This is a genomic window from Carboxylicivirga caseinilyticus, assembly GCF_050589785.1.
Taxonomy (GTDB): Bacteria; Bacteroidota; Bacteroidia; order Bacteroidales; family Marinilabiliaceae; genus Carboxylicivirga; species Carboxylicivirga caseinilyticus.
Map to the genome: position 1 here is coordinate 1 of NZ_JBNGOX010000038.1, position 57,671 is coordinate 57,671.

The following is a 57,671-nucleotide window of genomic DNA, read 5'->3' on the forward strand; positions in this document are numbered from 1 at the left end:
ATGTAGAGAACCGCCGTATACGAGAACCGTACGTGCGGTGGTGTGAGAGCTTCTCCCTGCTAGCGTTTGCTAGTGGGGCTGGCTACTCGATTGTAGCCAGTAATTATTAAATTAATAGATTTTACAGATAATCATGAGGATAGTTTTTATCGATAATTTCATGCTCAATAAATAATCTCAAATATTCCTTTTTTCCATCGTAGCTAGATGAGAGTTGCTCTAAATCTTTTATTAAATCAGTTTTAAACATAGTTTTGTACTTGTCTAAAAATTGTAGTGCCATAACTTTATTAGAAATCACTTCATCCATTAAGTCTACTATATCTTGCTTTTTACTTTTTCCTAATATTCTTTTTTTCTCTTGAACAAGGAGATTGTTCAGAGTGGTCAATTTACTATCGCTAATATTTGTTCTACCCTCAACATTGTCAATAGGTTCAGTAGGTTTAATCGGTTCAATAGGTTCGTTTTCTTCGTTTGTTACTATTACAGGCTCTGGTTTTTTAGGCAAAACAGAGGGTTTGCCAAAATACTTAATTAGTCCAAAGAAAAATAAAAAGCAGGTCAGTACCATGCCACCAATAGAGAAAGTATTAATTAAGTTCAGTTTCTTTAATTCAGCTGGCATCTCAGAAACTCCCATCCATCCTGGCTGTTTTGCAAGCTCAGCAAAAGCAGCAACTTGCTCCTTATATTCACCTAAATTTTGTCCTCTTGTAATATAGGAGCCTCCAACAGTATTGGTAACTTGATTGAATACCTTAATATATTTGACATGATAACAATAGATAAATCCAATTGTAGAAAAAATAATAATTGCTAAAAAAACTTTTTTATTTTTCATTATATCTCAATTTTTATGGTTCTGTCATTATTGGCTACAACGGTAATAATATGAGCATTAGCGGACTTTAAAGCGGTTTCGTATCAAGCTACTAAGTAGCCAAAGCTGCACCTTAGTCAAATAGTCAAATCGGCCGATTTGGCGGGGCTGATTAGAACCACAACCGCCCGAATACCCTACAGAAACCGCTATTGCTTATATTTAGTGTTATGCATTTGTTGTTTATTCTTTTAATAATTTTCCTTTTTCTATTTTTCCATTCATGAATATTGTATAAATGTATAATCCTTTTCGTAAAGCACATAAATCAATAATGTCATTATCTTCTATTTTCTTGGAAATAATCTTACGTCCATGAATATCAAATAATTCAAATAAAACAAATTCATACTTATCAAGTAATACAAAATTAATATAGTCTACTACTGGATTAGGATATATCAATAATTTTTTGTCTGCCGTCATATTAATAGACAATTCTTCGTCTTTTGAATAATAATAAGATCCTTTTTTACTACTAACCCAATTTGCACTTGAAATATCCCACTTATGCATTATAAATTCCAAAGGTTTGTTTATTAGTTCATAATTAGAAGAAACTGGTGCAAACCAACCTAATGGTGGGCAGATAATAGAGGACTCATATATTGTTAAGTCATATGTATATTCATATTTTAAATTATTTACCCAATTGCTTGAGTCTTCATCCCAGATTTGATAAATAAATTGTTTAATATTATCATTTTCATCATAATTAAAACTAAAACAGTATGAAGTTGCCCACTGGCTTGTACTATTATCCCAATAATACCCATATTTGTTAACAAGTTTGCCATTGATATCATAGGTTAAATCCTCTTTGGCATAAACAACCCATTGATTTTCTTCCCAGTTGTAATCCAATTCAAGAATTCTTTGACCTTCATTATTATAACTATATTCAAATTTATATGACGTTATCCATTCTGAATAAAAATCAGAGAAAACTTCTGATATACAATTTCCTTCTTCACTGTAATTATATTCACCCTTGTATGAATTTTGCCATAGATTTGAACTAATATCCCAGTCTTGATAAAGTTCTTTAGCCATATTACCATTGTCATTATAAGTATATTCAGCTTTATTTGAAAAAATAAAATCATCTGAATTTTCTTCTTTTAGGGATGTAATTATTTGATAAATTAATTCGTCAGAGCTATATGAAAGTTCCTTTTTTGAATCAACAACCCATTGCTCTTCATTTGCTGACCAACTTTTAACAATTAAGGTGTCAAGTCTTTGTTTTGATTCAGAAGTTTGACAAAAAGCACTTAAAGAATAAAGAATAATGAATTGAAGTAGTAAAGTTAAAGTTTTCATTTTTTTATTTTTAGAGTTACAGTTTTTTAATCATGACTAACGATGAATTTATTAAACTTAATCAACTTTAAAAACTTCCCATTAGTTTGAGAACTTAATCATCTTCTATTTTGGGAAATGTAGATGTGTGCAATAATGCATAACGGTAAATTGTATCTACCGTAACTCTATTTTCAGATGTTTACTTTTTCTTTCATTTACTTACTTATCAACTATTTACGTAGGTTGAAGTTTTGATATACTTACTTGTTTTTCTACTTTTGAAGTACAAAAGTATGGCAAAATTTATGGTACATGTTTTGGCGAACCTATCCACAAATATCTGCCATACTGAATTGATTGTATAACCAAAAACAAGTTTCAGTTATGACAGGTAAAGTTAGTACAGCCATTGTGCTTTTCAAAAAAAGACAGAAGAAAAACGGTAAGTACCCGGCAAAACTCCGATTGACACACAACCGCAAACAGATGTATTATAACATCGACAACAAGAACCGGGTTTATGAGTTTACAGAAGATGAATTTTCTAAAATCACATCAGTAAAACCAAGGGGTATTCATAAGGATATTTCTATTGAGTTTTCATTAATAGAAGAAAAAGCCCAAAAGATTATTCGTTCATTTAGTGAGTTCTCATTTGATAAATTCAAAACACACTTCGGAATATCGGGAACTGACTTACGTAACATTTACTACTTTATGGATTTAGCTCACAAGAAGTATTCTGATACAGGTCTTGGTAATAAATCTGTAAAATCCACAAAGACCGCATTGGTTGAGTTTACTAAAAAAGATAAATTCCTTGATTTTAGAGAAATAACCCCTACAAAACTTCACGAATTTGAGAAGTTCTTACGAGAAGATAAAGGGCTTAAAACTGCTACTGTATATTGCTATACGAGTGCTATAAGAACAATGTTCTACCATGCAAAGCAGGAGAATGCCATTCCTGCTGACCTATTCCCTTTTGGAAGAGGAAAATACCAAGTGCCTAATTGTGCCAATATCAAACGAGCATTAAAATTGAGTGATATTGAAAAAATATATCATTACAATCCGGAACCATACACTCATGAAGAAGAAGCTTATTATCTGTGGATGTTTACATACTTATGCAACGGAATCAATATGAAAGACCTTTGCAACTTAAAGTTCAAAGACATTGGTACGGATTTTATTTACTTTATCCGTAAAAAAACAGAACATGCATCGGGAAAAACAAAACCTGTTACAGCTCCGATAACAAAAGATGTTAGGTTTATACTTGAAAAACTTGGTAATAGCGATAAGTCTCCAGATAACTACGTTTTTCCCTATCTCGATGACAACATGACCCGAAAGCAAAAAATGTATAAGATTGCTTGGAGAGTACGCAAGACCAATGTACACATGCAAAAGATAGCTGCAAAGTTGAGAATCAACGAGAACATTACAACTTACACGGCTCGCCATAGTTTTGCTACGGTTCTTAAACGTTCCGGAATATCAACCGAATTTATTAGTGAGAGTTTAGGACACAGAGACGTTAAGATAACCGAATCGTACCTTGATAGTTTTGAAAACGATCAGAAAAAAGAAATTGCAAAACACCTTACTGCTTTTTAAGATTAAGACAAACAGATATATTAATATTATTTTGACATACAAGCGCAAATGATACAGAGGAAAAAACTTGTTCTTGGTATAATGCTATTTCAATTAATTATAATTTAAAACAAAATTTAATGGCAGAACAAGGAAACGTAACATTTGAGAAGAATTGCCTTGCAGTATTTGAGAAATTACTGCAAGGCTACAAAAGAGCTAAAGAATCAAACGTATGGGAATCGAATATTGAAGAACTATTGGATAAGATGACACAGTTCCCGACAGACCCATTTTCATCAAAGCTGATGGATATGTTTGATTACGATTATCTGGTCAAAGCAGAAAGTATTGAAAATATAATTGAGAAGTCACTCACAATAAGAGAACAACTCAAGCACACAGAGAGATATGTTACCGTTAGTGAAAAGTATTTCACCCTTCCCTTTTTACCTCCAAACACACATCTTAAAAAGCTCGAAATATTCAATAGCAATGGAGAGCTATGCTATACGCAGAAAGGAAGAATGCGCATAAATATCATTCGATTATTCATTTGGATATTTCTCCGAGAGAAAAAGCAAAAACTACAAGATATTATCTCAGTTCAGCACGAATCTACGGAAATTAAGTTATTGGAAATTTACTACTACTCCGAATACATTAACTTATCTACCACCGACTATAAAGCCTATTACAACTTCTTTTGTGATTACTACGGAAAACTAAAGTTTCTCAACTATATCAGGGCAAACAACAATATAACGATTGAAACAATTGAACCAACAAGTGTTAAAACCATCAGTGAATTAACCAGCATTCGTCAGGTGATATGGGCAAAGTTCATTTTTAATCTCATAGGGTTAAGGCTGCGAGAAAACCTCGATACAAGCTCCCTGGCTAAGTTTCTACTTCTAATCAACAATATGAACCTTGAGGATTATAAAAACTCATACTTCTATAAGATTGCAGGTAAACTTCAGAATCTAAGCTCAAAAAAGTATTATCGGGAACTTGAGTATATGAGAACATATTTTCAAGAACGGAAAATTCCAACCAAGGATATAGACAATGAGTTAGAAAAATTGAAGCGGTAACCGAGTGAAAACTGACCGTTTTTTTATTTGTTGCCTTTTGCTTTGATAAAAAGTATCCGACAAAAATGGCAAAAAGTGTCCGACAAGGTTGTTTACCACACTTGTAAGGTGTTGAATATGTGAGTTGTGAAAATTATTTTAAAAATATCGGATAGTCCGACGTTGGAGAGTAGCATTGCCTCGCCTTAAACTTGCATCCATAAAATCGAAGTAAAAAAATGATTATGGATAAGCAAGAAAATTTCAATGCTGAGACATTAAAAAGTCTCGAAAAATTAAACAACCAGGTATCAGAATTGATACAGGTTCAAAGAAAAGCCATTACTGGGTACGACTATATTAATGTACACGAGCTTTCTCAATTGTTAGGCGAAAGTATCAGTACCATTTACAATAGAGTTCATCAAAAGCAAATCCCTTATTATAAGCCGGGTGGTAAAGTCCTATTGTTCAAAATAGGCGAAATCGAGGACTGGATAAAGTCAGGTCGTCACTCCCCCATAGATGAGATTAGGCAAAATATTTAATCGGTCAGCCTGTATAAATCTATGAATGTGAAGACTGAGAAGAATAGAAAGAAGAACAAAGGTCGGAAACAAGGTGTCAGGTTCTATTTATTCAAAAATCTACTGAGGAAAAAATCGAAAACATACACCATTCCGGAACACCTTATCTGTAAGCAAAAAAACATAAAAAAATAAGGCTGTTATGAGAAAAATATACATCTGCGGAAACGAAACGGAATCAGATGATGGAAGATATTATCTGGAAACAGACAAGATTACAAAAAAGCTGAAATCCATGAGGTGTTCCGTTGTCAATCCAACCGAAATCCCATACATACACATGGGTTGGACAGATGCAATGGAAAGCAGAATCAAGCAGTTGAAAAAGTGCCAGGCTATTTATGTTTTACCCAATTGGAAGGAGAATATCATGGCACGAATCGAGCTGACCGTTGCAATGGATTTGAAGCTTGAGACAATATTCCATCCTGTAAGTAACAAAGAGATACGAGAAATACTAACCTCCCTTAACAATTAGCAAGGTTCCGGCAGGGCTGGATAAGGGCAGCCCTGCCTATATATCGAGTAACATTTCAAACAAACGATTATGACAGAAAAAATTAAAACCATAGCAAAGATTAACAATGTCAGCATCATGCTAATAGACGATGCCGACAAGCTTGTTCCAATTAGACCTATTTGTGAAGCCCTGGGCATTGATGATAAAAACCAAAGGTCGAAAATTAAGAACGATGAAATTTTGGGTTCTGTTGGGGTGCTGAGCACCTCTACTGGCAAAGATGGAAAACAATACGAAATGTTTTGCTTGCCATACATGTATGCTTTAGGTTGGATTTTTACCATTAATCCAAAAAACGTGAAGGAAGAATCACAAGAGCCTATTATTAGGTACAAAATGGAGTGCTACACGGCTCTGTTCAACCACTTCGTTGGCCAGTCGGAATTTTTGGAGCATAAACAAAAAGCCATTGAAAAGCAGTTAGAGGATATTGAGAAAATCCGTTCCGATTATGGCAATCAGAAATTGCTGCTATCAGAGGCTAAAAAGGCACTCAACAAGGTTAAGGAAATGACTTTTGAGCAATGGCAGATAAACAAGCGACAACTTTCTATTGATTTTCCAAACTAAAACACATGACAGCATTAGCACCTAATACGGTATCGAAGTTATTTTACTTTGATAACCGTATAAAAAGCATCTTTGAGAAATACGGTCATACCGCAATCCCGTTTGATGGCACAAAAGTTCAAGCCATGATACACAAAGCGCAAAAGGAACTGGTTGCACTCTTTTACAAGATATGGGGTTCATCAATGGGGTATCACCTTTTAAACAAATTCTATGATTTCAGGGGAAACATTTACGAGTTCTTTATGAGCCTCGATAACAAGAACCGTGAATTATTGACAGGTAAAGATTGGTAGCCGATGGATGCTAAAAGGGTTATAGAGCAAATCAATGATGAAATTTACGAGGTAGTATCCGGTTTTATCACACTAAAGAAAGCAGGGAGCAATTACAAAGCGTGTTGTCCATTCCACAATGAAAAAACGGCTTCGTTTAGCGTAAACCCGGCAAAAGGTATTTTCAAATGCTTTGGTTGCGATAAAGGAGGTAATGCTATTGAGTTTATTAAGGAGCATGAAAATGTTGAATTTAAGGAAGCGGTTGAGATTGGCGCAAAACTTTTGAACCTCAATTTTGAATGGAAAAGAAGCACCAATTGGGATGAAGCCAAATTCAAACATGAAGAAAGCCTGAAAATAGCTTGTAATATCATTGAGAAATTCTTCCAGGAACAGGTCAACCATAAAAATGCACAGGATTACATTAAGGAGCGTAATCTTGTTATTCCTGAAAACAACAACTTTAATATTGGTTATGCTCCAAGCGGAAATGCTCTACTGTCCCATGCAAGGGAAAAGGGTGTAAAAATTGAAATATTGGAAGAAATTGGCGTACTGAAAAGCAACGACAAAGGCATTTATGACTTTTTCTACAACCGATTGATGTTCCCTGTATCCAACTCCAAAGGTCAAACCATTGCTTTCGCCGGGCGTGATTTGAACGAAAAACCAAAGATTAAGTACCTGAATACACATGAGAGCTGTATTTACACAAAAGGGAATGAATTGTATGCTTTGAATGTTGCAAGGTTCGCCATTAAAAACGAAGACCGGGCATATATAGTAGAAGGTTATACGGATGTACTTCGGATGCACTCTATTGAAGTAATCAATTCAGTTGCAACTGGTGGAACTGCACTAACAAACCCACAGGCAAAGCTCCTGAAAAAATATACCAATAAAGCTACGCTCATTTACGATGGCGATAGTGCCGGAAGAAATGCAATGTGCCGTAATGCTGAAATCCTGATTAAAAACCAATTTCATGTTTCGGTAGTTGTACTCCCCGAAAAACAAGACCCCGATTCACTTTTTACCGACAGCGATACGTTTCTTCAGTACGATGAAAAACAAGAAGATTACATCATCTATAAGACCGCTGAATATGCTGAACGCTTTGCAAACGACCCGGTAAAAAAATCAGAAGTAATAAAGCGGATGGCAGCCCTTATAAGCTGTTATGATAAAACGAACCAGGAGGTTTATCTCGACTTTGTTTCAGAGCAGATTAAACCAAAAAAAGCTTGGCAGGATGCTTTAAAGGAGAATAGCCAACCCGTTGAAAAGAAGGTCAGTAAAAAAGAGAATATCAACGACATTATAAAGCTGAAAAAAGAGCAACAGGAAAACTTCTTGGAGAATCAGTTTTATGAAGAAAAAGGGGCTTACTGGACTGTGGAGGGCAAGCATCCAAAGCAAATATCCAATTTCACATTTGAAGCTTTATTTTGTGTTTTCCATAATGATGGTCAAGGACGAATCGACTTGAAATACATTCTCAACCTAAAGAGCCAATACGGGCGAAAACGGCTTGCTACAATTTCATCCGATGACTTTTGTACCCCTGCATCATTTAAAAAGCAGGTTCACCGCAGACATGGTTTCTTTTGGTATGGGAACGACACCCAGCTCGACAGCATAAAGAACGTAAAGCTTTTGGGCATACCGGAAGCAAAGGAACTTGAAAGGGTTGGTTACAATGTAAAAAACCGCTTTTGGGTATTCGCCAATGGATTGTATTACGATAAAACATTCCATGAGATAGATGAGTACGGTGTTACCACACATGCAAAACGAATAAACAGTATGGATGAGTTTAAGGAGATACCGCCTGAAAGTCAGATTCGTATTGATGATACTTTTCATGTTTTAAATACCACCGCAGAATTTATCGGAAAATACGGAACGGATAATCTGAAAGATAAAATTAAACAGGGACAGGTACATCTTTTACATTTCTTCTTTTTGCCGTATGGGAAGCTGTTAAGAATAAGTACCAGCGATAGCGGAAACCCGTTCAAAGAAAACTCGAAGTACATAGCTCCCCCCAAAAACAGTGATTGGGATTTTGGCAAATGGGCAACATCAATGAACAAGGTTTATCCCGGCAATGCAGAGCTGCTTATAGCCTACTACATTGCAACCGTATTCAGCGATGTAATCTACAAAGCCAATTTCGGATACTTTCCTTTGTTGTTCCTGTTTGGTAAAAGGCAATCGGGTAAAAGTACGGCTGCTCGAAGTATCATGTATATGTTTGGTAAGCCTCCAATGGAAGACGGCATCAACCTTGCATCGGGCAGTACAAGTACAGGTATGCAGCGTAGTATGGATTCCACGACCAACCATCCGTTTTGGGGCAATGAGTACAAGAACAGCATCCATAAAAATACCATCGAGGCGTTAAAAGGTATAGCCGACCGAAATGGAAAGCTTACTGGTGTAAAATCGGGCGGTAATGAAACACGAATTGCAAAGCCCAGGGGTTCAGGCATTATTAGCGGTCAGGATTTACCCACACAAGACCCGGCTCTCTCAAGCCGAAGTTTGTTAGGTGAATTTGACGATACCAATCGGGGAAAGTATGAAGACCTGAAAGAATTTAAATCAGCCGAAGAAAGCTTGCAGTTTACCAACATTACATGTTCGGTTTTCGATAACCGACATTTAATAGAGGAATATTACTCCAAAGAAGAACCAGGTATTAGTTCAGAGGTCATGGATGAATTAATAAGTGAATTTGGTAACGTTGACCGCAGGACTGTGTTGAATATTTCATCGGTACTTACACCTATGAAAATTCTAATGGAACAATCCGATTTAAAGTTCCCTTTTGATTATCAAACGGCAAAGGCTGCCCTAATCCGTTCAGCAAAACTTACTATTTCGGTACAGAACCAGAGTGATGAAGTAGAACAATACTTTCATGTGCTGCAATCACTTATTAACCTATATAGGCTGACCGAAGATGTACATTATAAAATTGTTAATGCCGACCAAAATACAAAACACCTTTACCTGAGAGTTGGGGCTATTCATGGCTTGTATCGGGAACAGGCACGAAAAGAAGGATTAACCGTACTTGACCAGGCTGTTGTTGGTGAGTACCTGAAAAAGCACCGCTCCTTTGTGGATTACCGGAGAAAGAATGTGAAGTTCGGTGAGAACAGGACAAGTGCCTACATAATGGATTACGACATCCTGATAGAGCAAGGTATTGAAATGGAACGGTTCAGTTTGTAGGAATAAAGTAATGGAAATATATTTTTTACCCCGACTTATGGTACTAATGCAAAAACCGTCCTCATTTCCTCACTTACTAAGTATGGAGTATAATAATATACTGATATATAATACTATATACTTTAATGTTCTAAAAATAAGTGAGGACGGCTGAGGGAAAAAAGAGGAAATATGAGGGAAACGTGAGGAAAAATCTTCCTATTTCCTCACTCGTCCTCATTGTCCTCAAATTACTCGATTGATTATCATGCGATTAACTGCAAAATGAGGAATGAGGACACTTTTTGAAAAATACCATAGCCTCTGAAAAAAAAGAATTTTCAATAAAACAGGAACAAGATTAATATACAATTAAACACTTTTTATGCGATGAAAAAGAGCAGTAACGTACAGAAAAACAATAACATTCACGACAACTTCTTTAAAAGCCTTTTCTCTGTAAAAGAGAATCTTGAAGATTTACTATTAGGTACACTTCCGAAAGAAGTGCTACAATGTTTAAAACCTGAAACACTTGTTTATGACCCGACCGAATACGTTGACCAGGAACTTGCTCCATATTTTAAAGATGTTTCATGCAATATGTTCTATGGACACACCAATATCAAAGTTTCGCTACTGTATGAACACAAAAGCTATCCCGACAAAAATATACACTTGCAATTGCTTAGATATATCCTGAACGTATGGGAAAATCAGGCTGCCAACAAACAGCCACTTACTCCTGTTATTACGATGGTATTCTATCATGGAAAACCGAAATGGACGGATTCGGGTTTTGTTCAGGTTCCGGAGGAACTAAAACGCTTTGTTCCTTTATTTGATTATGCTTTGTTCGACACCAAGGATATTGAAGACCATGCCATTATCCGACACTTTAAACGACCAAGTGTAAAAGTAGCCGTATGGTTTATGAAGCGTAGCGACAATCTTATTGGCTTTATCAAGAATAATCCTGATTTGGCACGAGAAATGTTCAGTCAGCTAAAGGAGATTGACGAAACTATTTTCCAAAAAATAGCGTTATATTTGTATAAAGTTTCTGGTTTAGAAACTGATAAAATTGATGCGATTATGGAAACAATTTCACCACAAGTTAAAGATGCTTTTGCAGAGGCAGCCAACGAACTGAAATATATAGGTAAGAAAGAAGTTGTTGCTAAAATGGTTGCCAAAGATTATTCGGATAAAGAAATATCTGAAATAACAGATGTTGCCATTGAGGATATTCAAAAGATTCGGACAAATAACTCTCATTAAAGAGTAAATAATCTAAAATATAGCCCGGTATCAGTTTTTGTATCGGGTTTTTTATTGCCTTATTTTATCATTTATTGCCTTTTGAATATTACTTTTGTATAAATAATAACAGTAAAACTTATAATTTGAAATAAGAATAAAGGAAGCGAACATATAATCTTAAAATATTAAGACTTAATCTCTTAACAATCGAAAATCGCCAAATTTTAATTGCAGTAAAGAGAGTAGGTACGGGCGTGGTCTGTACTACTTTACTGCGTGGGTGTTTGGCGATACCTCGATTGTTGGTGGTTTCAGTGCCACGCTTCTTTTTTTATACCATAGAGAATGAAAGATTTATATGTTTGGTTGCAAAACGAGGTAAACGAATCGCTTGAGTTATTAGATAATGAAATAATAAAAGATGAAGCAGATAAAATAGTCTTCTCTTCCAGTAAAGAATTCCTGAATAACAGTAAAGATGTATTGAAAAAATTGGTTGACCTCCTATCTAAATATGATTTGGATATAATGAAACTGATTAATTTAATTGCCAAACTAAAAACCGAGGGTAATGATGCTGATGAAGATGCTATCATTCAATCTATGATTGTGAAAATGTTGGAAACAAGCTCCCTGGACCCAAAAACTCGATAATTATCTCTATCTTTATGTAGCTAATTGTTAAGGGTATAATACTTGAATTTATGCCCAATTATCATTTTACCACTTTAAAAATGAGCCTCTTATCGGGGCTTTTCGTGTTTATATACCTTTCGTGTTTTAACAGATGCTTTTATTTGCTTCATTTTATTGCCCGAATTTATTCGATAATATTTCAACATGGTCTAAAAAATCTCACTTGTATTATTAAACTAACATATCTTTTCCGCCATTTGGGAAAAGCAGTCTTAAAATTCCTCCCTATTCCCCATTATTGCTATTATTTTTTTCAATCTTCTCAAAAGACTTTAAAATATACCCTTCCAAAAAATCAATATTCAAAAAAGTCTTTAAAATATTGTCTTAAAGTACTCAAAAGCAGTCAGCATAAGCTAAAAAGTACTCAAAAACCTTCAAAAGCAGTTAAAATATACTCTACAAGGCTGCTCTTCTCAATATTACAGGAGCGTTATCGCTCATTTTTTAACCCAAATCCAACACTATGATTGTACGCAGAACCATATTAAAGCAGGATTTGGTGAAGAAACTTTACCCTGATAGCGTTTCAGTTGATGCAGCTATGCAACAACTACGAAGGGATATTGAATTGTGTCCCCAATTAAAAGAACAGATAGCCAATACAGGGCAAACCAAACGCCATTACTACAACAAACAACAGCTCCTCTTAATCCTGGAACATTTTTGTATAACACTTGAAGAATTTGAACAGCTATGAAGTATTTCTTAGGTATAACCGATATTGAACAAGCCAAACTACATTACCGAAAATTAGCAAAACAATTACACCCCGATAAAGGCGGAACTGACGTTGACTTTCAGGAGATGCAAACTGAATACAAGGAATTTCTATTAAGCTTGCAGCAAGAACAAGAAGTTGTTACTCCTACACGGAAAACAACATCTATCGAAAAGGAATTGATAAACGAGATGAGTAAGCTTGCCAAAGTCCTGATTAAAAAACAAGTACCTCAAAATTACCTACGACTGAAAATGCAAACCTCAGAATCAACCCTAAAGAAAACTTTATTAAGTCAAGTAATTGACATTTTGAATGAATTATAATTTGGTAGTAATAAATTATTCTTTTGTTTGGATAACCAAATTAGTCGGCACACTACCGACTTTTTTATGCTCAATTTTTGACAAATATCTTCAAACACTTACAAACTCCCTCAAGTTCCATTAAACCCCAACACCCCCACCATAAGCCTACTATATGTTTGTTTCCATTATGGAAGCAAGCACAAAGAAAATATTAGGCACATTAGCAGCAGTTGCAGCCGTTGGCGGTGGTTTCTACCTGATTAAAAAAGGCAAAAAGCTTCTTGCCGGGGCAAAAATGAACTTTGCTCTTTTAGGATTCCGCATCCACAAGATGAACTTACAAGAAGTTCAGTTTGCCGTAAAGCTTCGTTGCTACAATCCCACCAAAGCACCCATCACATTAGCCGTTAACCAGGTTGTTGCAAACTACAAAGGTTCGGCAGTTGCTTATTCTACCCCCGATATTAAAGGACTTACCATTGGTGCTGGCAAAACACAAGAGCCTGAAATCGTTTTTCAAGTGCCATACCTAAACCTCATGGGTAAAGGTCTTACTCTTTCCTTGCTTTCCAATACTCAGCAACTTAAAGCTGATATGACTTTCACCATGACCATCAGCGTTAATGGCGAAACTCTTACTACCACGCAATCATTATCAGAGGACGAAAATATGAACGGATTAGCATTGGGCGAATTGGGCATTGTATCCGGCCCACGAAACACCCAAAACGGTAAACGTTTCAACCACCTTATAAAAAAGGCAAACGGACAGGACACATTTATAAAAAACGGCAACGTAATTGAAACCGTTGAAAGTTGTATTGATATTATCGGTACACATTTTCGGGAAGTCGAAGAACTGGCAAGTAGCCTTCAAGGTGATTCGCTCAAAGAATCTTGCCGAAACATCTTCAACTTTTCATACAATTATTTGCAGTACCATAAAGACGATGACGGAACAGAACAGCTCCGTACTCCATCTCGCTCTTGGTTAGACGGACAAATCAAGTTCAAACAGAAAGGCAAATCAGATGCAGGAATTGACTGTGATGATTACAGCATTTTTGTGGGTTCGCTTTTAAAGTGTTTGGGCATTCCGTTCAAGCTACGCATTACCAAGTATGACGGTAAGAAGAACTTTCAACATATCTATGTGATTGTTCCTGCCGTTGGTGATTCCGAAGATGAAATTATAATCGACCCTGTTCTCTCAAAATTCGATTACCAAAAGCCATACAGTTTTGAACGTTCTGATTTTGATATGTCATCACTTCAATTGGCAGGGCTTCGAGGTATTGATGGTATCACAGGTACAAGTGCATTAGGTTTGCCCATATCGGTTTTATCAGGTATTGATTTAGCCGGAGGTGTTCAGGCACAAGCCAACCATGAAGACCTTATTGCTATTGTTTCAGGTGTTGACTTTGACGATGCCATAAACGGCTTGGGTGATGCCGAAGATGCCACCTACAACTATTTAGTCCGAACCCGGAATTATCTTTTAAAGAATCGAGACAATAAGGACAAAATGGCTCATATCCAAAACCCTGACCAATTTATATCCATGTTGGACCAAGCTATTAAGTTTTGGAATACTCCACAGCGTGATGCCGTATTGGATAAGCTATCGGATATTGAAGAAAAGCTTGCCGAAAAAGGTCTGATTAAATACGATTCAGAAGCCATCCAGGGATTGGCTGAATTGGATGAGTTGGACGATGAAATGGACGGCTTGGGAAGAAGAAAAAGACGTAGAGGTCGATTCTTCAAGGCAATAAAACGTGTCGGTAAAAAGATTGGTAAAGTAGCCAAGAAAGTAGTTAAAGCCATCGTAAGGTTTAATCCTTTATCCATTGCTATCAGAGGCGGATTATTGGCAGCCTTGCGTCTAAATATGTTTGGAATTGCTAAGAAACTACAATATGCCTATCTGCCTGATGACCTTGCAAGCAAATACAACATCGACCCTGCTAAACATGCCAAACTGAAAAAGACACATGGCAAGGTTCGTAAGCTATTTAAAGGCTTACAGGGCAAAGAATCCAACCTTAGAAAAGCAATCCTGAAAGGTGCAAAGCAAAAGAGTTCCGATTTCTCCCTAAAAGGCATTGATGGTTTACTTGCCGATTTAAAAGGCTTAGAAGCCATTGGCGAATTGGCAGAATTGGGCAATATGGGTGCAGTAGCCACAGCAGCCTCAGTAACCGCAGCTAGTGGTGTGTTGGCAAAAATCGGAAGCTGGTTAAAGCCTATCAAAAACATCTTTACCAAGGTTAAAGATAAATTCAAAAAAGCAGCTCCTGCAACAGAAGCGGTATCTCAATTTACCAATCAGGCAGCTCCAACAACCGAGGCTTATGCTCCACCAACAAACAGCGTGATGCCTCCATCCAACAGCATCATGCCACAGTCAGGCAGTTATACTCCCCAACCCATAATGAAATCCGGAAACTACACTCCACAATCGACTACAACGAATCCTACTGCAACAGGCAAAAAGAAACTGAGCAAGGGAGCAAAAGTTGGTATTGGTTTAGGTGTTGCAGCTCTCGTTGGTACAGGAGCTTATCTCATGTTCCGCAAAAAAGACAGCACTCCGGCAAAACGGAAATCATCCCCCAAGAAGACTTCCAATAAAGAAGATTTAGGAAGCATCAAGCTTCAATAAATAATTGTGAATCAATAATTAAAATTTAGAAAACATGGCAGTTAAAAAATCAACGTCAAGTACCCCAAGGAGAACTTCAAGAGGTACAAAGATTGACTTTATGAAAGCTACCAACAACATAGGCAAGCCCATTGCTGCCGTAGCAGGGTTTGCAGTTGGCAAGTACGCTTTAAAAAAGTTGGAAAAGAGCCAGACCGTTAGCGGTTTGTTGGGCAACGAAATGAAAACCTACATCGTTCCGGCAGCCGTTACTATGGGCGGTTTGGTGGGTACACAGTTTACCAAAAACGAGTATGTAAAGCTGGGCTTGGTAGGTGCAGCAGGTGCAGGTGTTGAATCCATCATCAAGAAAGCCACAGGTAAGACCATCCTTCAAGGATTAGAGGGCATTATCGGTGATGAAGATTACAGCGACATGGATGAAATGGACGGACTACGTGCCTTAAATCCAATCACACAAGCTCTCCCGGCAGCCGACATTGACATCGAGCGTGAAATTCAGGCTTCGGTATCAGGCGCAGCATCGGACTATTCAATGAGTGACGACCCGATAGGTAGTGCAGCCAATGATTACGCAATGAGCGATGAGCCGATTGGTAGTTCGGATGATGATGATGAGCCTGTTGGTAAAATCCAAAACCTCGACCCCGATAGCATGGACTATGACATCTTTTCGGGCGATATGATGGCATCCTGATTCTCACTAAATAACATTTAATCAATTTAATAACAAAGGCTAATAAGCCGCAAAACAAATTATCATGGCAGAAATTAATGAGCAAAATGATTTGTACCCTTCGATGGAAGAAATAGAGGGTTTAGAAGAAGCGATTCTTGAAAAAGAGGAAGATGCTTTAGAGAAAGAAGAAGACCAGGACGATGCAGTCGAAGGCATTGGCGATTTAGGTCGTTCACGCCGTAGAACAAGACGCAGAGGGCGAAGAAGTCGCAGAAAAACCAGCCGAAAACGTGCTGTGCGTAGGTCATACAATGCCGGAGCAAGAAGTACGGCTGTAAAAACAGGACTTACGAAAGACCTGACTTCAAAAGGTCAGTTTGAACTTCGCAGACAGCAGTTGCCACCAGAGGTGCAAAAAGCATTGAAAGATGCACGTATGCAAACCGTTGACACGGCAATCTACACTGTTAAGTCGATTAAGGATAAGTCTGACATTGATTTAATGGAAGCATCGGACGATAAAAAGGCTGGTCGTACCAACCTGAACCGTGCGCAGTTGGATTCAGGAAAGTATTTCCTGTTAACTGATATTGTTCTTGAGTACGCTCACGGAGCATCGGAAGAAGACAACGACCCGGCAGATTTTGCATTCGGTCAGTTTGCTTTACCTCCGGCAATCCTGAACGGTACTTTCGAGATGACATTAGGCACGAAGGTAATTGTACCTGAAATCTCATGTGCGGTATTCGATGATACCGATACCACTAAACGCAAATTCCAATACAAGCTTGCCAATCCAAAGTGGTTAAAGCCATCAATGGATATTACACCAAAGCTGAACATGCCGAAATCGGTATCGGGTGATAAGATTTACCACCCTGCCGTTAAGGTTACGCTATTGGGAACTATCACAGAGAAAGCATAAGAGCTTGATATGTCATAATCGTTCGGGGGCGGTCAGCGGTTGTTAACCGCCCCTTTTTTCTTCTTAATCATTTCAAAAATGGAAGTACAAGACAATAACATACGCAAATTACAGGTCGTGAAATTCGAGGTCAAAAAAGGTCAGACTTACGAATTTAACGGCAATACCAAAACGGAACACGACCGTATCAAAGGCATTTTCTTACGCTTATCCAACCAAAAGGCATTACCCGGTGCCACACTAAGGGTTTGGATTGATGATACCGAGATAATCCCCGATGATACCGAGGTGGCATTGCTTCACCACAACGATGACATGAGTATTAAGGACGTGGCTTTCCCTGTGGATGAAAAAGCCAAGAACAGCCCTGTGCGTGTCATTTACAAAGACGACAGCGAGAACCTGGCTGTTAATGAAAGCTACAATGTTCGTGTGTATCTGCTTGCCGAGGTAGAAAAAAAGAAATAACCCAGAAATCTCCCGACAATGAAACGATATTTTGTAATTACAAAAACCTCAGTTGGCAACAAACACATCAACGAACAGGACTTGCTCCCAGCTTCCTGTAAACTGATTACAGGCATTGCAATAAACGCCCTGGTTAAAAAGGAATCAGAATTGGAAGATGTAACTCAGGATTTAGCTTTCCCCCAAGCTTTAATATCCGATTTGTTACTGACCGATGGCATTACCAACCTGTTCTACTCATACCTACGCACAAGGGCAAGCGAAGCCGAAAGTAAAGACTTTTTTGAAAGTGATATTCTTCCGGCAATCGTTGATATTTTGAGCAATAACATCAAATTTACTTGCCTTGATGCCGACCAGCAAAACAACCTGAACAACAGCATTGCAGAGCTTTTCAATACACAGTTTGCCGATTATCTCTACAACGAAGTGGGTTTGTTTGAAAAAGGTCAAACCATAACAAGCCTTGAATTTGCCGACTTGATAGCACAGGAAACATTAACCTTTGCCTATCTGCATAAATCCGATGTTTTTCTTCGCCCTGTTCAGGCTTACAAACAGCCTGAACCTTATGAATGTGGCAACATCAGCCTATTGGTTAATGGCAACAGTTTTCTATTGCGTGACTACATGCTTACTGCAAACCGAAAGGTCAAGCATTTAAGCAAAGAGGTTATCCCTTTCCACGAGCCTTTTGAGGTAAACAGCAATATCCATACGGTTTTTAAGAGCAATAAAAACAGCGGAGACAATACGCTAACCATTAGAATCTACATTGAATATGAACACGAGTGAGTTATTACATACCATCGCAAAAGACCGTGTTTCAGGGATGCGAACCATTGACAGCTACCAATTAAAACCAACGGTGATAATGGTAACAGGTGCGGATATTTCGCTGGACCTGAAAAACGACATGTGGATTCTGAACACCAAAGGTCTGCCAAGCTCTATTGATGAAATGGAACTCATTAGCAGCGATAACGTGTTTACCGCTACACCCGAAGAATACGACTTTATGGATGAGTACCGCTACCAGGTATTCACCGATTACATAGACATCAAAACCCAAGCGGAAAGCTTTAAGCCTTACCGATTGGAGTTTGTAAAGATTATTCCCCACCGAAATTAATACGACTATGTTGGATTACAGAGAGCAAATACAAAGCATATACGAGTTTATAAAGCGTTCGGAGGACGAACAAAAGTACCCTTACGCTTACGAAATATACCTGGTTACCGCAGCACAGGAAACGGCACTCACATCAAGAACCTCCGGAACGGATAAGTTTAATCGAGACATTGAAAGTGCCATTGAAAAAGCAAAGCAGTCTCACGGTTCACTCAGGGTTGATGTGTTTGGAGGCAAAAGCCCAAATGCCAGAAGCCTGAACAGCTATACAGTGAATATCAGCAAGCTTTTGAACCCACCCAAAGAACCCATTGAGAGAGCGGAAATACAAACCATCATCCAGGAGGAAATGAAACAGAGCCAAATCCAAAACAACACCAATGGATTGGGTGAACTGGATTCCTTGTTAGGATTATTTTCAGGAGATAACCCTGCCGTAAAATCCAAGCTTGACGGTCTGTTCGGTGTGTTCAATGCCTTATCGGGCAACAACAAAGAGGTTGAGCGAATCAGCTACCAAAAGCAGTTGGATGATTTTAAGTTCGAGACACGCTACAATACTTTGGAAGAAAAGTATGAGCGTTTACGCAACGAAAATGCAGAGCTACGTGCCGAAAAAGACCGCTACCAAAGCGAAAACAGGGAACTAAAAACCGATAAGACAGACCTTGAAAGCCGTCTTGCCGGGTATGCTCCCAATGAAGTAATGAAACGAGTTGCCACAGGTGCATTGGTGGGTATCGGTTCACGCTTACTTACCAACAGCCCGAAAACAGCAGAGCTATTGGGATTATCAGCAGAAGAACTCAAAGGAGCTTTGGGGATGCTTGATGATACCGAAGAAGAATCGGCACAACTCCCTGAAACCAATGTTGAGATTACCGACATAGGTACAGCTAATACTCCCGAAGACCGCAAGAAAGCTGAAATTATTAAAAAGCTATCCGATGCCCTTATGACATGGGAACTACAAGACGTAGCCAAGATTGCAAACATCGTTGGCTTATGCCTTGACAAAGCGGAGCTGATTAATAAAACCCTCCTGTTCCTGAACCAAGCCGTGAATGGCATATCAGAGCCGGAACCAGGAAATGCAGAGTTTGAAAACGAAGATTTAGATAACGATTAATACATACGATTATGAGAAAGTTTAAAGTAGGAATCACCATTGAAGCTGACAGTACCGAAGTAGTTCAGCAAGTAGGAAACCTTTTGCAAAATGCAGTCAACAAGGTTGAGCAACAGGACATGATTAAGCTTCTGACCAAGGTTGCCAAGAACCCAAAGATTGTGAAGACCGCATTACGATACATCTAAAACAATTATACCGTGCAATTAGATAAAGCAAATAAAGCAGCATTAATTACAACAGGAATCAAATTTGGTGTCCCGGTTGTAGTAGCCGGAATTGGATTCTTCGCTATCCGAAAAATTATCAAAGGGAAAAAGAATACAGATGGAACATCATCCCGGATAGCTCCATCCATAAAAGATACAGTCATTGAAAAGGCTAATCTTACTATCTCCACTTCTGATGCAGCTTTGTTTGCAAATACCTTGTATGGTGCAATGTTAGACTTTGGAACGGACGAGAAAACCATCTTCAGTACTATGGATAAAATCAACAGTAAGGACGATATGCTACTTGTGATTAAAGCATTTGGAATGAAGCAATACTTATGGGGCGGTCGTGCAGCATTCCTTGGTCAGGACTATAACCTTATTGGATGGCTAAGAGCTGAACTAAGCGAAAGTGAAATTTCAAAAATCAAACCCAAGTTCGATAGTTGGGGAATCCCTCTCTAAACTCTAACAATAAAGCTATGGACAAGAAGAAAAAGATATTATTTATTTCGGGAGGGGTGTTAACCACAGGGGCAATAGTAACCACAATTGTAATGATTCGCAGACGAAACAAACGCAAGCGTGGGCTATTGCCTCCTCGTGGTTCAAACGTTTTGACAACCAACAATAACGAACTGCCCTCAAACTTTCAGAATTGGAACGGTGGTAATACCTACCTCTCAAATGCACCCAGGGGCATACGCAACAACAATCCGGGAAACCTGATTTTCACCAACATCAAATGGAATGGTAAACTGCCCAAAGAGCAAAATAAGGACAGACGTTTTGAAATGTTTATTGCTCCGGTTTATGGTGTTCGTGCCATGATAAAAGACCTCAAGCACGACATTGAAAAGGGCAAGAATACAGTGCCGTTATTGGTTGAAGAATATGCCCCCCGATTTGAAAACAATACAGACCATTACATCCAGACGGTTTGCAAGGATTTAAAGGTCAGCAAGAGCGCAAAGCTCCTGCCTACAAAAAATACACTCCGCTTATTGGTGCTTTCAATGACAACGGTTGAGACAGGTGGTAATTACGTCTCGAACCAATTGTTTGAGCAAGCCTACGCAATAATTTAGCAATTAAAAGACTTTAGATATGGGAACGATAAAGATGTTTAGGGGAACAACCCCACCGTTATTGAAAAAAGGCGAATGGGCTTCGGATGGCCAGTACGCTTATTTGGGTATGGAACATGAACAATACAAAGTGTTTCAGGGCGTGTTTGATATGAGTAAAGACCAGCAGATAACAGGTTTTGAATACGATGTTGAACGCAAAGCGATTATTATTCCTTCGGGAACTCCTTTTTCAAAGCTTCAAAGGCTGTTTGATTCCCTGCCTAAAGCATTGAAGTATCATACCAACAAAAGTGCAAGTATCAGCATCATGTTCGAGGATGGTACTTACATCAACGATTTGGGAACGTTCCTGGTCCTTCGTGATTTCTCCTACCAAATTAACATCTGCTCATTGAGCAATAAGGTGGATGGCGTAGTTGGAACATACGTGAAGCCTGTGATTTTCCAAAGTGATAAGGCTATTGAAATTTACAATAGTGCTATCAATTTTGCAGACATACGCTTTGAATATACTGATGCCGGAAGCGGTGCAATAGCTTTCCTGAACAGTACCACCAACATTGACGATTGTTGTTTCGAGGCAAAGGTCAATCAGTCCTGTGTATTCGATAGAGGCTACAACAAGATTGTATTTTCTGACACCTACTTCAAAATGAACAGGGATATTCAGGACACGATACTTGACAGGGCTTCGGTTGGTTCATTCATCAATATTGCACGTTCAAAATCCGCTCCGGAATACAGACCAAAAACCATTGTTCAGCAAATTAGTGGTGGTTTGATTATCGCCGGGAATGTTGAAGACTTGCTCATATCAGAGAAAAGCCCTGTGTATATGCCCAATGGTGGTATCGAGGTGCATGGCGGTTTTGTGACTGACCCTGACGGTAATATCAATATTGCCATTCCGACAAAGCTTTCGCAGTTGGAAAATGATATGAACCTGACTTCCAATTTTCAGGAACTGCAAAATAAACCTACGACCATTAGTGCAGAACAGGCAACGGCAATTGAGAACAACAACAAAAAGAGCAGCTACCCACAAGCAGATGCAGAAAAGCTTGCAGGGATTGAGGAAGGTGCTACTGCCGGAGCTGATTGGAATACCAATATTCAAAACAAGCCTACTACTATTTCGGTAGAACAATCGGCAGCAATCGAAGCGAATACACAAAAACGTTCTTATCCCGAAGCCGATGAAAACAAGTTGACAGGGATTGAAGAAAACGCTACTGTTGGAGCTGACTGGGACACGAATGTGCAAAACAAACCTGTTACCATCTCTCCACAACAAGCAGCCGATATTGAAGCCAATAACGCAAAGCGTAGTTATCCCCAAGCTGATGAAGACAAACTTTCAGGCATTGAGGAAAATGCAACTGTTGGAGCAGATTGGAATACAAATATCGCTAACAAACCTACTACAATTTCAGAGGAACAGGCGACCGCAATTGAAGCGAATACAGCTAAACGTTCTTACCCCGAAGCTGACGAAACCAAGCTTGGAGGAATTGAAGAAGGTGCGACTGTTGGAGCGGATTGGGAAAGCAATATCCAAAACAAACCTGTTACCATTTCGGCAGAACAGGCAGCAGCCATTGAAACCAATGCCCAAAAACGAAGCTATCCACAAGCTGACCAGGACAAACTTTCGGGAATTGAAGAAAACGCCACAGCCGGGGCTGATTGGAATACAAATATTGCCAATAAGCCTGCTACCATAACAGAAGAACAAGCTACCGCCATTGACGCGAACACAGCAAAACGTTCTTATCCCGAAGCAGATGAAACTAAACTTGGAGGAATTGAAGAAGGTGCGACTATTGGAGCTGATTGGGAAACCAATATTCAAAATAAACCTGTTACCATTTCGGCAGAACAGGCAGCAGCCATTGAAACCAATGCCCAAAAACGAAGCTACCCACAAGCTGACCAGGACAAACTTTCGGGTATTGAAGAAAATGCCACAGCCGGAGCGGATTGGGAAACGAATATCGCCAATAAACCTACTACAATAACAGAGGAACAAGCTACCGCAATAGAAGCAAATACAGCAAAACGAACTTATCCCGAAGCGGATGAAACAAAGCTTGGAGGAATAGAAGAAGGTGCTACTGTTGGAGCTGATTGGGAAACCAATATTCAGAATAAACCGACAACCATTTCGGCAGAACAGGCAGCAGCCATTGAAGCCAATAATGCTAAACGTTCATACCCCGAAGCGGATGAAACTAAACTTGGTGGTATTGAAGAAAATGCCACCGTTGGAGCTGATTGGGATGTCAATTTGCAGAACATTCCTGATTTCCTGAAAAAGTTCTTACAGGTGTATGCTGATTCCGGCATTTTCTCAGGTGAAGATTGGGAAGCAAAGCTGGCTGAGATACTGAACTTCCAAATCAACTTCATGAAAAACTTCGTGGATGCCGATGTGGATAGCCTATCGGTAGATGTTGCAGGAAACAATCTGAAGCTCACTTTCAAAGACGAAACCGACAAAACCATTACACTACAATAATTATGAAAGCATTAGTAATAGCAAGCCTTTTCACGGCATTTATAGCGTTGGTAGTTTATCTTACTTCCATCATAGCGGTTCATGGCATCCGCAAATCAATTTCCGATAGCAATTACTTTTTACGCAAACCTTACAAGCTTGTATTTGAGATAGTGATGTGGGTTTGTGGACTGGCCATCATCATTACAGGTCTGTTTATTAAAGAATCTGCCGATTGGTGGGTTATCGGAGGTGGTATCGGAATCTTTTTAGTCGGTGTGTTTTCCGACTTTAAGCGAAACCTGTTTATTCGCATTGCTCACTATGTATCGGCAATTGGTGGTTTTGCGCTCCTTGGATTAAGCTATTATTTCAGCTTCGGTAATATCGAATACACCATCATCATAGCTATTTCGGCTTTGATTGCAACAGGCTTTGCCGATAAACGAATCTGGTGTTTGGAGTTGACAATGGCAGCAGAGATATTCATTGGTCTTTTCTATTTGGCTCACACAATCATGTAGTTCTTGTTTGTTCATGGATAAAAAGGGCTACATATCAAGGATTCGTGAGGATTTAAAAGGCGGACGTAAGCACTCTAAAACCACTATTGAAAGCATTGCCAAAAGCTTCGGTATTGCCAATAAAAACTTGGTGAAAGAATTTACCGAACTGGCAATAATCCTTAATGCAAGAGAGATAGCACACGACAGTTCGCTGACCACTTATGAAAAATACCTTGATATTGTAGCCCTGTATCAATCTCAGGTCAACCTATCCATGCGAACAAGCATGAGCGTATTGATGCAGCAATATTCCACTCCAGCACCCATTTCGTTCCTTGCATCGAGTTATATTTTAAAATCAGGTAGCTTATCAGGCTACAAAGCTTTTAAGAATATCGTTAAAGGTGGAACTAAAGGTAAAATTGTCGGGAACGCTCACCTTACCAATGATAAAAACGATTTCCCAAAGTATTTAGAGCCATCGGCAGGGAACGGACTTTTAACCATTGCTTTGCCTTATCACTATACCCATGTTAACGAGCTAGACGATGTTAGACTTGCTAACCTGAAAGAACAACCTTTTGCAAAGGTCAGCTCTTGGGATGCGTTAAAACCTCCGGCAGCTTATGACAGAACTTTTGATGGTATAGTTACGAATCCACCTTTCGGTTCACTTTCTCAACCTGAACTTTTCGGAAAGTTTAAAATCAAGCGATTGGAACATGCAATGGCATTAAACGCTTTGCGTTGCATGAAGGATGACGGTAAGGCAGCTATCATCATTGGCGGTCATACCACTTGGGACGAACATGGTCGGGTTACGGCAGGAACTAACCGTATTTTCCTGAATTACCTCTACCACTTTTACAACGTTGAAGATATTATCCCGATTAACGGTAAAAAGCTTTACTCCAGACAAGGAACTTCAATCAATACCCGATTGATTTTGATTGATGGAGCAAAAGCAGTTCCCGATGGAGCAGCTCCGCTTAAAAATATATTACACAGCACCGTTGTCAATACCCATGAAGAACTTTGGGACAGGGTTGGTTTAGGAAATAGTAGAAGCCCAAAGCCACAAACCAAAGATGTGAAGGTCATTAAACTTCGTGCTAAAGCCATCCTGATAAAGCAGAAACAACTTCCGTCAATGAATACCCAAAAGAGTTTTGAAATAATCCATAATGAAATTGTGGACTATTTAAAGAATATCAAAGGCGCGTATCAAATAGAAGATGTGTTTGAGAGTCCCAATAAATACGGTGATGTTGTTTCTCATTTCTCAGCAAGATACGAACAGAAAGACAGGTGGAATTATAGGAAAGCTCAATTTGTTATTACCTGGAATCAGTTAAGACTTTTCATCCCTGATTTTGGTTACAGAACACTTCCCGATACTGACATTAAAAACCTTTTGCCACTTCTGAAAGAAGGTTTTCCACTACTTTTTAATTCCCCTGCTTAATATGAAAAGTGGTGTAAGCTCCATATTAAAACTTAAAGCAAAAGCCATAGTCATTAGGCAAAAGCAGTTATTCTTGGGAGGTATTCCTACGATTGAACCGCAGCGCATTTTGGTAGCTTGTGAAGAAAGCCAGACAGTTACAATGGCACTTCGCAGTCAGGGGCATGAAGCTTATAGCTGTGACATTCTTCCAACCACAGGCAAACATCCCGAATGGCACATCCAGGGTGATGTGTTGAACCAATTGGATAAAGGTTGGGATATGATGATTGCTTTTCCACCTTGCACTTACCTGACAGTATCGGGCAATGCGTGGATGCACGACCCGGAACGACAAAAGGAACGTAAGAAAGCATTGGCTTTTATCCGCAAATTGATGAAAGCTCCCATTGATAAAATTGCCATTGAAAATCCTATTGGTGTTATCAGTACCGCCATCCGCAAGCCTGACCAAATCATTCAGCCGTACTACTTTGGCGACAATGCAAAGAAATCAACTTGCTTGTGGTTAAAGAATTTACCGCTTTTAGAACCAACCGATATGCTTGATGAAGACCAATTGGAATACAAACATTGGTACGACAAAAAGAAAAAGCGTTGGAGACGACAACCGCTTTGGTACTACAAAGCAAGGGATTTAAGCGATGAAGAAAGACGCAGGGTTCGCAGTAAGACATTTCAGGGGATTGCCGAGGCAATGGCAGACCAGTGGACAACAAAGAATAATTATTCAATAGCAGTATAGTATGAAATCAGACATTAAAATATGCAAAAGCGGCATTACCATTAAGTTTGGTAGCGTTCCTCCAAAACATATATCAGCAAGGCTTATTGAATTGGGTTTTAAAACCAACAACAATAAAAGCTTTGTACGCACCAAAAAGCTGGCTCAGAACGAGCATGAGTATTTACAGGGAATGTTCGGTCATAAAGGGCTTGGGATGGCTTATATTCCCACAGCCGAAAAAGGTTTTATCCTGGACACAACCGTTCCCGATTCAATGGGTCACGAAATGCACATCGCTATCCGAAAAGTAAAGAAAAGTATCGGAATGCCTTTGTTTGACTATGTTGCCGAGAAACTAGATTATAGCAATGACGAGCTTGTAAAGTCACTTTCATGCGAACAGATTGATGCCGTTTCATTAGCCATTTACAATATCGAGAAGCGTGGTCAGGGAATTATTGTTGGCGACCAAACAGGAATCGGCAAAGGAAGAACCGCAGCAGCTTTAATCCGCTACGGTGTTAAAAGTGGACTGCAACCTGTATTCCTTTCGGAAAAGCCCAACCTGTTTACTGATTTATATCGAGACTTGTCGGACATTGGTAGCTCTGCCCTGGTACCGTTTATCGTTAACACCAAAGAGAGCAAAACCAATGTAAAAGACAAAAGCGGTGAAGTCATTTATACAGCTCCCGAAAAACCTACACAAGAAAGGATTATCAAGGGTAAGAAAGTACCCAATAATTACAACTTTGTTTGTGCCACTTACTCGCAGTTCAATCAGCCAAAAAAGCCAGCCAAACAAGAGTTTTTAAATGCTGCAAGTAGCGGTAATATTATCATTATGGATGAAGCTCATAACGCTTCGGGTAGCTCCAATACAGGTGAGTTTATGCAAGATGTGTTAAGGCAAACCAAAGGTGTTTGTTTCCTTTCAGCCACCTTTGCCAAGCGACCTGATAATATGCCGATTTACGCTCAAAAGACTTCAATGAGCGATGCCAATATGAGCAAAGAGGATTTGGTAGAAGCCATCACAAAAGGCGGTGTAGCATTGCAGGAAGTATTAGCAGCCCAATTGGTTTCAGAGGGGCAAATGATTAGGCGAGAACGCTCTTTTGAAGGTGTAGAAGTAAACTATATCGAGCTGAAAGAAAAAGCCAAAGAGCAAGCCGGAACTGCCGATAAAATTACCTCCATCATTAGAGATATAATCGGGTTTCAGGAGAAATACATTAACAAACAGGTTGATGAGCTTGATAAGATTGCAGCAGCCGAAAGTAAAGAGGTTGAAACACGCAAAGGAACTGAGAAAGCTGGGGTTGATAATATTCCGTATTTCTCAAAAGTCTTTAACGTAATCAATCAATTACTCTTTAGTTTGAATGCCTCCGATGTTGCCGACCATGCCATAAACAGACTAAAAGAAGGTAAGAAACCCATTATTGCCTTTGCTTCCACAATGGGAAGCTTTTTAGAAGGAATGGCAAAACCTGATGATGTGATTAATGGTGACTTCTCAACTGTTTTGGAAAAGGGATTGGATTCTGTTCTTCGTTACACCGAAAAGGATATTGACGGTGAATCACAGGGCAAACAGTTCAATATTGCGGATTTATCAGAAGATGCTCAATTGGCTTACTACGATATTATCAGGAGAATCGAACAGGCTTCAACTGGCATTACAATCAGTCCACTTGATTTGATAATCCAAAAAATAAAGGAAGCCGGCTATACGGTTGGTGAAGTTACAGGGAGAAAATTGTGTGTTCAGTACAATTCCACCAAAGCAAAGAATACAACCGCCTTGGTGATGAGCCGAAAAAAGGAGAATACAGCCGATTTGTTCCGTCAATTCAATGACAATGAAATAGACTGTTTACTGATTAACCAAAGTGGTTCAACAGGAGCTTCGGCACATGCCATCGTCACCGATAAAGTTCCAGCCGAAAAGGTGAAGCAGCGTGTGATGGTGATACTCCAACCTGAACTGAACATCAACACCGAAATCCAAAAGCGTGGACGTATCAACCGCACAGGTCAGATAATGAAACCGATTTACGATTACATTATCTCATCCATTCCTGCACAAAAGCGGTTTATGATGATGCTCAAAAAGAAGCTGAAATCATTGGATGCCAATACCACGTCAAACCAGAAAAGCAGCAAATCACAATTGGAATCCGATGACTTTCTGAATAAGTACGGTGACAAAGTGGTTCGCCAATACATGTTGGAAAATGAAGAGCTAAACAAAGCACTGGATAACCCACTCAAATTTGAGGGCAAAGAGAGTGATGAGACACCATCCGAAGGTGATGCTTCAAAAGTAACAGGGCGTGTGGCGGTTTTATCAGTTAAAGAACAGGAGAAATTCTATCAGGAAGTCATTGAGCGATATAACGATTACATCGAATACCTCAAACAAGCCGATGAGTACGACCTTGAAGTTGAAGTCCTGAACCTAAAAGCGGAATCCCTTGAAAAGCGTGTTGTGATTGCCGGGAAAGGTGGACATTCGGTATTTGGTAACGATACTTTTTTAGAAAAATGCGAATGCAACGTACTTAAAAAACCTTACGGCAAAGCTGAACTTGAAAAGCTGATTCAAAAACAATTAAGCAATAAACACCCTGACCGCATTTCTGAAGAAATAGTTTCAGCTCACGAAAAATTCGTTCAAAACAAGTTATCTGACGATTTAAAAGCGTTAGAAGAAAAATACAAAGACCTTTTTAATGGTATTACCGATGAGAAAGGCTATCAGAAAATTCCTGTGTTCAACAAAGCAGCCCAAAGGGATTATGTCGCTGAAAGAACCGAAGAAATTGAAGAAGGTAAACAAGCCGAGATTACCAAGACCAAAACACAAAGCGAGAACCGTAAACGCTACCTGAACAACTTTTTCAAGTTCTTTAAGGTTGGTCATGGTTATTTCTATCCGGCAGTCAGTTTTGAAACCGATAGCAGTTCCAATTCTTATTGTGTGTTTCTTGGTTTTGACATTAATCCCAAACGCAAGAACCCTTATGCACCTTCATCGGTGAAGCTTCGCTTTGCCATATCGGACAGCCGTAAATACATCGTTCTCCCGGCTTCGGGCGATACCGCCAAAGAAATTGAGCGTGTCATGAGCCGTAGTATGCAGCTCACAACAGGACAAAAAGAAAGTTTGATTGAACGTTGGGATGAAGCCATTAAAGACTTCACGGCAGACCGACAAATCCGATACATCGTAACAGGAAACATACTTCAAGGCTCTGCGGACTTTTCAGGCAAGTTGGTAAGCTTCACCACCAAAGGCAGAGGTGTTCAAAAGGGAATTTTAATGAGCGAGGCATGGTCGCCTGACAACAACGATAATAAAGCGGACAACTATGTTGTAGCTCCAATTGCCAAACTTCAAAAACACATTATGAGCCTTCGCAATGGGGCTACCATTGCCACCGAAAACAGGATTACAATAGCCAGGCATTATGATGGCACTTTTAAGGTCATTATGCCTAAAACCAAAACGCACATTCCCATTTATACCGATAAAGAAGTGGTGAAGCTCCTGGTTAATAATCGTGATGGTTTTGAAATGGTTTCGGGCAATATGAGGGCTTCGGTTGAAGAAAGCAAGATGCCCAAACTTCTTAATCTGCTTGGTGAACGGTTCAGTTTATCGGTTAAAATTCCACGCCATTATTACGATGAGTTTTTGGATAAAGGAACAAAGCGAAGCAACTCAACTGATAGCCTTACCAATGAGGCGATGAAGATGTTTGAGCAAGACAAAAAGGAATTTCCCAAACGACTGGCCAAACAAAAGCAATCCGCACCTAAAGGCAAGAAAATTAGCATTGACAAGGGTAAGCAATTGACACTTGTAAAGCTCCGTGCAAAGGCAATCCTGATTAAGCAAAAACAGCTTCGAGCAGTTGCCGGGCTTGGTACTCACCCTAAAATCAAGACCATACTATGACCGAAAAGGAGTTTTATAAAAAGTACAAAGCCATTCACAAGGATATTCGCACCAAAGGAAAATCAAAGGCTTCCATCTTAGCCAATGGTTTTAAAGAGGGCGTTAATGTCAATGCTTTGCCCATCTATAAGGGTTTTGAGAAAGCAACCGATATTATTGCAACTCGATATAAACCGAGAAAAGGTGACTTCGTTTGGATTCTTCCCAAACAAGGATTCATTAAAGGTCGCAATGGCTACAAAACAAAGCAAGGCTACAAACCCAATCCCAATGATGGTTTCTTTATTATCAGCAATGATTGGTCATTATACGAAAATTACTGTGCCAACTTAGCAACACCCAATGATAACCTTGGGGATATTGATACAGAAGTAGAAAAAGCTTTACAGGAAAAGCAAAAGAACCGGGAATTTAAAGATGCAGGGAAGCGTGTTCATGGTTCCAGGAAAGAACAAGCCATGTACAACAAGCTTATTAGCAGTAGCGATTTAAACAGCATCGAACAAGATGAAGCAACGGCTATCGAGCTTGTTAAGAAGGATAAGGTTTTTCCTAAAATTGACCCACAGGCAGAAAAAGAAAACGGTACGGATTCAGGGTGTGCCTTTTTGAAAGTAAAGGTTCGTCAGGCATTCCCGGCAAAACCACACGCCAATACCAAAGAAGCGAGGGAGCAATATGTAAAAATGGCAGAAGCTTTTGTAAAAGTTTTGTATGATGCCATTTCAATTACAGACTTGCAACAACTCGATACCATTGCCAATAATGGTGAGATTGTGGGTAAGCATGATTTTGGGATGATATTCGGTAAGGCACTTCGCAATATTGTCTTTACCATTAAAGGCTATCGGACTACATCAGCGGTTAAGGAAACTTACATGAAAGCCCATCAGTATTCAGGTATCACCAAAGAACAGGCTGAACCCCATGCAAAAAGGTTGAAGGAATACACCGACAAGCGGATAAAACGCCAACAGGATTGCATTGATTCTGCAAAGCAAATTCTTTCTCCTGCCGATATGAAACGCCACAAGCAAAACGACCTGACTTTTCAGGGAGGCATGTTGAGCAGCGTTCGGACTGTGGAGGACTATGTAAGGTATGTTACTCAAGTTTGTACTCGGTTTATTAATGATGCCCAAAGAGAATATAACGAGCAAAAAGAACGATTCCCATACAAGGAATTTAAACCGGATTGGAGCTGGGCAGAAACAAAGAAATCCAGCAATTCAAAAAGCAGTAGCAAGCCCAAGATAGAAGCCGTACCGCTATCATATATTAAACGCACAGGCGGTTTGTTAATTGAAGAAGCGGATGAAAATACGGTTATCAAGAAGCTTCATTTTAAATCGCTCACATTAGGAAACTACGTGAAGGATGATGAAGCCAGGGAACACATTCGCCACTTTGTTGCAGCCATCGTTGATTTATGCGAGGTGCTTGACATCAACCTATCCATAAACGAAGCCCTGGCTATTGCTTTCGGTGCATTCGGTCGTGGAGGTAAAGCAATGGCTACTTACTATCCAACACGCCAACTTATCAACCTGACCAAACGAAACGGTGACGGCTCGGTAGCCCATGAGTGGGGACATTTCTTTGACCATTATCTGAATGGCTTGGAATTATCAACCAAACCGCTACGTTCAGAAAGCTATCTGAATACCATCATTGAAAGTTTAGGCTATCGAAAGAAGTATTTCATCGGAGGTAATTCATCACCAACAAAAGATTGGTTCAAGGATATTCTAAAAACCTCTTTAAAGAAGGTTGTACCTACATTTCAGGAAAGGCAATCGGTGGTGCATACAAGTATAGTTTCCCTTATCCTAATGCTTCGCTTTGGGTATTATGATTTGGAAGATAAAGCGGTTAGCTACAATGATTTTGACGAAACAAAGAAACGTAGAACCGACAGCTACCTGTATCACTATTCCAAACTTCAAGGTGCTTATTGGAAAGATATTGCCGAGATGTTTGCCCGAAGCTTCGAGTGCTATGTGTACGACAAGCTAAAGGAAAAGGACCGGGTAAATAATTACTTAGTATCAGGTGGAATGTTTTCTCATCCTGTTTATCCGCAAGGTCAGGAACGCATTTACATCAACAAGTGCTTTGATAACCTGATTTATGCAATCAAGGAGCATTTATCCATTAAATCATTTGAGCCATTTACCGATAAACGAGCCGATGAATACATCGACCTGACAGAGAAAGGAAGCGTGAATAAAGGTGTGATAGTTGGCAAAGAACGCAAACTGAAACTTGCCAAAATAAGGGCTAAAGCAATTCACATTAAACAGAAACAAGCCCTTGCGAAGGGCAGCGAATAATAAATAGTGTACTAAAAACTTAATATCAGATAGTATGAAATTAACAATCAAAAATTACAAGGAAGCCACCAAAAATATTGACTTCAAAAAGTTGCCGGAAGCTGCACAGGAAGCACATAAAGAGTTTGATTCATTTGCCGATTTCTACAATGAGGATAAGGACATTAAGGAGATGCTTGATAATCATTTCAAAATCGTTGAACCTTACCTAAAGGATTCAGAAAAGAAAAGCCCTGCACCTAAGAAAGCACCAGCGAAGAAGAAAACTACCTCGTCACAAAAATCGACAAAAAATGTGACCAAGAAAGTAGCACCAAAACGGACAGCCACAAAGAAAACGGCAGCACCCAAAAAAGCACAACGAAAACCCATCGAGGTTGATTTGATGCCGTTGGAGATAAAAGTAATCAGGCGTTATCTGAACTTCCACAATAAGAAGGTTACAGAACGTCAGGTATCGCTTTTGTACAAGGTGATTCAAAAGGCAGCTACCGAAAAAACCATCCGTAAAACAAGCAAGTATGCCTCTGAAATTAAAAGTATCAGCAATGACCTTATCAAGACTTACAAGGATATGAATGGTACTTGCAAGTTTGAAGTTACGGATTCGTTATACAGTAAGCTGAAAAAGATTGTGGACGACTACGGTGTTACTCCGGCCGTTGCATTGATTAAACGTTTTATCAATCTATATGGCAATATCACCAAAGCTAAAGCTCAACGTTTGCTTACTACAGTTACCAACTCATTAAAAAACGGTAAGGTTGATAAATCTGACAAGGAATTTGAACAGGTGAAAAACGTTCAAAAGCATTTACATGATTATCTGGAGAGCGACAAACTACTTGTTACCAATGTTCAGTTAAAAGGCTTACAAGGCATTGCCGGATTGGGAAAGTAAATGCCACTACTTCCATGCCCAAAAGTAGTGGCTCACAAAACAGGGCATTCAATCCCGGCACCACAAGAACCGCAGTCATTGCATCCGACCAGGTTGTTTTGGCAAACGACCTTGCCAAGATGAACTTTAAGACCATCTCAATCAGGGGAAAGTTCGGTAAACTTTTAGGCAAGCTGTATATCCCATTCTATATAATGATTTACGGCTCACGCTTTCATGGCAAGAGTACCGTAGCCCTGATGTTTGCCGATGAATTGGTAAAACAGCATGGCTATAAAGTCCTGTATGTAGCCAATGAAGAAGGTGCAAAAGGAACAATGCAAGAGAAAGTTGTAAGGCTTGGTATTAATAGCCCAATTGGAATCATCGAGGACTACAATCCGAAGCTATTCAGGGATTACGATGTGGTATTTATCGACAGTACCCAAACAACGGATATTTCTCACGAGGAATTTAAAGAGCTGAAGAAACAGTTTCCGAACACCTCATTTGTAATCATCAATCAGGCAAACAGAGATGGCAGCTCCAAAGGCGGAACGAAGTGGGAGCATATAGTGGATGCCATTATGCACATCGAAAATCAAAGTGCAACAATGGAGAAAAACCGCTTTCCGGAGGGCAGTACCGAAACCATTAAAATCTTTTAGCATGGAAGAAATGACAATTAAATTTTATTGGCTTGTTATCGGTGCTTTCAGTTCGCTTATCGTTGGTGTCGTTTCCTTCATTATCCGCAATGCTATCTCAAAAAATGCCACTAAGGAAACGGTGGATGCCAAAACTGATTTGCTTGAAAAGGATATTCAGCACATGACTAAGGAGCTTGCTTCATGCGAAAACAAGTTTGTTGTGTTGCACAAACGAATATCAGATTTAAGGGACAGCTCTAAGGAAATATATGTAAGCAAGGAACTATTCCACCAAACCATTAAACAGCTTAATGAGAAGCTCGATACCATTTTAAAATTTGTAGAGAAATGAAACTATTTAAAAAGCTTGCAGGAGCAGCAACAGCAGAAACATTAAAAGAAGGAACAAAACTAATTGATGAGATTTTCACCACACAGGAAGAAAAGCTCCAGGGAAAAATGGAACTCTTTAAAATGGCTGTCACCGATAGAAATTCAGCAAGAAGCCTGTACGCTCAGGATAGTTGGTTGCAAAAATCCTTTGCGATATTCTTCCTGATTGCTTGGTGTGGTTTGACTTTCGTGATGCTGAACTACTTTGTTTTCAATACAATTCAGCTTGACGATTGGCAAATTGCTTTCATAAGCAGCATTAACGGTGGAATATCCACCAAACTAAGCACCATTATTGATTTTCTTTTCGGTGGTGCAATATCTGGAGTAAACGATGTCAAACTTAAAAACAGACGTGAAAAATGAAAACATTCGATGAATTATTCGATGGAGTAATCAAGCATGAAGGCTACTATGCCAACGTAGAGGGCGACCAAGGAGGAGAAACCTACATGGGTATTGCCCGGAATTTACATCCCAATTGGAAAGGATGGGAATACATTGATGCCTATAAGGAAACATACGGTGAAATCCCCTGGAACCTGCACATTGATATTCCTGAACTGAATTGTATGGTAAAGGATTTTTATTGCCATACATTTTATGAGAAGTTCAGTATTGACGGTATTTTACACGGCTCAATACAAGAAATAATCTTTGATTGGTGTGTTAATAGCGGCCATTGGGGAGCCAGAGGTGTTCAACGAGTATTAAATCAATTCTTTGGTGCAGACCTGAAAATGGACGGAATTATCGGGGACCAAACTTTATTAGCAATTAATGATTGCGACCCAAGAACTTTATTTGTTGCCATTCATAGAGCAAGAGTAAGGTATTACCATTCCATTGCGAAAAAAGGTAATAATCATTTATTTTTAGAAGGTTGGTTGAAACGGATTGGGAAGATTGAGTTTGAAGAATAGAAAATATCCCTTCCGAAATATCTACCAATCCAACAACCTCTTTTCCCCTTCCAAAGCCTTAATGCCCGAAATTTCCTGAGAGACTTCAATAACGCCTTTGTAGTTTCCGTTTTCGTCACGAACAGCAAAATATTGAATAAGGATATATTCCCCTCGCATTTTAATCCAAAAATCAGCCTGGTCTTTTTCTCCACTTCTGAACGATTCTACAATTTGTTCAACTACATGAACACTTTCAGGCGGATGGCAGTTACTTACTTCACGCCCGATAATTGCAGTTGTTCGAGGAAAAATTCGTTTAGGTGGTGTTGAGAAATAGCAAACTTTGTTGTTTTCATCAACAAAAGTAATATCCACCGGAAGGTGATTAAAAATGAGTTTGATTTGCTCGATACTTACTTTGCCCGTTCCAAGATTTACAAGGTTTCCTTCATAATCTGGTTTGAATTCTTTGTCCATCTTTAAATTAGGTTGAATAAATGGATAGCCCAGCTCAAAGCCTTCACGATTCATCTTTTCTAACTGGCTTTCGCTGATGGTTGATAATATGCAAGGAAAGAGAATACGCTCTTCCCTGAATTTAATGGCATGCATATTAAAGAATATATCACCTACACATTTATTGAAAATTTTTAGGTCTATATTTCCTTCCTGTAATTGAGTAATAACGGATTTAATATTCCTGCGAATATCATCGTGAAATGACCACATAATCTGTAAACAGCGATAGTCCGGCCATGTTTCTTCAATAATTGGGAATAGAACATTTTCCTTTATTGTATACTGCTTTGGAAATACTTCGAGTTGAGTAAACAGTTCTATAAGTTTTTTATGCAAGTCAGTATTGTCGGTTTCCTTCACAAATTGCTTAAAAAAAGGACGGATTTTATCCAAAAGCACCTCCATTTCATGGTTATTCTGTTCTAGCACACCAAGAAATGAATCCGGTTTGGGTTCAACTCTTACAAAATCACGTATAGGAACATGGAAAATATTCAGGACTTTATTTGTCAGCACTTTTATATCCTCCATCTTGTGCCCTTGTTTTATAATCTCGTCAAAGAGGGTTATAAAATCAGCAGGTATTACCGTAGGAATAAAATCCTTGTTATCAACTATAAACGAATGAGCATTACCAGTTTCTAAAATTAATTTAGAAACCTCAAGCAACTTTTCTACCCTTGCCTGTTTTGTATTTGTAAATTCCGACATAAGCATTTGTTTTAATTACCTTCAATAAAAAAATTAACAAGAAATCCCAATTAAGGTTTCTGTTTAATTACCAGAAGCTTCAAAGGTTCGTCAAAAGGATTTTGCCATGTTCTGTCCAAGTTTTTTTTCACGGTAATAACATCTCCTTTCAAGGCATTGGTAATTTCATTTGCGATAGTGATTTTCCCTCTGCCTGAAATAACATAAAAAACAACATCAACAGGGAGTGCATGTGCCGGAACCAAACCATTTTTTAAAATGTGTAATTCAACAATATCATTGTTATCTGTTTCTGCCAATAGGTAGCCATACGCTTGCTCTGTTTTCAGTACTGCACTTTTCTCGTAATAAGGATAAATCATCGTTTAAATCTTGAAATTGATAATAAAATTTACGATTAAAATTTTATTAGATAAAAGAAACGCTGCAAAATATCTCTTTTGCAGCGTTTAAAAATGAGTATGTTTTATATTAAGCCAAATGAAGCTTCAAATCTTCTTCAACAGTTCCAATTCCTGCAATCCCAAAGTTCTCAACTAAAACATTTGCAACATTTGGAGAAAGGAAAGCTGGTAATGTTGGCCCCAGGTGAATGTTTTTTACTCCTAAGTGTAATAGAGCTAATAATACAATCACAGCCTTTTGCTCGTACCATGCAATGTTGTATGCAATCGGTAATTCGTTAATATCATTCAATTCAAATACTTCTTTTAGTTTAAGAGCTACAACAGCCAAAGAATATGAATCGTTACATTGTCCTGCATCCAATACACGAGGAATGCCACCTATATCACCCAATGGTAATTTGTTGTAACGATATTTCGCACATCCTGCTGTAAGAATAACAGTATCTTGCGGTAACTGCTCTGCAAAATCAGTATAGTATTCACGTCCTTTCATTCTACCGTCACATCCTGCCATTACAAGGAATTTCTTGATTGCACCTGTTTTAACAGCATCAACTACCTTGTCTGCTAATTGTAATACCTGGTTGTGTGCAAATCCACCAACAATTTCTCCTGTTTCAATTTCAGTTGGAGCAGGTAATCTTTTAGCGTGTTCAATGATTGCAGAAAAATCTTTTGGTTGTCCGTCTTGTCTGTCCGGAATATGAGTACAACCATCGAAACCTGATGCACCAGTTGTATAAACTCTGTCTTTGTAACTATCCTTTGGAGGAACAATACAGTTAGTCGTGAATAGAATTGCACCGTTAAATGATTCAAATTCTTCTTTTTGTTTCCACCATGCGTTACCGTAATTTCCTACAAAGTGTTCGTACTTTTTAAATGCAGGGTAATAGTGAGCTGGTAACATTTCGCTGTGTGTGTAAACATCAACTCCGGTTCCATCGGTTTGCTTTAACAGCTCTTCCATATCTTTCAGGTCGTGACCGCTAATAAGGATAGCCGGATTATTACGAACACCAATATTTACTTTTGTAATTTCAGGATTTCCATAAGATTCGGTATTTGCTTTGTCTAATAAAGCCATCACATTTACCCCATACTCACCGCATTCCAAAGTTAAGCCAACCAATGCATCAACTGTAATATCAGTTCGGGTAGTGGCAACTAATGCCTTGTGCATAAATGCAAATACTTTCTCGTCAGTATATCCTAAATTAAAAGCATGTTCGGCGTAAGCAGCCATCCCTTTTAATCCGTAGGTTAACAACTCTTTTAATGAACGAATATCTTCGTTTTGTTCAGTTAAAATTCCAACAATCTCACTTTTTGCTTTAATTGCTTCTTCGCCCTCTGCAACCCAAGTCGCATTAGCCGGAAGGTTTGGGATTTCTACGCCTTTATCTTCCAGTTCTTTCTTTAAAGCATCACGCACCTTAATACCTTCAATAATTTTATCGGTGATTTTATTATCATCGAAATTAGCGTTGGTAATGGTTACAAATAATGCTTCAAATACAAACTTGTCGGCTTTGTCAATTGCAACGGAATTTTTCTTTGCAATTTCAGTAACCAATGATACTCCTTTGGTGACATACACTAACAAATCCTGTAGGTTTGCCGTTGAATCTTCTTTTCCACAAACACCTTTGATGGTACAACCTTCTCCTTTTGCTGCTTCCTGACATTGATAACAAAACATGCTCATAATTTTATCATTTTAAGTTTTTATTTCTATTTCTGAAAAGTTATTTTTTCAAATCAACAATACAAAGTTGTGGCATTTTCAAAGCAATAGTTGTAACATATGTTACAGGAAGCGTATTTTTTTCTATTTTTGTGTAAAAAAACTTTCTAAATCACGGTATATGAGGAATATAACAACAGAAAAAAATGTTTTAATGAAAAATATATTCAGCCTTGTAATGATAAATGTAGTTTCTGCTTTTTAAATTATGTAGATGCGCTACAATCGAGCTATATTTTTAAGGATTTAAAATCGGAAGAAATTGGCCAAATAATTAAAAAAGTCCACCACCAGGTAAAAACATACAAAAAAGATGAACTGATTGCCAGTAGTGGAGATAAATGCAATAGCCTGAAAATTATTGTTAAAGGAGCTGCTGTTGGCGAAATGATGGATTTTCAGGGAAAGTCCTTACGTATTGAAGAACTTCATGCCCCGGATACAATAGCTTCTGCATTCTTATTCGGTGAGGATAATACACTTCCTGTTGATGTAATAGCCGTCGAAGAAACTAAAATATTATATATTCCCAGACAAGACTTAATGAATTTATTTTGTAATGAAAATACCGTTCTTAAAAACTATCTCGATATTATTTCAAACCGTGCGCAAAAACTAACCAAAAAGATTAAGCTATTGGGCTTGCAATCTATTCGTGGTAAGTTTGCAAATTATCTGCTTGAACAGGTCAGACGAGAAGGTAAAACGGAATTTACGCTTAAAAATTCGCAGAGTGAACTTGCCAATATATTTGGTATTTCACGTCCATCGCTGGGAAGGGTAATTCGTGAAATGCATAATGAGGGCATTATCGAAGCAGATGGACGAAATATAAAAATTGTGGATAAAAAAGCACTTTCGGGATTGCTAAAGTAAAAATAAGCAATGACCTTTCAAATCATTGCTTGGTAAGTTTATTCGTCCCAAAACAAGTGTATTCCTTATTGGGAAATGAAACATCAAATGTCGTTTCTATTTCCGTTTCTGAGAGCTTTTTTATAATCCAGCGAGCTTTTCCTCCGGGTACAAAGTTTTCGATAAATTCGGTGTAGAACACCAATTTTGTATCGTTCGATAATGAATCAACCAGCACATACTGGTTATAATATCCTTCGTTGTTGAATTGCCGAAAGACAATTGCACTTCGGGTTTTATCAAAACTAATAAAGCCTTTGTCGATATGATGTTCACCTTCCGGATTCTTTTCTGTGGGTTCGAATTTAGATTCGTTGCTTACTTCAATGTAATTGTCATCCATAACCAAATTGAAACTGGATTCAATGACTGAATTATTGTTACCGAAGCCAGAACCTGTTCCATGCCAATTCCCCAATAGAAATTCTAATCGTTCAAATTTATTGTCTTGAGCTTGCCCCAATTGAACAATAAAAACCAGACTTAATATCGTTAATAGTATTTGTTTCATATTTTCGTTATGAATGATTTCTGAAATACACAAAAAATTCTTCATTCCCATTTTTATCCAACCAATGCTCATAGTTCAAACTTAGTGACTTATCAATAAGTGGTACTGGAATGAACGGTGCAATTACTTTTAAGATTTTTCCTGAATCAAGTTTCTTCAATAAAGCTAATACTTCATGCACTGGCTGTTCTCCTGCATTTAGCATTTCTCTTATGTCTATTGATTCAGAGATATTCGATTCATCAAACCAATCAGGTTTTTCAGTAGTATATTTGCTGTCTTCTGCTTCAATTGAGTCGGTTGCTGATTGCCCTACTTCTGCACGAAGCTTGTTAATGAGTTCTTCAACTTTGATACCACCAATTACAGATGCCTGACTTAAAGTTGTAATCTTTGTAATGGTTTTTCGTAATACAGGATTTTTCAATTTTTTAAATGGTGGAGCAACAGATATTAGCACATCCTCTATCTGAGGATATGCTTCCAACAAGTCAAATATCTTCGTTTTGGGAGTAATTATTAGTTTATCCATTATTTGATTCTTTATTGTCTGTATATTCTAAAATACGTCTTTCACCTTCTAAAGCCCTGTTCTCAGATAAATCCTGAGAAACTTCAAGTGTACCAAGGTATTCACCATCTTCGCCACGTAAGGCAAAGTATTCAATCTTAATAAACTTGCCTTTCATCTGAATCCAAAACGGAGCATGAGATGCTTTGCCCGATTTAAAGTCTTCCAAAATTTTCTCAACAATATGGGTACTTCCGGGAGGATGGCACAAACGTACATCACGATTGATAATAGAACGGTTGCGGACAAATATCCGCTCTTTTCCTTGTGTGAAATACTTTACTTTGTCGTTTTTATCTACAAAGGTCATATCGAAGGGAACGGAATTTAGGATTGCCATTATTTCCTTTGCGGAGAAACTGCCTGATGGTAATTGAATGCTTCCGTCAGAAGAAACTCCTGTTTCATCTTTATCATCTGTCAACCCTTCTGGTTTCCATTCAACTTGTGGGTCGTAAAGGCAAAAACCAAATTCAAGGGTTTGTTTATGTATGCTCCACCAATCCTCTGTAGTTAGCACATCCATACTCATAGGAAACAGAATTTCTTCCTCTTTCTGTACCATATCAACTACGGCTTGCAGAGTCGGGAAAAACAACAAATCGAGAGAATCAACTAAATCGGTCTTTGTAATATCTTTTGAGTTTAAAACCTCGATACAACCTTTTAACTGTTCCCTGATTTCATCATGTTTACCCCACATTACTTTGGGTGGGCCGGTAATCTCATTTTTTTCTAAGTGTGGAAATACAAGATACTCTTTACGAAGGTAATGCTTGTCAACATCCATCAATTGATTAAACACACCTTGTAATCCGAATATAAATTGTTGAAACTCCGAATCATCAACTGCACTTAATGCCTTTAAAAGGGTTTTCGATTTTTCGGCTACTTTCTTCAGCTCAATATTCTCATTCTTAAAAACATCAACCGGATGCCCGGCAGGTATATCTTTTGCTCCTGTTAAATCTACGTTTCCTTCGAGAACCGAACCATGAACATCACAAAGTTTCAAAACTTCTTCTTCGGGCAAGCCTTCCTGCATTAGTTCCTGTTCTACTTCAACTACTTCACCGTAAGGAATATTTTTAAGTGTTTCAACCAGTTCTTTTTTTACAGCTTCTGCCGATTCTCCCTGGTGTAGTTTTAGAATCAGTTCTTTTAATCGCTCTTTACGATATTTTGAGTTATTAATAAGTTCGCTCATAACAATTGAATTTTTTTAATAAAATCATCATAGATACAAGTTATAGATTTAATGTGTAAGTTAAACAAAAACGTGATTGTTATGTTTTGTCAAATTGTTCGTACCTGCTTATAGTCCTGTTATTTCAATCTTATACCACGATTGCAAAAGCCGGATTATTATTAATACTAATTCTGAATTTTGAAATTATTTCTAATAAATATTGCCTGTAATTGTGCAGTAATAATATTTTGAAAATTCTCTAACCAACCAGGATTGTTATATGATTTTAGAAAAATGGCTGTCAGTTCTTTATTCTCCCGAATTGTTTTTATTGCTAATTCATGGTTATACTTAAACTCACTTGCTATGAACCACGCTATTTCATATAGTTCAGGATATTCAATCCCTTGATTAATAGGATGTGATTTTTCTGCTTTATGCTTATTTAATGCATCAGACAGCAACATAATATAATCTCTAAATATCAATTTAAACAATTCATCTTTAGATTTATAATAGTAATGAACCATTGCTTTACCGGAGCCTGCGTACCTGGCAATTTTATCAATTGTTGTTCCATGGTAACCAAATTTAAGAAATGCATGTTTTGCTGCATCGTAAATTCGTTGACTTGTTTCCATTGTAATTGATTGTTAGTTAAACACAAATAATTAGAATCGTAATTTTTCAGTCATTAGCCCAAAACGAATTATATTAAGGTAATGATCGTAATATATATTGTAATAATCCGAGCCATGATACATCTGAATAAACAAACCAATATCTTCTAAAAAATGGGGATGATAATAAAAAGTCAAACCAAAGCTTAATCTTTGAAAATCCAATGTATTTAAATTGTTAAACGATCCCAAAAACCATGTAAAGTCACCTTTTAAAGAAATTGCCGGATTTTTTTTATCCCTCACTAAATTTTCGTTCTTCAGTTTAAATATTGAAAACGCTGTATTCCAACGATAATGACCATAAACATCATCCAATTCGGGAGTTGTTGCACCATAAGGATGAAGTTCAAATGAAGTCTTAAAAAACTGGTATGCATTGAAGAATTGATTTTTATTGGTTGCAATTAGTCCTCCTTCAAAATAGTTTGTAGAAAAGCTTCCTGAAATTCTATTTATTCTCCCATCATCATATAGAAAATCACCATCCTGCCCATTGGAATGGTGAGCTAACCGCCCGTATGCACTCAGTGTATTATTCTTTTGATTTCTATTAAGCAAATAATACACAGTAACTTGAGGCATATAACTTGGGGTGCGAACTGGAAAAGAAGCCTCCTGATACATGCGAATTATAATTTGAGGGGTTAATACACCAATCAAACGAGAATTTGAACTTTGTCGAATATAGAAGTTAGGAATTAGATTTGCCTCGAACCATAAAGGTTCAATATTACCAATATCTGTAGGAAAAGTAATATAACTATTCCCTTGATTCACTTGTGCAATTGTTGTTAATGCGATGGAAGTTAGTGAATCGTTTTTTTGTTGACTTTTAACGGCATTTACAAAAAATAATGCCCAAAGCAGAATAACTAGTTTCCACATGTTTTTTACCTGTATAGTGCAATTCCAAAACCAAATTCAATAATATCGGCAATGGGAATCACTGAATTTTGTGCAATACTTGCTAGATATAAACCACGTGTTCCTACTCGCCAATAAAATGACATACCAGAAGCAGGGGTTTTAGTGGCTAGTAATTTAGTTTTAAGTTCTGCACCAACAAATACTCCCGCGTTACGACCCGGAGACCACCAATAATAATCATCGGGATAATTATCAGGAAGTGTAACCCAATATTCACTGCCGAAAGTATGATGTGCAAACCAACCAAAATTAAGAGGAAGCAATACCATTTCGTTTGATAATGGTATTTGTATCAGTTTTGCCGTTAATTGTAAACTAATACTATGTAAATTATCGAGACTATAAGCCTTTGGCACATAACCATAAAATAAGGTTACATCAAGCCTATGATTAAAAAAAGTATAACCTACACCACCCGATAAAAAGCCAATACCTCCCGCAAACTGAAACTTAACATAATCAGGTAAATAATTGTCTAACCATTTTGCTGTGTCTTTTTCATTATTTTGAGCATAAATAGGCATACTATGAACACAAATAAATATCCCAAATGGTAATAGTACTCTAAAAACTGTGTGTCTCAACCATGAAATCATGCCCTATTATTTTAATCAGATTAAACTTATTGTTTTCAACACCATAAACATTTACATAAGGAATACTATCACTATATGGTCTATAGTACTCATATCCATGCAAATGACCATGCGCTGTAAAAATTACATTATTATGCAGGGAAAGAATCTCCTCAAAATCAGATTCCAAGACTGTATCAAAATCAGCATCACCGGGAGGAACATGAAATATTACTATTGCAAATGTAAAATCGGGACTTGGCTGTATTTCATTATTAAGCCATTTTAAATTAGGGACTGAACCATCAAAATTAAACTCCCTGCTATTTGTATTAAGGAAAATAAACTTTATGCCTCTATATATAAAGCTTAAATCTATTGTACCAAACATTTCTTTATAAGCGCTTAATCCATTCCCTACTAAATCATGATTTCCAACCACTACAAAATAAGGAATTTCAAGTTGTTTTAAGATGTTATTACCCCATTGGTATTGCAGAGGTAACCCAAAATCAGCCAAATCACCAACATGAATTACTAAGTCAATTGCTTGTTCAAAGTTTTTTGAATTTACGGCTTGAGTAAAAGCGTTCAATTCATCATAAAAACGATGGCTGTCGCCTGTAAAAGCAATTCTCAATGTATCATCGTTTGTATTTTGCTCTATTAACTTATTTAGATTTTTCAGATGAACCTGTTTTTCATTATCTGAGAAATCAATTACATACGGAGAATAATCAAAATTAATTTCACAGGAATTAAGACCTATAAACACAAAACCTATAAAAAAAAGTATAATAGAATGTTTGTATTTCATTATATAGTAATGCTGATTTGGGTGATAAATTAAATTAAACTAACCTACAATATATTCCACTGCATAGTTTTGCTGAAGAAATATTTAGAGCCCTCTATTTCAATTTCATTTCTATTTATTGCAACTACTTTAAAATTGAAAACTATACCTTTTTCTGAACTATACATTTTGCCATTAATCCAATTCTTATCAAGTGAATTATATACCAAATCCTGAATAATTATTTTTCCAAGTAAAGGTTCATCTTGCTTTGTTTTATCAGAATTATGTATGTCTTTTAACTGCCCGTTCTCAAAATTATTAAGTGCTATTATTTTACCGTAATACTTGTTGTTATGTTTGTATATTTCTACATCCAGATCATTTGGCAAATGGTAAGTACCAATTATATCATCTGCTGATTGTGCTGCGGCAATGAATGAACCAAGAAACATTATAATGCCAATTAGTACAGACCTTTCCATTAAAAACTATATTTTATTTTAGTATAAATCATTGAATTATCCTGGTATTGCCCAAACTGACCGCCTTCATCACCAACAAAAATATTAGCCCCGAAGAGCAGCGAAAAACTATCATCAAAATCATAGCTTATTTTTGGACGTATCAGGGCATCGCTGTCAGACAAGCCTATATAAGAAAATAGTTCAAGGTGCAGCGTTTCCCGCATCATATCATATCGAGCCAGAAAGGTGGCTGTATTGTGGAATTCATTTTCGTTTATTCCTTCTTCAAAATCTATGATATATTTCTGGATAAACTGGGTACTTAATTTTATGTCTTTAATACTGAAATCCAGCCCAACGACATAGTTTAAATAATCTTTTTGCACCAAAGCATCATTGGCAATCGGGTTTTCTGTTTGAAAATATTTACCATTGTAATAAGCTCCTTCACCTCTTAGAATAATACCTTTTATTTCAGTACTAAATGAACCTCCAATCACAGAAAGTCTATGATGTTGGGGAGTTACCGATATTCCGGTTAAAACAGGTGTAGGTACTCCTTGTATTGTGTCTATTGAAATTGTTTTCTGAACATGCATTGCCGGATTATCATCCCATGTGTAACCGCCCATCAGTTCAAAATCAATTTTTGAGGTCATAGCCGACCATTTAAGAAACAGTTCACTGTTTTCCAGTGAAGGATTTACCGCATTTTTACTCCAATCAAATGTAGGAGTAACAGGAAAATCAGGAGCTATATACCAATCAGAACGAGCATCGGGTCGAAGATTGGGAGAAAAAGCAGGCATCCAGATAGCCTCAATGGTACTGTTGCCAATATAATAGTCAATCTTAGACGCAATAACACCTTGGCGTATTTCATCAAAATCAGGAAGGAGGAACTCCGATAGGTCAAGAGGTGAAACAATATCAGTTATAAACACGCCATCGGCTTTGCCCCACACTATTTGTTGCTTACCAATACGGATATCAAAGTTTTTAAAGTACATATCCATGTATACTTCTCTTAGTCGAAGTTGCAAGCTATCGGTATTATACAAGTATAGCATTGGATTAGCTTTGAAAGATACCTTTTCGCCTCGTTTTTCAAAGTTAAGACTGGCGGTTTGCTGGATAATAGAGAAATCACCTGTTTCCGTGTTAACACCTTCATAGGTTCTTACAAAACCGGAAATATCAGGGCTTTGTGCCATGGTTGCGAAACCTGACACTAAGCCTATTAGTAATATTGCTATATTCTTTCTCATATTTATTCGTTTTTAACAAGTTGCGCTACAAATCTTTTTATTGGTGACATGATTACTAAAACCAACGGATATGCCATTGAAAAAGCCATCCCCCACATTTGTATCCATTTTGTGATAAATCCCTGGCTTATACCATGATGCATTGCTATACTTGCAAAAGTTATAACAGATGTCATAATTGATACCATTAAAAAAAGAGTTAAAGGCACTTCGTATTTTTTGTTTATTTTCATTTCCGTCTGATTAAAATCTTAATATTATATTCCTCTCGTCATCATTCGCTCAGAGAAATTACTGGCTGGAATGCCTGTGTTAACTTTCACGTTTGTTAATACCATACTGGTAGAATGATTTTTCTGAATATTCTTCATTTCCGAATTGGTGATAATCTGAAACCCTGAAATTGTCTCAACTTTTTTAATGGTCAGAATTTTAAGCAATTCTTCATCTTCATCATAGAACTCTTTCTTTACACCAATAAAGGTTTCTTTATCAATCCATGTAATTGTTTTGGAATACATATATTCTTCATCCTTGGAGATGCTTTCTACAACGTAACACGCCTTGCTATTTATAGTTTCTTCACGGAGCAGTTTATGTATATCTGCATTTAGCTTGCGGTCTCCTAAGTCGTCATACGTAAAATCAGACCCCATGAAGTAGTCACTTTTGCTATCGCTTGAAATCCGTTTTACCCTTTTTAATGCCGGAAGATAAATCCATTGGTCATCCGCTTGGTCGGTATCGTAGCTCCAGTTCATAAAAGAAGTGTTCTTTACATCGGCAGGAGCTTGGAAAAACATAATGCTTTTTTCGTTGTCGCCAAAATCTTTGGTGTATTGCTGAATGGTACGCACCCTGTTTTGCCCTGAAGCATTTGTAAGGGTCATGGTAAGTGTTGATGTTTGGTCGTTTCCGGTTTCACGGTTATACGCTTTCTCTACTATCTGTTCGCCTGTAAGCTGTGCATTTGCGCTTAATCCGATTATTGTAAGCAATGCTATTGCTATTAATTTTATTGTTTTCATACCTTAAAATTTTAATTGTTTTTATTATTATTCTTTTTGATGAAAATATTGCCGATGTATAGCAGTACCAGCATAATAGTGAGTGTTCCTGCGAAGCTGGTAAACATATTGAGCGATACTAACGCCCCAAGTTCCCGGTTTGGAGGGAACACTGAAAAAAGTAATACCATAAAGCCTGCGATTACAACAATGGCATTAAATATTATAGCTTTACCTGAATGTGCCATAGTAAGTTGTGCCGCTTTATACTTATCGTTGTAATTAGCTGCATTTGTACGGTATTGTTCCAGAAAATGAACGGCATAATCAATACCGATACCTATTGCAATACTTGAAAGTAATGCTGTTGTTGTGCTAAGAGGAATATTCAGGAAGCCCATAATGCCGAAACTGATAAGAGCCGTTAAAATAATTGGAACAGCACTTATTAAACCGACCACAAGGTTTCTGAACATTAGAGACAACAAGATTATGATAATTAAAATGGACATGATTAGGCTTTTTATCTGACCTTCCAGAATGAGGTCTGTAAAAACAAGCCCTTTGTATCCGCTTCCTGCATAATTCATTGAAATATCAAGTGTTTCAAAATCATCTTCATAAGAATTAATTATATCAAGTGCGGCATTTATTGATTTTGAATCGTCCTTCTTTAACTGAAATGTAATGTTGAGTTTGGCGTAATCGTAATCTGCTACTTTGGTTAGGTTCTCCGGGTCACCTGACATTTCATAAAGTAAAAGGTACTGAGCTATCATCTCATTGCTGTTGGGTATCGTATTAAATGCTTCGTTATCGGAATTCATTACCTTGTTCATGCGTTTAATGTAATCGGTAAGTGAGAATTTATTGCCAACAACCTCCAATTGGGCATCCACATCCTGTTGCATTCTATCCACAAGTTTGAGTACTTCCGGATTTTTAAAAACATCTTTTTTGCCATTGGCATCCAAAATGAGATTTAATGTACTGGTACCGCCAAAATTTTCATTGATAAACTTATCTGTTTGAACAATATCGCTGTCTTTCTCAAACTTATCCAGGAAGCTGGAGTTAATCCATATTTTTTGCATTCCAACTATTGATATTGCAACAATAACAACTGTTGCCAGAATCGAAACATATTTATTCTTCACTATCCATGCAGCAGAACTATTTGCCAACTTTGAATGCGAATGTCCTTCCATATCATTATCAATATTAGCTTTTTTGACTTTTGGCAAACCAAAAATCATGATTCCGGCAGGCAAGAATATCAAGGAGAAAAACATGGCTGCCATTACTCCGAAAGCAGTAAAGATTCCGAAATATTTTACTGGATATACCTCCGATGTTAGCAATGAAATAAAGCCAACAGCAGTAGTAATTGAAGTCATAACCACAGGTTTCCACATGTGGTTGAGCATTTCGCTTACCGCTTCTTTTTTTGAAACTCCGGGATTGTGAGCCATATAGGTTTGAAGATGACTATATAAATGAATGCCATCGGCTACCCCTATGGCTATGAGCATTACCGGAATCATGGTTGAAACAGCGTAAATTGGAATTCCTACACTCGCCATTAGACCAAAAGCCCAAACTGTAGAAAGAAAAACCACGCCAAGAGTGATGAAAGTGCTTTTAATACTTCTTAAAGTGATGAAAAGAACAATTAGTATTACCAATATCACGATTGGAACCATTTTTTTCATATCAGCAGGGGCAAGCAACGCCATTTCGCCTTCAACAATTGGACGACCAGCTACATGGATAGTTATATCATCTGTTTCTGATTGTTTTACAGTTTTAAGAATATTGTTATAAAACTCTTGAGAAAACACATCATCGCCAATTTCTGCAATAATAACTGCAACCTGCTCGTTTGTGGATATAAAGCGTCCATAAACCATTTCATTTTCTCGAACACTTTTTCTCAGTTCCTGTAATTCTTCCTCTGCTTTTGGAACACGTTTGTAAAAGCGTTTCACATCCAGACTCCCATCTGACCCCACAATATTATCGGCATTATAAAGTGATTTTACATCATCTTTATCTATTTCTTCAAACTTCTGTAAGCGTTTGGTAAGCTGTTTCAGCGTATCAAGTGTTGCAGTGTTGTAAATGCCTGATTTGTTTTCAACAGCCACTACTATACCGTCTTTAATATTAAACCAACTTTCAGCTTCGTCACTATAAACAAACGCTGGGTGGTCTTTGGGCATGTATTCGTCCAAGTCGGTTTCCATGCGTGTATTCTCTTTCATTTCAGAAATAAAATACACAGAAATCATTGCAATGAATAACATGGTAAGCCATTTGTAGCGTAACAATTTTGTCAATAAATTTTCCATAATTTTATATGTTTGTTAATACTCACTAACTATTTGTTTAAAAAAAAACGATTCTATAAATCGCTTTCCTTATTGAGCAGTATTTCAGTTATAACAGTTTTGTTTGTTCCATTGGTTTGGGTGCTTTTACAACAAGAACACGAACATTATTTTCTGTGTTATTCGCAAAATAATGTGTTATATTCTTAGGGCTTTCGACTAAATTATCTTGAGGTACAGTCTGCTTTTCATCACCAATAAAAATATCAGGACTTCCTTCCAATACATAGAAAAATACATCAACGGGAGTTTTATGAGGTTTAAGACTTTCTCCCGGTTTCAACATAATATGAACCACTTGTGCATTGTCGTGATTATAAAGCTCTCGTGCATCAATCTTATGCGGAGTTTGCTTAATTTCTGTTTCTGAAACTTTTACAATTTTCATACGATTAAATATTTTATAATATTAGTTTAAATGAATTTACAAGCTTTGTTCCTTCTTCTTTTAAGTCGAAATTATAATTGTTTAAATCCCAACGTTTAATAAGCAAGCGAAAAGAACCTAAAAATATTATTGCAAGCGATGATTTATCAATATCCTGTCTTACATTGCCTGCTTCCTGTCCTTGCTCAATGATTGTTTCTATCTTCTGCAAATTCAGGTTTTGTATTTCGTTAATCTTTTCTTTCAGCATATTATCGTTTTTGAATATCTCTTCTGCAAATACAATAGGTATGATGGTAGGCTGTTCAGTAAAAACATCAAGCATTCTAAAAAAAATAAAGGCAATTTTTTCAACTGCGGGTTGCTCCTCATCAAAAGGTAATGACGACATCATTCCGGCCATTTCTTTGAAACTATCAAGTATTGCAACCAAAATAGCTGTTTTGCTTTCAAAATGACGATAAATTGCAGGTTCTGAAATACCTATTGCTTTAGATAAGTTTTTTATCGTAAAACCCTGAATACCTTTCAAAGCTATGAGTTTTATTGATTCTTCAATTATTTGTATTTGTCTTTCTGTTTGCATCATATTTCTTATTACGAAACAAAGTTAGTTAATGTTCGCTAACTTATGCTTTTTTTTCAATTAATTTTCATTAAAACCCCATATAACACTTACTGTCAGTAATTAAAGAAATTATTTTACCGAAACTTCTTTCTCCAAAGCAAATATCCGCTCAATACAACCATAACGCTTACCAATCCTGATAAGGGAACTAAGAGGATATAAAAATCACCAAGAAGAAAACGAAAGAAACGTCCCGTATGAATTTCGAGCGATAAGTTCCATAGTGACATTTTAGATTCTTTAAGAATATTATTAGGCATTTCAGGGAATTTCATTTCATGATATAAAGGAACTGCACCTTTATCGTAGTCTATCATATATTGCTTACCTACCAAATCCGTTACTAATCCAGTAACTTTAAAATCACCAATCGGTCTGCCTGTTGTATTGCCTACATGTAATTTCCCCTGCGCATAATTATAAATTTCAGGATGAGCCGGATGCCATAAAAACAAACCGCTGAACGAACCGATAATGTACGCCCCGTCATTAAATGGCTCAAGCACATTAATTCCCATAACACTTACAGGAGGCTGAATTTTAAAAGCAATTGGTGCAAGACGGTCTTTATCCATATAGAAGATGCCTTCCGAAGTTGCCAGAAGGAATTCATTTCGTTCACTATCAAATTTTATGTCCCTCAATTTATCGTACCAGGGATTAGGCTGGTCGAGATGAGAATATTTTACAGGGCTTACTTTTGAATACGCTATTGCAATAAGTAGCGGAGGTCGCAAGAACATACCTGTAAAAAACAAGACTATCAGGCACACAAATAACCAGGCTCCTGTTTTATTGTGCCATTTTAAAGACCATCGGTTAGTCTTTACAATTGATGTTACTTTTTTCGACTTCTTCTTTCTTCTCTTTATCCATCCGGGGAAAAAGAAATAAATAATTCCTGTCAGCGATAAGAAAATGGTTATTACCCCCAAAGCATCAACAAACAGCTTTCCGGGAATCCCAAAAATTTCACCTGAATGAATCTGCCACATGGTTTCAAAAAGCGAAACTTCATTTTTGTAATCTCGTGGTTGTTTAAGTTCAATTTTCTCAAATTGGGTATTTATTCCTTCCGACTTACCTTTAAATAAATAGGAACGATTTAATACATAGAGCGTATCGTTGACACATTCAATTGCCACAAAGCGTTTAATGTCAACATCCAATTCAAACTTTATCCATTGCTTTTTCTCCTTACTAAAAGCAAACAAACCAAATTGCGTTGCTGTATATAGATTTCCGTCATTTGATTGATACAGGTCAAAAACCTTACGGTTATCGCTTCCATTTGGGAAACCATAATTGAATGAACTATAATCAGTAAAATTTGAATCGGTAAGCCATACCCCAATATTACCATATACTAAAATGCTATCGGCATTTAAAATAAGATTGCCTTTAACAGCACTATTATTCCAATTCTGATAACGGAATTCTTTTGGAAGATTGTTACGTGAAATATCAATACCAGAGAAGAATTCACGATGATTCATAATGATACCTGTAATTGAGAAATATAAAAGCAGGAAGGCTATGATTAGCCCTGGCCATTTATGTAGTTTCTTATATAGTTTTCCCATAAAGTAAACTGTCTGTGAGTTTGTTTTTATCTAAATAACAATAGCTTAAATGCCTAAAAAGATAAATATTGTTATTTCTGTTTCTTGAAAATTTCTTAAATTTATCTAATGCAATATTAAAAAACAGAAAAATTGCAAGCTGTAACATATGGTACAGCTTCTTTGTTCTTGGTAACATATATTTGCATTAGAAGGTTGAGTTTTCATTGTTTTGAAATAATGAATTTGTGGGGAGGATAGTTTTAATGTAAAAACGAATTTTGAGGCTATGAGCATATTGAAAAAGATTTTACCTCCTGATAAATGGAAGATACCTGTCATTATCGTTTCAGCAATTCTGTTAGGTCTTTTTTTCTTTCTATTCTATGTCTCCAATGCATCATCTTACCTGTCCGATGACCCAAAAACCTGCGTAAATTGCCACATCATGGCTCCGCAATATGCTACATGGATGCACAGTTCTCATCGTGAATGGGCAAACTGTAACGATTGCCATGTACCTCACAATAACGTATTCAATAAATACTATTTCAAAGGGAAAGATGGAATGCGACACGCTTCTATTTTTACTATGCGTGCTGAACCGCAGGTAATACAAATAAAAGAAGAAGGACATCATGTAGTGCAACAAAATTGTATTCGTTGCCATAGTAACCTTATTACGGATGCAAAAATGAATACCATTCATGGCGATTTTCATTCTGACAGAACTGACAGAACTTGTTGGGAATGCCATCGTGAAGTTCCTCATGGCAGGGTGAACAGCCTTTCGAGTACGCCTAATGCTAAAGTACCGTTACCCGAAAGTCCTGTACCCGATTGGTTAAAGGAAGCATTAAAAGAAACAAAAAAATAACGAAACTCTATGAAATCATTCAGCGAACAAATCAAAGAAAAACCTTGGAAAGGCTGGGTTCTTTTCCTCGGAACAATTGTAGTTGTATTCCTTTTAGGATTGTTAGCATCTAGTGTTGTAGAAAGAAGAAGCGAAGCGGTGTTTGCCTATGCGCCTAAAAACGATTTTTCTCAGTTTGAACCCCGTAACGAAAAATGGGGTGCTAACTTTCCTCGTGAGTTTGAATCTTATTATCAAACCTCTGACACCATCTTTAGAAGTAAATACAATGGTTCTGCTACAATTGATGAATTAGAGGAAGACCCAAGAATGGTAGTTCTTTGGGCAGGATATGGTTTTTCAAAAGAATATAACCAAGGGCGAGGACATTATTATGCAGTAGAAGATGTTCGTAATATTCTTAGAACTGGAGCACCGAATGATAGTGTAAAAAGCCCTATGCCCAACACATGCTGGACTTGTAAAAGCCCCGATGTTCCAAGAATGATGAATGAAGTTGGAATTGCAGAGTTCTATAAAGGTTCATGGGAAAAGTGGGGAGCTGAGATTGTGAACCCAATTGGTTGTGCCGATTGTCACGATGTAAATACTATGCAACTACGCATTTCTCGCCCTGCATTAATTGAAGCATTTGAAAGACAAGGAAAAGACATAAGCAAAGCCACGCATCAGGAAATGAGAAGCTTGGTTTGTGCACAATGCCATGTGGAATACTATTTTAATAAAAAGAAAATTGAAGGAGTTCCATATTTAACCTTCCCTTGGGATAATGGTATGACCGTTGAAGCTGCTGAAGAATACTATGACAATATGAATTTTAGTGACTGGACGCATAAACTAAGTAAAGCCCCAATGTTAAAAGCCCAACACCCAGGTTATGAAACTTACTTAACAGGTGTGCATGCGGAACGTGGTGTATCTTGTGCTGATTGTCACATGCCATATAAAAGCCAAGGAGGTGTGAAATTTACAGACCATCACATTCAAAGTCCTCTTAATAATGTCGCCAATTCATGTCAAGTTTGTCACCGTGAAGAGGCTCATAAACTCATTGCCGATGTATATTCTCGTCAGGATAAGATTAAAGAAAATGTAAATATTCTAGAAGATTTATTGGTTAAAGCCCACGTAGAAGCTAAAGCTGCTTGGGACAATGGAGCAAACGAGGAACAAATGCAAGCAATACTTATGGATATTCGACATGCTCAATGGCGTTGGGATTATTCTGTCGCTGCTCATGGTGCATCATTCCACTCACCTGTTGAAACAGGTCGTATTGTTTCATCGGGTATCAATATTGCACAAGAAGCAAGAATTAAACTTACTCGTTTATTAGCTGACCTTGGTCATAATAAAGAAGTTGAAATACCTGATATTTCAACCAAAGCGAAAGCCCAGGAATATATTGGTTTAGATATGGCTACACTAAATTCTGACAAAGAAGAATTTTTAGGAACTGTGGTTCCACAATGGCTTGAAGAAGCCAGTCAAAGAGAATCGAAATATTAGAATAAATTACCTTGCAAAATACTAAAGAAAAAAAGAGCTTATGGGTACTTCCCTGGAAGTATCCCGAAAGCTTCTTAATAGCCTTTGCCTTATTTTTGGCATCATTAGGAATTGAATTTATAACAGGTACTACAGTGCCTAAAATATCTTGGCCAGCCAATCTTGTTTCAATAGCACTATTAGCAAACTTATCGTTATTGCTATATCTGTTATCAAAAAAAAGAGCGGTTTTCAAATGGTTTTATAGTGTTCCAGCATCAATTGCCGGGGTAACTCTATTTGTTGTACCATCCCTATTGTTAGCTTTAATTCCACAAAAATCATCAGATTCTTTATTCTTTCTTTACGATGTTACATCGAGCTGGACATATACAATCGGAGTGGTTTTCTTTTTAATCATACTTGGAACAGTAACCATTAAACGCATCACCAAGCTTTCCAAAAAGAATATCGGTTTCTTTCTAAACCATTTCGGTTTATGGCTGTGTATTGCATCAGCTCATTTAGGTGCAGGAGACATACAAAAACTGAATATGTATCTTGAAGAAGGCAAAACTACCTGGTATGGAATTGAAAACGGAAATAGAACAGAAGAATTAAATTTTGCTATAAAGCTACGAGACTTCTCCATTGAAGAATACCCTGCAAAAATTGCTTTTGTGGAAAGCAGTACAGGAGAAATAATCAACCAAAACAACAAACCCTTAATGATAGACCCTCACGAGGGCTTACAATTCAACTATAAGGATTTTGATTTTAAAATTGATAAACTATTAATGAGTTCAGCTCCTGTTATGAATAGGTTTGAACCTGTTCTGGGTATGGGGGCAACTCAATCCTTAAAGATTCTAAAATCTTTTAATGAAAAGGTTGATACTATTTGGATTTCAAGTCCAAGCATTTTGTATCGTCAGGAAATGCATCAGATTGATTCAAGCACAATAATGCTTATGACCAAACCCGAAGCAAAACGTTTCCTGTCTGAAATTACGGTTTATGAAAAAGCCGGAGCAGTATATGACACCATCATCGAGGTAAATAAACCAATCAAGATTGCCGGATGGAAGATTTATCAGACAAGTTATGATGAAACAATGGGACGTTGGTCAACGAAAAGCATTTTGGAACTGGTTAAAGACCCTTGGTTGCCATCGGTATATTTAGGATTCTTCTTACTCATTGCAGGAACTTTCTATCTGATATGGACTGGTAAAAGGAAGGAGGACGTGTAATGTGGCATAATTTTGAAATATTCGCAATTATTTCCTTGGTAACATGGATGCTGGCCATTGGCACTTCACTTTCAGACAAGATGAGCAAAATGGCCAATTTGACTGCAATTCTTGGAACTTTAAGTCTGGCTGTATTTATTATTTTGCTTTGGACTAATCTTCAACGCCCACCATTAAGAACTCTTGGAGAGACTAGACTTTGGTATTCATTCTTCCTGGCAATTTCAGGCTATGTAATATTTAAGCGATGGAAAATCAAGTTAATGCTTATGTATTCACTTGGAATGGCAATCCTGTTTTTATTATTGAACTACCTAAATCCTGATATTCACAGTAAAACACTAATGCCAGCATTGCAAAGCATTTGGTTTGTACCTCATGTAATAGTGTATATGATTGCTTACGCCTTATTAGGCTTATCTGCACTCTTCGGATTGCTAGGATTATATGCTATTAGAAAAGATAATCTGAAAGAGGATTTTGTACTAAAAACAGATAACATTGTTTATATCGGCTTTGGCTTCCTTACGTTAGGACTTATTTTTGGGGCTTTATGGGCAAAAGAAGCATGGGGGCATTATTGGACATGGGATCCCAAAGAGACATGGGCATTTCTTACATGGGCTGTTTACTTAATTTATATCCATTTCAGGATAAAAAGTAATTTAAGCCACAAAAGCGTTTTTCTGATTTTAATGTTAGCTTTTGTTGTTCTTCTTATTTGTTGGTTTGGCATTAACTACCTTCCGGCAGCACAAAATAGTGTGCATGTTTATTCGAGTTAAAATAAAAAGTATGGTCAGATTCTCTAAAAACATCTAAATTATTATGCCAACAAATAAAAAAATATAAAAGTTATCAACAGTTTTTTTGCTTTATTTTAGTTGTTTTGTTTTTCCTATTGTATGGCAAATTGTATTCCCTTAAAGTTCAAGCAAGCTTCTTTATGTTGCTGTATGTAAGCTCGTTGCAAGGTTATAACTTTACCTTTTCACGGTTGATTGTATGAGTAGTGGCAGATTGCGTGGTAATTTCCTGTCAAACCGCTACGCAGTTTGAGCGGGCTACGAACCTTAATATTTACCACTTTGCCTGCCATTACTTATACAAAATGTGTGTGCCTCGCATGGGTAG

57 protein-coding genes are annotated in these 57,671 nt (G+C 37.6%); 37 read left to right on the forward strand and 20 right to left on the reverse strand.

All coding sequences use genetic code 11. From position 1 onward, the window contains the following. Window positions 1-121: 121 nt before the first annotated feature. Both ACRD62_RS17025 and ACRD62_RS17030 read right to left on the reverse strand, forming a co-directional pair. On the reverse strand, window positions 122-844 hold the full coding sequence (locus ACRD62_RS17025) for a hypothetical protein (protein WP_430821329.1): 723 nt from the start codon (window positions 842-844) through the stop codon (window positions 122-124). A gap of 222 nt (window positions 845-1,066) precedes the next feature. After that, window positions 1,067-2,206 (reverse strand): T9SS type A sorting domain-containing protein, encoded by a 1,140-nt coding sequence (locus ACRD62_RS17030; RefSeq protein WP_430821330.1) that lies wholly within the window; start codon window positions 2,204-2,206, stop codon window positions 1,067-1,069. A 366-nt stretch (window positions 2,207-2,572) separates the two neighbouring features. Here ACRD62_RS17030 and ACRD62_RS17035 point away from each other — a divergent pair, with 366 nt between their 5' ends. The 32 genes from ACRD62_RS17035 to ACRD62_RS17190 all read left to right on the forward strand — a co-directional run bounded on the left by ACRD62_RS17035 (window position 2,573) and on the right by ACRD62_RS17190 (window position 35,676). Then, window positions 2,573-3,811: a tyrosine-type recombinase/integrase gene (locus tag ACRD62_RS17035; RefSeq protein ID WP_430821331.1), complete on the forward strand. Its 1,239-nt coding sequence runs from the start codon at window positions 2,573-2,575 to the stop codon at window positions 3,809-3,811. Window positions 3,812-3,930: 119 nt separating this feature from the next. Further along, on the forward strand, window positions 3,931-4,887 hold the full coding sequence (locus ACRD62_RS17040; RefSeq protein WP_430821332.1) for a hypothetical protein: 957 nt from the start codon (window positions 3,931-3,933) through the stop codon (window positions 4,885-4,887). Window positions 4,888-5,111: 224 nt separating this feature from the next. Beyond that, a complete protein-coding gene (locus ACRD62_RS17045) occupies window positions 5,112-5,414 on the forward strand; it encodes a helix-turn-helix transcriptional regulator (RefSeq protein ID WP_430821333.1) in 303 nt (100 codons plus the stop codon). A gap of 181 nt (window positions 5,415-5,595) precedes the next feature. Next, window positions 5,596-5,931 carry a DUF4406 domain-containing protein gene (locus tag ACRD62_RS17050; protein WP_430821334.1) on the forward strand — a complete coding sequence of 112 codons (336 nt, stop codon included), beginning with the start codon at window positions 5,596-5,598 and terminating at the stop codon, window positions 5,929-5,931. A gap of 69 nt (window positions 5,932-6,000) precedes the next feature. After that, window positions 6,001-6,543 (forward strand): phage antirepressor N-terminal domain-containing protein, encoded by a 543-nt coding sequence (locus ACRD62_RS17055; RefSeq protein ID WP_430821335.1) that lies wholly within the window; start codon window positions 6,001-6,003, stop codon window positions 6,541-6,543. Between the two features lie 5 nt (window positions 6,544-6,548). Then, complete coding sequence (locus tag ACRD62_RS17060) at window positions 6,549-6,839, forward strand: hypothetical protein (protein WP_430821336.1); 291 nt, start codon at window positions 6,549-6,551, stop codon at window positions 6,837-6,839. A 3-nt stretch (window positions 6,840-6,842) separates the two neighbouring features. After that, window positions 6,843-10,064: a DNA primase gene (dnaG, locus tag ACRD62_RS17065; RefSeq protein ID WP_430821337.1), complete on the forward strand. Its 3,222-nt coding sequence runs from the start codon at window positions 6,843-6,845 to the stop codon at window positions 10,062-10,064. Window positions 10,065-10,433: 369 nt separating this feature from the next. Continuing rightward, entirely contained in the window at window positions 10,434-11,324 is an 891-nt protein-coding gene (locus ACRD62_RS17070) for an Rpn family recombination-promoting nuclease/putative transposase (protein WP_430821339.1), read from the forward strand. 327 nt (window positions 11,325-11,651) lie between these two features. After that, window positions 11,652-11,960, forward strand: coding sequence for a hypothetical protein (locus ACRD62_RS17075; RefSeq protein WP_430821340.1), 309 nt, complete (start codon window positions 11,652-11,654; stop codon window positions 11,958-11,960). A gap of 508 nt (window positions 11,961-12,468) precedes the next feature. After that, window positions 12,469-12,702 carry a DUF4248 domain-containing protein gene (locus tag ACRD62_RS17080; protein ID WP_430821341.1) on the forward strand — a complete coding sequence of 78 codons (234 nt, stop codon included), beginning with the start codon at window positions 12,469-12,471 and terminating at the stop codon, window positions 12,700-12,702. Further along, the gene (locus tag ACRD62_RS17085) at window positions 12,699-13,049 is read left to right on the forward strand and encodes a hypothetical protein (RefSeq protein WP_430821342.1); all 351 of its coding nucleotides are present in this window, start codon (window positions 12,699-12,701) and stop codon (window positions 13,047-13,049) included. The genes ACRD62_RS17080 and ACRD62_RS17085 overlap by 4 nt, the downstream gene beginning before the upstream one ends. A gap of 154 nt (window positions 13,050-13,203) precedes the next feature. Beyond that, a complete protein-coding gene (locus ACRD62_RS17090; RefSeq protein WP_430821343.1) occupies window positions 13,204-15,699 on the forward strand; it encodes a hypothetical protein in 2,496 nt (831 codons plus the stop codon). Between the two features lie 220 nt (window positions 15,700-15,919). Then, complete coding sequence (locus tag ACRD62_RS17095) at window positions 15,920-16,396, forward strand: hypothetical protein (RefSeq protein WP_430821344.1); 477 nt, start codon at window positions 15,920-15,922, stop codon at window positions 16,394-16,396. 64 nt (window positions 16,397-16,460) lie between these two features. Beyond that, on the forward strand, window positions 16,461-17,303 hold the full coding sequence (locus tag ACRD62_RS17100; protein ID WP_430821345.1) for a hypothetical protein: 843 nt from the start codon (window positions 16,461-16,463) through the stop codon (window positions 17,301-17,303). A 78-nt stretch (window positions 17,304-17,381) separates the two neighbouring features. Beyond that, window positions 17,382-17,771, forward strand: a complete 390-nt coding sequence (locus tag ACRD62_RS17105; protein ID WP_430821346.1) for a hypothetical protein — start codon at window positions 17,382-17,384, stop codon at window positions 17,769-17,771. A gap of 18 nt (window positions 17,772-17,789) precedes the next feature. Continuing rightward, the gene (locus ACRD62_RS17110) at window positions 17,790-18,566 is read left to right on the forward strand and encodes a hypothetical protein (RefSeq protein ID WP_430821347.1); all 777 of its coding nucleotides are present in this window, start codon (window positions 17,790-17,792) and stop codon (window positions 18,564-18,566) included. Continuing rightward, window positions 18,553-18,903, forward strand: a complete 351-nt coding sequence (locus ACRD62_RS17115) for a hypothetical protein (protein WP_430821348.1) — start codon at window positions 18,553-18,555, stop codon at window positions 18,901-18,903. The genes ACRD62_RS17110 and ACRD62_RS17115 overlap by 14 nt, the downstream gene beginning before the upstream one ends. Before the next feature lie 7 nt (window positions 18,904-18,910). After that, window positions 18,911-20,032 carry a hypothetical protein gene (locus ACRD62_RS17120; RefSeq protein WP_319398826.1) on the forward strand — a complete coding sequence of 374 codons (1,122 nt, stop codon included), beginning with the start codon at window positions 18,911-18,913 and terminating at the stop codon, window positions 20,030-20,032. An 11-nt stretch (window positions 20,033-20,043) separates the two neighbouring features. Further along, window positions 20,044-20,220: a hypothetical protein gene (locus tag ACRD62_RS17125; protein WP_170154413.1), complete on the forward strand. Its 177-nt coding sequence runs from the start codon at window positions 20,044-20,046 to the stop codon at window positions 20,218-20,220. A gap of 12 nt (window positions 20,221-20,232) precedes the next feature. Continuing rightward, entirely contained in the window at window positions 20,233-20,709 is a 477-nt protein-coding gene (locus ACRD62_RS17130) for a hypothetical protein (RefSeq protein ID WP_319398825.1), read from the forward strand. Window positions 20,710-20,726: 17 nt separating this feature from the next. Then, window positions 20,727-21,332: a hypothetical protein gene (locus tag ACRD62_RS17135; RefSeq protein ID WP_430821349.1), complete on the forward strand. Its 606-nt coding sequence runs from the start codon at window positions 20,727-20,729 to the stop codon at window positions 21,330-21,332. 19 nt (window positions 21,333-21,351) lie between these two features. Then, window positions 21,352-23,853, forward strand: a complete 2,502-nt coding sequence (locus ACRD62_RS17140; RefSeq protein ID WP_430821350.1) for a hypothetical protein — start codon at window positions 21,352-21,354, stop codon at window positions 23,851-23,853. 2 nt (window positions 23,854-23,855) lie between these two features. Further along, the gene (locus ACRD62_RS17145) at window positions 23,856-24,356 is read left to right on the forward strand and encodes a hypothetical protein (protein WP_430821351.1); all 501 of its coding nucleotides are present in this window, start codon (window positions 23,856-23,858) and stop codon (window positions 24,354-24,356) included. 13 nt (window positions 24,357-24,369) lie between these two features. Beyond that, a complete protein-coding gene (locus tag ACRD62_RS17150) occupies window positions 24,370-25,803 on the forward strand; it encodes a hypothetical protein (RefSeq protein ID WP_430821352.1) in 1,434 nt (477 codons plus the stop codon). 1 nt (window position 25,804) lies between these two features. Further along, window positions 25,805-26,548, forward strand: a complete 744-nt coding sequence (locus tag ACRD62_RS17155; RefSeq protein ID WP_430821353.1) for a hypothetical protein — start codon at window positions 25,805-25,807, stop codon at window positions 26,546-26,548. Between the two features lies 1 nt (window position 26,549). After that, a complete protein-coding gene (locus tag ACRD62_RS17160) occupies window positions 26,550-30,497 on the forward strand; it encodes a strawberry notch C-terminal domain-containing protein (RefSeq protein ID WP_430821354.1) in 3,948 nt (1,315 codons plus the stop codon). Further along, on the forward strand, window positions 30,494-32,830 hold the full coding sequence (locus ACRD62_RS17165; protein ID WP_430821355.1) for an LPD1 domain-containing protein: 2,337 nt from the start codon (window positions 30,494-30,496) through the stop codon (window positions 32,828-32,830). The genes ACRD62_RS17160 and ACRD62_RS17165 overlap by 4 nt, the downstream gene beginning before the upstream one ends. 34 nt (window positions 32,831-32,864) lie before the next feature. Then, window positions 32,865-33,731, forward strand: a complete 867-nt coding sequence (locus tag ACRD62_RS17170; protein WP_430821356.1) for a hypothetical protein — start codon at window positions 32,865-32,867, stop codon at window positions 33,729-33,731. A gap of 14 nt (window positions 33,732-33,745) precedes the next feature. Continuing rightward, window positions 33,746-34,378, forward strand: coding sequence for a P-loop NTPase family protein (locus ACRD62_RS17175; protein WP_120271245.1), 633 nt, complete (start codon window positions 33,746-33,748; stop codon window positions 34,376-34,378). A 1-nt stretch (window position 34,379) separates the two neighbouring features. Continuing rightward, window positions 34,380-34,712 carry a hypothetical protein gene (locus ACRD62_RS17180; protein ID WP_120271244.1) on the forward strand — a complete coding sequence of 111 codons (333 nt, stop codon included), beginning with the start codon at window positions 34,380-34,382 and terminating at the stop codon, window positions 34,710-34,712. Next, window positions 34,709-35,119, forward strand: coding sequence for a hypothetical protein (locus ACRD62_RS17185; RefSeq protein WP_120271243.1), 411 nt, complete (start codon window positions 34,709-34,711; stop codon window positions 35,117-35,119). The genes ACRD62_RS17180 and ACRD62_RS17185 overlap by 4 nt, the downstream gene beginning before the upstream one ends. Next, a complete protein-coding gene (locus ACRD62_RS17190) occupies window positions 35,116-35,676 on the forward strand; it encodes a glycoside hydrolase family 108 protein (protein WP_120271242.1) in 561 nt (186 codons plus the stop codon). The genes ACRD62_RS17185 and ACRD62_RS17190 overlap by 4 nt, the downstream gene beginning before the upstream one ends. A gap of 21 nt (window positions 35,677-35,697) precedes the next feature. Here ACRD62_RS17190 and ACRD62_RS17195 read toward each other — a convergent pair whose 3' ends face one another. From ACRD62_RS17195 to hcp, 3 genes are all read right to left on the reverse strand, one after another. Continuing rightward, the gene (locus ACRD62_RS17195; RefSeq protein WP_430821357.1) at window positions 35,698-36,888 is read right to left on the reverse strand and encodes a DUF438 domain-containing protein; all 1,191 of its coding nucleotides are present in this window, start codon (window positions 36,886-36,888) and stop codon (window positions 35,698-35,700) included. A gap of 50 nt (window positions 36,889-36,938) precedes the next feature. Continuing rightward, the gene (locus ACRD62_RS17200) at window positions 36,939-37,250 is read right to left on the reverse strand and encodes a cupin domain-containing protein (protein ID WP_430821358.1); all 312 of its coding nucleotides are present in this window, start codon (window positions 37,248-37,250) and stop codon (window positions 36,939-36,941) included. 109 nt (window positions 37,251-37,359) lie between these two features. Further along, entirely contained in the window at window positions 37,360-39,003 is a 1,644-nt protein-coding gene (hcp, locus tag ACRD62_RS17205; protein ID WP_430821359.1) for a hydroxylamine reductase, read from the reverse strand. Window positions 39,004-39,315: 312 nt separating this feature from the next. On the opposite strand from hcp, the gene ACRD62_RS17210 reads away from it, so the two are divergent. Continuing rightward, window positions 39,316-39,918, forward strand: a complete 603-nt coding sequence (locus tag ACRD62_RS17210; protein WP_301192548.1) for a Crp/Fnr family transcriptional regulator — start codon at window positions 39,316-39,318, stop codon at window positions 39,916-39,918. Window positions 39,919-39,940: 22 nt separating this feature from the next. On the opposite strand, the gene ACRD62_RS17215 is transcribed toward ACRD62_RS17210, so the two are convergent. From ACRD62_RS17215 to ACRD62_RS17285, 15 genes are all read right to left on the reverse strand, one after another. Continuing rightward, the gene (locus ACRD62_RS17215; protein WP_301192530.1) at window positions 39,941-40,468 is read right to left on the reverse strand and encodes a hypothetical protein; all 528 of its coding nucleotides are present in this window, start codon (window positions 40,466-40,468) and stop codon (window positions 39,941-39,943) included. A 7-nt stretch (window positions 40,469-40,475) separates the two neighbouring features. Continuing rightward, window positions 40,476-41,000, reverse strand: coding sequence for a DUF1858 domain-containing protein (locus ACRD62_RS17220; RefSeq protein WP_301192531.1), 525 nt, complete (start codon window positions 40,998-41,000; stop codon window positions 40,476-40,478). Continuing rightward, window positions 40,993-42,246 (reverse strand): DUF438 domain-containing protein, encoded by a 1,254-nt coding sequence (locus ACRD62_RS17225; protein WP_301192532.1) that lies wholly within the window; start codon window positions 42,244-42,246, stop codon window positions 40,993-40,995. The genes ACRD62_RS17220 and ACRD62_RS17225 overlap by 8 nt, the downstream gene beginning before the upstream one ends. Before the next feature lie 167 nt (window positions 42,247-42,413). Then, window positions 42,414-42,869: a TetR/AcrR family transcriptional regulator gene (locus ACRD62_RS17230; protein WP_301192533.1), complete on the reverse strand. Its 456-nt coding sequence runs from the start codon at window positions 42,867-42,869 to the stop codon at window positions 42,414-42,416. A gap of 30 nt (window positions 42,870-42,899) precedes the next feature. Beyond that, complete coding sequence (locus ACRD62_RS17235) at window positions 42,900-43,796, reverse strand: hypothetical protein (RefSeq protein ID WP_301192534.1); 897 nt, start codon at window positions 43,794-43,796, stop codon at window positions 42,900-42,902. A 5-nt stretch (window positions 43,797-43,801) separates the two neighbouring features. After that, window positions 43,802-44,434 (reverse strand): hypothetical protein, encoded by a 633-nt coding sequence (locus ACRD62_RS17240; RefSeq protein WP_301192535.1) that lies wholly within the window; start codon window positions 44,432-44,434, stop codon window positions 43,802-43,804. Continuing rightward, complete coding sequence (locus tag ACRD62_RS17245) at window positions 44,403-45,230, reverse strand: metallophosphoesterase family protein (RefSeq protein WP_321411618.1); 828 nt, start codon at window positions 45,228-45,230, stop codon at window positions 44,403-44,405. The genes ACRD62_RS17240 and ACRD62_RS17245 overlap by 32 nt, the downstream gene beginning before the upstream one ends. Window positions 45,231-45,274: 44 nt before the next feature. Next, on the reverse strand, window positions 45,275-45,694 hold the full coding sequence (locus ACRD62_RS17250; protein ID WP_301192538.1) for a DUF2147 domain-containing protein: 420 nt from the start codon (window positions 45,692-45,694) through the stop codon (window positions 45,275-45,277). Beyond that, on the reverse strand, window positions 45,694-46,944 hold the full coding sequence (locus tag ACRD62_RS17255) for a DUF1302 family protein (protein ID WP_301192539.1): 1,251 nt from the start codon (window positions 46,942-46,944) through the stop codon (window positions 45,694-45,696). The genes ACRD62_RS17250 and ACRD62_RS17255 overlap by 1 nt, the downstream gene beginning before the upstream one ends. 2 nt (window positions 46,945-46,946) lie before the next feature. Then, entirely contained in the window at window positions 46,947-47,177 is a 231-nt protein-coding gene (locus ACRD62_RS17260) for a DUF2798 domain-containing protein (protein WP_120271233.1), read from the reverse strand. A gap of 24 nt (window positions 47,178-47,201) precedes the next feature. Beyond that, window positions 47,202-47,972 (reverse strand): outer membrane lipoprotein-sorting protein, encoded by a 771-nt coding sequence (locus tag ACRD62_RS17265; protein WP_120271232.1) that lies wholly within the window; start codon window positions 47,970-47,972, stop codon window positions 47,202-47,204. Window positions 47,973-47,983: 11 nt separating this feature from the next. Continuing rightward, entirely contained in the window at window positions 47,984-50,302 is a 2,319-nt protein-coding gene (locus ACRD62_RS17270; RefSeq protein ID WP_430821360.1) for an efflux RND transporter permease subunit, read from the reverse strand. 88 nt (window positions 50,303-50,390) lie between these two features. Beyond that, the gene (locus ACRD62_RS17275) at window positions 50,391-50,729 is read right to left on the reverse strand and encodes a cupin domain-containing protein (protein ID WP_120271230.1); all 339 of its coding nucleotides are present in this window, start codon (window positions 50,727-50,729) and stop codon (window positions 50,391-50,393) included. Between the two features lie 13 nt (window positions 50,730-50,742). Further along, entirely contained in the window at window positions 50,743-51,315 is a 573-nt protein-coding gene (locus tag ACRD62_RS17280; protein ID WP_301192542.1) for a TetR/AcrR family transcriptional regulator, read from the reverse strand. A gap of 116 nt (window positions 51,316-51,431) precedes the next feature. Then, window positions 51,432-52,940, reverse strand: coding sequence for a PepSY domain-containing protein (locus ACRD62_RS17285; protein WP_430821361.1), 1,509 nt, complete (start codon window positions 52,938-52,940; stop codon window positions 51,432-51,434). A 268-nt stretch (window positions 52,941-53,208) separates the two neighbouring features. On the opposite strand from ACRD62_RS17285, the gene nrfH reads away from it, so the two are divergent. Genes nrfH through ACRD62_RS17305 form a run of 4 tightly spaced genes read left to right on the forward strand, consistent with a single transcriptional unit; the run spans window position 53,209 to window position 57,322 of the window. Further along, window positions 53,209-53,796 (forward strand): cytochrome c nitrite reductase small subunit, encoded by a 588-nt coding sequence (gene nrfH, locus ACRD62_RS17290; protein ID WP_301192544.1) that lies wholly within the window; start codon window positions 53,209-53,211, stop codon window positions 53,794-53,796. Between the two features lie 9 nt (window positions 53,797-53,805). Beyond that, window positions 53,806-55,305 (forward strand): ammonia-forming cytochrome c nitrite reductase, encoded by a 1,500-nt coding sequence (nrfA, locus tag ACRD62_RS17295; RefSeq protein WP_301192545.1) that lies wholly within the window; start codon window positions 53,806-53,808, stop codon window positions 55,303-55,305. Between the two features lie 11 nt (window positions 55,306-55,316). Next, window positions 55,317-56,537 carry a cytochrome c biogenesis ResB family protein gene (locus tag ACRD62_RS17300; RefSeq protein ID WP_430821362.1) on the forward strand — a complete coding sequence of 407 codons (1,221 nt, stop codon included), beginning with the start codon at window positions 55,317-55,319 and terminating at the stop codon, window positions 56,535-56,537. Then, window positions 56,537-57,322, forward strand: coding sequence for a cytochrome c biogenesis protein (locus ACRD62_RS17305; RefSeq protein WP_430821363.1), 786 nt, complete (start codon window positions 56,537-56,539; stop codon window positions 57,320-57,322). Before ACRD62_RS17300 ends, ACRD62_RS17305 begins: the two co-directional genes overlap by 1 nt. Window positions 57,323-57,671: the final 349 nt, after the last annotated feature.

What these genes read in the sequence shown, in the direction of transcription:
- ACRD62_RS17235 (WP_301192534.1), bottom strand. Translation starts at nt 43,796, where the DNA reads ATGTGGAAACTAGTTATTCTGCTTTGGGCATTATTTTTTGTAAATGCC.
- ACRD62_RS17095 (WP_430821344.1), top strand. Translation starts at nt 15,920, where the DNA reads ATGAAAACCTACATCGTTCCGGCAGCCGTTACTATGGGCGGTTTGGTG.
- dnaG (WP_430821337.1), top strand. Translation starts at nt 6,843, where the DNA reads ATGGATGCTAAAAGGGTTATAGAGCAAATCAATGATGAAATTTACGAG.
- ACRD62_RS17145 (WP_430821351.1), top strand. Translation starts at nt 23,856, where the DNA reads ATGAAAGCATTAGTAATAGCAAGCCTTTTCACGGCATTTATAGCGTTG.
- ACRD62_RS17195 (WP_430821357.1), bottom strand. Translation starts at nt 36,888, where the DNA reads ATGTCGGAATTTACAAATACAAAACAGGCAAGGGTAGAAAAGTTGCTT.
- nrfH (WP_301192544.1), top strand. Translation starts at nt 53,209, where the DNA reads ATGAGCATATTGAAAAAGATTTTACCTCCTGATAAATGGAAGATACCT.
- ACRD62_RS17125 (WP_170154413.1), top strand. Translation starts at nt 20,044, where the DNA reads ATGAGAAAGTTTAAAGTAGGAATCACCATTGAAGCTGACAGTACCGAA.
- ACRD62_RS17260 (WP_120271233.1), bottom strand. Translation starts at nt 47,177, where the DNA reads ATGAAAATAAACAAAAAATACGAAGTGCCTTTAACTCTTTTTTTAATG.
- ACRD62_RS17115 (WP_430821348.1), top strand. Translation starts at nt 18,553, where the DNA reads ATGAACACGAGTGAGTTATTACATACCATCGCAAAAGACCGTGTTTCA.
- ACRD62_RS17155 (WP_430821353.1), top strand. Translation starts at nt 25,805, where the DNA reads ATGAAAAGTGGTGTAAGCTCCATATTAAAACTTAAAGCAAAAGCCATA.
- ACRD62_RS17040 (WP_430821332.1), top strand. Translation starts at nt 3,931, where the DNA reads ATGGCAGAACAAGGAAACGTAACATTTGAGAAGAATTGCCTTGCAGTA.
- ACRD62_RS17175 (WP_120271245.1), top strand. Translation starts at nt 33,746, where the DNA reads ATGCCCAAAAGTAGTGGCTCACAAAACAGGGCATTCAATCCCGGCACC.
- hcp (WP_430821359.1), bottom strand. Translation starts at nt 39,003, where the DNA reads ATGAGCATGTTTTGTTATCAATGTCAGGAAGCAGCAAAAGGAGAAGGT.
- ACRD62_RS17070 (WP_430821339.1), top strand. Translation starts at nt 10,434, where the DNA reads ATGAAAAAGAGCAGTAACGTACAGAAAAACAATAACATTCACGACAAC.
- ACRD62_RS17025 (WP_430821329.1), bottom strand. Translation starts at nt 844, where the DNA reads ATGAAAAATAAAAAAGTTTTTTTAGCAATTATTATTTTTTCTACAATT.
- ACRD62_RS17245 (WP_321411618.1), bottom strand. Translation starts at nt 45,230, where the DNA reads ATGAAATACAAACATTCTATTATACTTTTTTTTATAGGTTTTGTGTTT.
- ACRD62_RS17090 (WP_430821343.1), top strand. Translation starts at nt 13,204, where the DNA reads ATGTTTGTTTCCATTATGGAAGCAAGCACAAAGAAAATATTAGGCACA.
- ACRD62_RS17170 (WP_430821356.1), top strand. Translation starts at nt 32,865, where the DNA reads ATGAAATTAACAATCAAAAATTACAAGGAAGCCACCAAAAATATTGAC.
- ACRD62_RS17240 (WP_301192535.1), bottom strand. Translation starts at nt 44,434, where the DNA reads ATGATTTCATGGTTGAGACACACAGTTTTTAGAGTACTATTACCATTT.
- ACRD62_RS17215 (WP_301192530.1), bottom strand. Translation starts at nt 40,468, where the DNA reads ATGAAACAAATACTATTAACGATATTAAGTCTGGTTTTTATTGTTCAA.
- ACRD62_RS17085 (WP_430821342.1), top strand. Translation starts at nt 12,699, where the DNA reads ATGAAGTATTTCTTAGGTATAACCGATATTGAACAAGCCAAACTACAT.
- ACRD62_RS17035 (WP_430821331.1), top strand. Translation starts at nt 2,573, where the DNA reads ATGACAGGTAAAGTTAGTACAGCCATTGTGCTTTTCAAAAAAAGACAG.
- ACRD62_RS17050 (WP_430821334.1), top strand. Translation starts at nt 5,596, where the DNA reads ATGAGAAAAATATACATCTGCGGAAACGAAACGGAATCAGATGATGGA.
- ACRD62_RS17160 (WP_430821354.1), top strand. Translation starts at nt 26,550, where the DNA reads ATGAAATCAGACATTAAAATATGCAAAAGCGGCATTACCATTAAGTTT.
- ACRD62_RS17280 (WP_301192542.1), bottom strand. Translation starts at nt 51,315, where the DNA reads ATGCAAACAGAAAGACAAATACAAATAATTGAAGAATCAATAAAACTC.
- ACRD62_RS17200 (WP_430821358.1), bottom strand. Translation starts at nt 37,250, where the DNA reads ATGATTTATCCTTATTACGAGAAAAGTGCAGTACTGAAAACAGAGCAA.
- ACRD62_RS17100 (WP_430821345.1), top strand. Translation starts at nt 16,461, where the DNA reads ATGGCAGAAATTAATGAGCAAAATGATTTGTACCCTTCGATGGAAGAA.
- ACRD62_RS17185 (WP_120271243.1), top strand. Translation starts at nt 34,709, where the DNA reads ATGAAACTATTTAAAAAGCTTGCAGGAGCAGCAACAGCAGAAACATTA.
- ACRD62_RS17275 (WP_120271230.1), bottom strand. Translation starts at nt 50,729, where the DNA reads ATGAAAATTGTAAAAGTTTCAGAAACAGAAATTAAGCAAACTCCGCAT.
- ACRD62_RS17165 (WP_430821355.1), top strand. Translation starts at nt 30,494, where the DNA reads ATGACCGAAAAGGAGTTTTATAAAAAGTACAAAGCCATTCACAAGGAT.
- ACRD62_RS17120 (WP_319398826.1), top strand. Translation starts at nt 18,911, where the DNA reads ATGTTGGATTACAGAGAGCAAATACAAAGCATATACGAGTTTATAAAG.
- ACRD62_RS17250 (WP_301192538.1), bottom strand. Translation starts at nt 45,694, where the DNA reads ATGGAAAGGTCTGTACTAATTGGCATTATAATGTTTCTTGGTTCATTC.
- ACRD62_RS17255 (WP_301192539.1), bottom strand. Translation starts at nt 46,944, where the DNA reads ATGAGAAAGAATATAGCAATATTACTAATAGGCTTAGTGTCAGGTTTC.
- ACRD62_RS17220 (WP_301192531.1), bottom strand. Translation starts at nt 41,000, where the DNA reads ATGGATAAACTAATAATTACTCCCAAAACGAAGATATTTGACTTGTTG.
- ACRD62_RS17305 (WP_430821363.1), top strand. Translation starts at nt 56,537, where the DNA reads ATGTGGCATAATTTTGAAATATTCGCAATTATTTCCTTGGTAACATGG.
- ACRD62_RS17225 (WP_301192532.1), bottom strand. Translation starts at nt 42,246, where the DNA reads ATGAGCGAACTTATTAATAACTCAAAATATCGTAAAGAGCGATTAAAA.
- ACRD62_RS17150 (WP_430821352.1), top strand. Translation starts at nt 24,370, where the DNA reads ATGGATAAAAAGGGCTACATATCAAGGATTCGTGAGGATTTAAAAGGC.
- ACRD62_RS17075 (WP_430821340.1), top strand. Translation starts at nt 11,652, where the DNA reads ATGAAAGATTTATATGTTTGGTTGCAAAACGAGGTAAACGAATCGCTT.
- ACRD62_RS17030 (WP_430821330.1), bottom strand. Translation starts at nt 2,206, where the DNA reads ATGAAAACTTTAACTTTACTACTTCAATTCATTATTCTTTATTCTTTA.
- ACRD62_RS17055 (WP_430821335.1), top strand. Translation starts at nt 6,001, where the DNA reads ATGACAGAAAAAATTAAAACCATAGCAAAGATTAACAATGTCAGCATC.
- ACRD62_RS17045 (WP_430821333.1), top strand. Translation starts at nt 5,112, where the DNA reads ATGGATAAGCAAGAAAATTTCAATGCTGAGACATTAAAAAGTCTCGAA.
- ACRD62_RS17285 (WP_430821361.1), bottom strand. Translation starts at nt 52,940, where the DNA reads ATGGGAAAACTATATAAGAAACTACATAAATGGCCAGGGCTAATCATA.
- ACRD62_RS17105 (WP_430821346.1), top strand. Translation starts at nt 17,382, where the DNA reads ATGGAAGTACAAGACAATAACATACGCAAATTACAGGTCGTGAAATTC.
- ACRD62_RS17140 (WP_430821350.1), top strand. Translation starts at nt 21,352, where the DNA reads ATGGGAACGATAAAGATGTTTAGGGGAACAACCCCACCGTTATTGAAA.
- ACRD62_RS17265 (WP_120271232.1), bottom strand. Translation starts at nt 47,972, where the DNA reads ATGAAAACAATAAAATTAATAGCAATAGCATTGCTTACAATAATCGGA.
- ACRD62_RS17190 (WP_120271242.1), top strand. Translation starts at nt 35,116, where the DNA reads ATGAAAACATTCGATGAATTATTCGATGGAGTAATCAAGCATGAAGGC.
- ACRD62_RS17180 (WP_120271244.1), top strand. Translation starts at nt 34,380, where the DNA reads ATGGAAGAAATGACAATTAAATTTTATTGGCTTGTTATCGGTGCTTTC.
- ACRD62_RS17080 (WP_430821341.1), top strand. Translation starts at nt 12,469, where the DNA reads ATGATTGTACGCAGAACCATATTAAAGCAGGATTTGGTGAAGAAACTT.
- ACRD62_RS17110 (WP_430821347.1), top strand. Translation starts at nt 17,790, where the DNA reads ATGAAACGATATTTTGTAATTACAAAAACCTCAGTTGGCAACAAACAC.
- ACRD62_RS17135 (WP_430821349.1), top strand. Translation starts at nt 20,727, where the DNA reads ATGGACAAGAAGAAAAAGATATTATTTATTTCGGGAGGGGTGTTAACC.
- ACRD62_RS17060 (WP_430821336.1), top strand. Translation starts at nt 6,549, where the DNA reads ATGACAGCATTAGCACCTAATACGGTATCGAAGTTATTTTACTTTGAT.
- ACRD62_RS17270 (WP_430821360.1), bottom strand. Translation starts at nt 50,302, where the DNA reads ATGGAAAATTTATTGACAAAATTGTTACGCTACAAATGGCTTACCATG.
- nrfA (WP_301192545.1), top strand. Translation starts at nt 53,806, where the DNA reads ATGAAATCATTCAGCGAACAAATCAAAGAAAAACCTTGGAAAGGCTGG.
- ACRD62_RS17230 (WP_301192533.1), bottom strand. Translation starts at nt 42,869, where the DNA reads ATGGAAACAAGTCAACGAATTTACGATGCAGCAAAACATGCATTTCTT.